Here is a 57,671-nt window from a genome sequence, read left to right on the forward strand (position 1 = left end):
CGGAGGTCGTCTCGTCGTTCTCGGGCGCCGGCGCCGCCTGTTCCCGTGCCGCCTCGATGTCGACCGGTGCGGGCGCCACCGGCGATGCCCCCGACTCGACCGCGCCGATCGCCGCGATGAACTGCGTGCGCCCCGCGTCGGCCGCCACGGCCGGCGGCACGAAGAGTCCCGTCGGACCCGATTCGACCGCCGCGGGCGCCTCCTGCGGCGGTGCCGCCGCCTCGTCGCGGACCAGGCTCCACCACCTCGGCTCGTGCAGGGTCGGCCCGCCGCTCGACGGGTCGCTCCGGGTCGGGTCCGCGGGGTCCGAGGTGTCGAGTCGGTCGATGGTCACGTCAGAACTCACTCTCGTCCTTTGTCGGGCGATCGAAATACCAGTGCCACCGAACGTGGGCGCATCCTGCGGTAGGCCCGGACGTGCGGGCGAGGCCGGCCGTCGATCCGCCGCACGGCGCCCGCCACGATCGCCCGATCCCGCCACGCGGCATCCGCGTCCGCCTGTTCGATCCCGCGATCCCCATAGGCGATGTCGTTGACCAGGGAGGCCAGTCCGGGCAATCGTGCGCCCGCCTCCGGGGGCAGCCGGGTCGCGCCGTACTCGGCGATCTCGCCGACCGTGAGCGACCCGCTCGTACGCAACCCCGCACCCAACAGGTCGTCGTTGATCTGTCGCCAGGCACCGATGACCTGCTCGCGGGGATCGCCCCGGCGACGTCGGCGCCGGGCCAGGACGGGGCCGATCCCGGCCGCGGCCAGATACCCGACGACGCCCGTACCCGCGCCCGCCGCGACGAACGGCCACCACCGGGTCCCGTCCCGGTGCGCGGCGCTGCGGGTCGCGGTGTCCGGCGCGGGGCCCGAGCGCGTCTGCCCGGCGATCTCCCGGTCCTTCTCCGCACGGGTGACCGGTTTGGCCGGAGCACTGGTCGCGGGCGTCTTCTGCTCGGGAGCCTGCTTGCGGGCGCCCGAGTCGGTGGCCTGTCCGGGCGTGGGGAAGAACGGCACCCAGCCGACCCCCTCGAATTCGACCTCCGGCCACGCGACGATGTCACCGCTGCGCACCTCCCGGACACCGTTCGCGCCCTCGCGTCCGGCCGAGAAGCCCACGACCACCCGGCTGGGCAGATTGAGCGTGCGTGCCATCACCGCGAAGGCGGTGGCGAATTGCTCCGACGTCCCCTCCTTGGTGGTCTCCAGGAAGAACTGGAGGTTGCGATACGAGTGGCCGGGCACCGCGGAGATGTCGTAACGGTGATTGGCGCGCAGCCACTGGGCCAGGCGCAGTGCCTGCTGGTACGGGAAGGTGCTGCCCGAGGTGGCGACGGTGGCCTTGGCCCGCAGCGATTCCAGGGCCGGGATCGGCCGTCCCGTCGCATCGCTCTCGGGAAGGGCCGTGTTCGCGGGATCCTGTGCCGCGGGCAGGAACTGGAGGCGGTCCGGATCCAGTGCGGGGACGCGCGTGTCGATCCGGTAGCGCGTGCCCGAGCGCAGGCCCGAGCCGCTCGCGATCACCCCGCTGTCCGGATCGACCCGCAACCGCAGGCCCGGTGCGTCCACTTCGGTGGGCCGGTCGGTGCCCGGCAGCCAGATGTCGCCGAGGTCGCGCAGGGTCACGGTGTTGACCACCGTGGACAGCACGGGTGGTCGGCCGTCGGGCGACTCCGGGACGCGGCCGGCGGTGGCGCGCAGGTTGCGCACCGGATACCAACTCGACCCGTCGTAGCGATCGAGCACGGTCAGCCGCCAGTAACGATCGGGCGCACTGGGCCCGTCGACGCTGAACATCGGCTGGTCGGGGGACATCAGCCACGCGGAGATGCGATCGAGCGGGCTGATGCCCGTCAACCGCTCCGGCCGCGGCAGCGCGACCAGGTCGCGCAGATCGGGCGGGCGCCTGGTGCGGGTGCCGGGCAGGTTGGGGCCGAGAAGGGCCGCGACACACGCCAGGGCGATCACGATCGGTACGCCGACCAGAGCCGTGCCCAGAGGTGGCAGCCGTTCCGGCGCCCGGATCAACAGCAGCAGTCCGATCGCGCCGATCATGGCGACCACGACCGGGAGATTGGAACCGGGGCCGCCGACGCCCAGGACGACGGGGACGATCAGCGCGAGCAGCGCGGGTAGCGCGGGCAGCGACACGGTACCCGTGCGCAGGGCGAGTTCGGCGCCCGCGAGGGCCGCGACCCAAACGCATGCGGAGACCAGGACGAGCAGTTCCCCGTCGGTGGGCGCGGGCAGCACGGTGGTCAGGATCGACTTGGGCGCGTCGACGACGGCGGCGGCGATGTCGCGCATGCCCGAGGGAGTGGGAAGGACGTGCCCGACCGCGCGGTCGCGAAAGAGCGAGGCGGAGACGACCAGAATCCAGGCCAGCGCGGACAGCACGAGCGAGGGCCACAACGGCCGTGTCGCCCGGGCCTTCTCCGCGTCCGTCACGAAACGTTTGGGGCCGCCGGAGCAGGCCAGGACCACGATGGTCGGCACGATCGCGGACAGGGCCGCCGTGAGCATCACTTCGCCGGTGCCGAACACCCGGCGGAACGCGAACCCCACACACAGCGCGGCGGACGTGGTCGCGACCAGCGACCACCCGCGACGGCGAATACCCGGGCCGCTCATCGCACCGCCTCGCGGTGCCACGCGCGCGCGAGTTCCTCGAGGTCGGTGACCAGCAGCCCGGTCACCCGCGCCGGCAGCGGCAGCGCGGCCGGCGGCGGGCCGGCGGGGGCGGCCACCCGGATCACCACGACCCGGTCGAAACGACGCGTCACCCGACCCAGGGCCTCGAGTTCGGCGGCCGACTCGACGCCGGTGACCACCACGAGCGTGTCGCTGTCGCGACCGCGCTCCAGGATCTCGAACGTGTCGCGCAGCGAGTGCGCCGCGTCGGCTTCGACCAACGCGAACAGATCCAGCAGGCGTCCGGAACCGGCTTGGCGATCCCGCGCGCCCGTGAGCGGCCCGGCGCCGGTGAACACGTGCAGGGGAAAGTTCTTTCCGGCCACCGCGGCGGCCACCGACGCGGCCACCTCGACCGCGACCTCGAACGTCTCCGCCGATGTCGACCACGGCGGTCGGCCGGCGTACGACCCGACGCGGGTGTCCAGCACGACCGTGGTCGCCGGCAGGCTCACGTCGATCATGCGGCGCACCATCATGACCCCGGTACGCGCCGTCGAACGCCAGTGCACGCGCCGCAGATCGTCGCCGAGGGTGTACTCGCGCAACGAGTGGAAGGTCAGCGTGCCGTCCTCGGCCGTGTCGGACGTGGGTCCTTCCAGGTGGTGTGTGCGGCCGGCCGGCAACACCGGCAACGGAACGGTGCGCGGTCGGACCAACAGGGTCTCGACCGCGCCGTGTTCGCGCGCGCGTCGACTCAGGCCGAGCGGATCGCCGCGCACCAACGACATGGGGCCGACCGAGACCCGGCCGCGGACATGGGTGGGCAGCGGGTAGCGGGCGCCGACCTCGGCCCCCGGGGGCACCGCCGGCAGCGTGGCCGGATACACCGGCTCACCCGCGACGTGGTCCTCCGCACGCAGCCCGCGCAGCGGCCGGGTACCGGTGTTGACCAGTACGACGACCGCGTGGGCGGCGTCGCCGCGCGCGACCTTGGTGGGAACGACCGTACGCCGGGCCCGTACCGACGGACGCGGTGCCGTCCACGCCAGTGCGAGGGTGACCGCGGCCAACGCGGCGACCCCCAACACCCGGGCCTCGCCGTACCCGAGCCCCCAACCCACCCCGCACAGGACCGCGCCGACCGCCAGCATTCCGCGACCGCCGGTGGAGAGCATCAAGCGTGGCCCTTCGCAGCGGTCGGCTGCGGCGCCGGCACCCGGTCGAGGATCTCGTCGAGCACGTCGGCGGCCGTGACACCACCGAGTTCGGCGTCCGGGGCGAGCAGCAGGCGGTGGGTCAGGATCGGTCGGGCCAGCGCTTTGACGTCCTCGGGAAGGATGTGGTTGCGCTCCTGTGCCGCGGCCCGCACCCGCGCGGCCCGGACCAGGGCGACGCTGCCGCGCGGCCCGGCGCCCAGCCGGGTGTGCGCGTTCTCGCGCGTGGCACGGGCCAGCCGCACGGCGTAGTCGACGACCGGCTGTGCCGCGCCGACCCGGTGCCGGGCCACCTGGACGAACTCCTGGATGTGCCGCGCCGTCGCGATCACGGGCAGGCCCTCGATGGTCGCCCCGCCACCCGCGCCCGAGGCGACCGCGATCTCCGAGGCGAGGTCGGGATAGCCGACGGTGACCCGCATCAGGAAGCGGTCGAGCTGGGCCTCGGGCAACGGATAGGTCCCGGACATGTCCACCGGGTTCTGCGTCGCGATGACGATGAACGGGCGCGGGACCTCGTGGGTGGTCCCGTCGACGGTGATCCGGCCCTCCTCCATCACCTCGAGCATCGCCGACTGGGTCTTGGGCGAGGCGCGGTTGATCTCGTCGCCGATCACCACATGGGCGAAGACCGGTCCGGGCAGGAATTCGAACGTGTTCGTCGTCTGGCGGAACATCGACACACCGGTGATGTCCGACGGCAACAGGTCGGGAGTGAACTGGATGCGATGCCAGGACGCGTCGATGGACGCGGAGATCGCCCGGGCCAGCGTGGTCTTGCCGGTGCCGGGCACGTCCTCGACGAGCAGGTGGCCCTCGGCGAACAGGGCGATCAGGGCGAGGTCCACGACATCGCGCTTGCCGACGACGACACGTTCGATGTTGTCTCCGAGCGCGCGAAAGCACTCTCGGAACAGCCGCAGGGCGTCGCCGGCGTGGAACTGGGGGGCCTCGGCCGGCTGGTTGCCGTTCGCCGGGGTGGCGAGCTGGGTCACGGTGCTCCAGATGGGTGGAACGGCGGGCGACGGGCGAGAGAACCCGCCGCCCGCGAGTGATCACACGATGGGTGAAGCCGGGGTGTTACTCGCACTCCCACAGCGGAGGCGAGAACCTCCCGCTGTCGGAATTGGGGGTTCGCACGTACAGGTCGCTGACATAGCCCGAGGCGGGTTTGCCCGGCCCGGAGTAGTCGACCCGGTCCCACACGGCGCTGTGCACGTTGGTGGCCGTGCGGGTCACGTTCTGGCCCATGGTCTGGCAATGCACCGTGATGGTGCCGGTGTAGTTGCTGCCGATCTCACCCCTGCGGGTGGCGGCGTCGATCCGTGGCCCGGCGTGAATGCCGATGCCGATCGAGTTGTTCCGGTTGGGACCGACCTTGTAACTCCGCTTCGGCGGCGTCAGGTCGATCGTCGTGGTGGCGGAGCCGCTGCCGGCCGCGTTCTTCGCGGTGATCGTGACGGCGTACTTCTGGCTGTTCTTGAGGCCCTTGGCGACGTACGTGGTGTCGGAGACGGCGTACGTGTTCGCGCCGATCTTCACCTGGTAGGTGGTCTTGGGGTCGGCGCCCTTGGCCAGTGTCCACTTCAGCGTCGCGCCGTGCCCGCCGCTTGCCACGGTGACGCTCACGTTCTCCGGCTTGGGCGGCTTGACACACGGTTGAATGGGTTGGGACCAACCGGAGTTCATCGTCTTTTGGCCGGCGAATTCGGCACTGACGAAGAACTTGTACTCCTTGCCGCACTCACCCCCGGAGACGGTGAACTTCATCGTGCCGCCGGGAGCGACGGCGTCGGGGGTGACGCTGAGACCGGCGGTCACGTTGCCCAGCGTGTACCGGGTGGGCTTGGCGCCTTCCGAGGGACTGAAGGTCAGGGTGATCTTCCCCTGGCTCGACGTGGCCTTGGGCGTGCCGGGCGCCTTCATCTCGGGCGGGGTGGTCGGTGGGGTGCTGGAGGGCGGGGTGGTGCCCGTCGGGCTCGTGCCACCGGTCGGGCTCGTGGTACCGGTCGGACTCGTGGTGCCGGTCGGCTCGGTCGTGCCCGGCGCGGACGAGGTCGCGGACGCCGTTCCCGGGGCGGTGGGCGTCCCGGCCGTCTTCGTCGGTTGCGGCTTGGGGGTCTCGACCGGGTCGGCCGGCGTGGTGTTGCTCGGCAGCGGCACCGGCAGCTGCGGCGTCTCGTTCGTGGGCGGCCGAGGATCGGGCTTGGGCTTCGTGTCGTGCGTGGGCGGCGGCGGGAAGGGATCGTCGCTGGGCACGTCCTGCGGCGGCGCCTCGCCGGCGCCCGGCAACTGCTGGTCCTCGGCGGGCGGTTGCGAGGGCGGAGGAGTCGAGGGCGGAGCGGAGGTCGCGCCGGCGCCCGGCGGCCTGGTCAAGGTGGGCGTGGCCTGGTCGCCCGGCACGCCGTCGGCGCCGGGTTCGCCGTCCTTGCCGATCCGATGGATGCGACCCTGGACGTCGACGACCGCCGCCTCGGCACTGTTCTGGTCGTTGACCCAGAGTAGGCCGTTGTTGACGTACGTCTCCAGCGTGCCCTTGGTGCCGGTGACCTTGATCGGCTCCTCGAACCTGGCCTGGACCGTGTTGTAGACGAGCAGCGCGCCCGTGTCGAAGTCCGGCACGTAGACCTTGGCGCCGAGCACCGACGGGCTTCCGTAGGTGTGTTTCTGCGTCTGTATCGGAGCCGCCTGGACGGAACCGCTGTTGATGTCGAGAAGGGCCAACGAGCCGGTGTCGGACGCCAGGAAGGGCACGACCGCGCCCTCGCTGACACCGGGCACCAGGAACCTGTCGGGCGCTCCCTTGGTCAGGTCGGTCGGCAGCTTGAAGGTGCTCGCGACGCTCGTCTGGGTGAGCGTCATGGCCTTGCCGGCGGTCACGTCGGTGACCACCACCCGGTCGGCGCCGGACTTGCGTTCGCCCTCGTTGCCCGGCGGCGCGGCCTTGACGAGGGTCAACAGCAGCGGATGTCCGGGCTCGGCGACCTTGATCGGCGCGCCTCGGTCGGAGCCTCGGATCGGCACCACCTCACCGGTGGCCGACAGCGGTACCCACAGCGTGCCGTCGGCGTCCGCCTGACTCTTGCCCAGCGGGATGCGCCCGCCCTGGGCGTCCTCGAACACGATCGGCGGTCCGATCGTGGCGAACGAGCCGAGCGCGTTGCCGGCGTCGGTGGTCGGTCGTGGGTCGATGCGTTGCACCTCCCCCTTGCCGGGGCTGATCCGCCACGCGTTTCCGCCCCCGGTGGCGATGTCCTGGTTGGGGGTTCCGTCCGGCGAGGTCTGGGCGACGGTGAGTTGGCGGGGGTCGATCTGGTTGAGCTGCCCGGTCTTGCGGTTCAGCACCAGGACGGTCTTGCCGTCCGTGCTGACCTGCAAGGTGGTGGGGTCCTGGCCGCCGGGCAGGGTGATCCGGGCGTCGACCCGTCCGGTCAGGCCGTTCACGTGCACGACGAGGTTCTTGGAGCCGCTGGGCAGCCACGCGCCCACGTCCGAGAGGTCGGAGTCGGCACCGGCCGCGCCGATGCCGACCACGACCGAGGCGGCGATGACCGAGACGGCCGCGCCGATCGCCACGATCGCGGTCGGACGGTTGCGGTCCAGGCGCAGGCGGGACAGCCCGGGGACGCGGGACAGGCGGCTTTCACGCGGCGGGACGGACTGCGGCTCGGGATCGGGTTCCCGAGCCGACGACGGGGTCGGCGGGTCGGGCGCTGGGCGCTGGGACATGGGGCTTCTCCCTGGAACACGGACCGGTCCACGATCCTTGGGTATCGAGTACACGGCCGGGGTCGGCCGACGTGAACGTCGACGCTTGCTTCGGATGCTGTGACGGAAGTGCCGGCCGGCCCCCTGCGGGACCGGCCACTGGAGCGGTGGGAAACGGACTCACTTCGCGGGCGGGGCGCTCGCGGGCGAGGCGTCGGCCGCCGGATACATCGCGATCGCGGCCGATGACGTGGTGTCCTCCTCGCGTTGGACGGAGAGCGTGAACAACCCCGTGCCCGACGCCGTGAGCAGATCCGGGACGGCGGTTTGCGCGGGAAGCGGATCGATCCGACGCGTGGCCAGATTCACGACCGCCGGTTCCTTGGCGGGTTCCGCCTCGTCCTCGGCGCGAGGGGCCTGTCCGTCCGCGAGCAACGAGCCGAACGCGATGCCGTCGTCACCGACCGCGCCGAGCGCGACGCCCCGGCGGTCGTGGTCGCCGGCCAGGCACGCGAGAGTGCGTGCGGACAGGTCGAGCGCCAGCGAACCCGCCACGACGTAGCGCCCGTTGGGGGCGGCGGCGAAGGACGATCGCAACCCCTGTGGGTCGACCTCGCCACCACCCGGCGCGGGGCACGGGCCGGAGAACAGGAGCGCGCCCGACCCGGGATCGTGTGCGGCGTACAGGGTCGGCTTGCCGGCCTCGCCCGCCCAGGCGATCACCATCGCGCCCGGCAGGGTGCCGAGGAGCGTTGCGCGCGTGCGTCCCTCGGGCCCGATCTCGGAACTGCTCCAGCCGCCGACGAGACCGAATCGACCCTGGGGTCGGGCCGGTATCTCCGCGGTCAGTACGCCCCCGGCGACGGTGGACACGGGCACGTCCCGCACGGTGCAGCCGTCGCCGTCGGCCTCGTCGCACACGGTCGATCGACGCCGGTTCCCGGCGGGCACGGTGTTGCTCGCGCCCGTCGTCGGATTCCACAGTGTGGCGGGATCCGCCTCGATGACGCCTTCCGAGGCGTCCTCCACCCGGTTGCCCTGGAAGAGCACGCCGCCGTCGCCGATCGAGACGGCGACGGCGCCGAAGTCGCCGGGGGTCTCGCGTTCGAGATGTTGCGTCGACGCCACGGCGTTGCCCGACGAGGAGACCGGGAACGTGTCCACCACGGTGAGTCGGCGCGAGCGCACGAGGCCGTCGCCGGGAACCACGCCGAAGCGCACCAGGACCGCGACCTCGCCCACCGCGGTGTTCACCACCCGAAGCAGCGGAGGCCGCGCGATCTGCAACCTCTTCAAGGGGGCGGACGACCAGACCACGGTGCCCTTGTCCGCGCCGCGGGCGATCACGACGGTTCCGTTCGGCTTCCCGCCGGCGGTCGTCGCGGGGGCGGGTGCCGCGCTCGCCGAGGATTCCGGCCGGGTCGGGAACTCGTCGCTCCCGGCGAACACGTCGAGCAGGTAACCGGTCCGGGGCGCGACCGCATAGACGCGGTTGGTTTCCTCGTTGCGCCAGCCCTTTTTGCCGTCGAAGGTCGGCGGCACCGACAAGGTGGCCGCGCCGACCGCCGCCGGGGCCACGGGGTTGTGTTCCTCGGGTGATGGTTGCTCACCGCCGAACGACGTGCAGCCGGTTGCCGCGCCCAGGGTCACAAGCATCGCGGCGAGCGTCGACAGCGCCCGGCGGCGTCTCAGGACACGCCGAGAGGCCAAGGTGTACTCCTGCGCTGTGCTCGATGTCCGAGATCGGCGTCTGGACGCCGTCGAATTCCCTGATGACGCTAGGCCGTCGCCATGGGGCCGACAACCTTTCCAACCCTCGACTGGGCAAGCCGATACCGCCATCGGACGACGGCTGTGCACTGCCTCACCGGGATCGTCGGTTTCGACCGATCAGTCGACGGCTCGTACCGATGAGACCTTCCACGACTGGGCGGCCGAAGCGCGCTCGAGCGAGACGAAGACGGTCATCGTGGTGGCCGAACCCTTCCAGCCGTCCCGCCCGTTGGGCGTGATGGTCAGGGTGAACGCGTGGAAGGCCGTGGTCTCGGTGTCCTCCGGCTTGCCCAGGTCGTCGGCCGACGCGGCCGTCACGGCGGTGACGGACCTGTGCTCGGCCCAGGCGAGCCAGACCCCGCCGGGCCCCGCCACCTGCGGACTCAACCGCAGGCTCTCCGCGTACTTCGGTGTCAGGAACGGCGCGGCACGCTGCGCGGCGTCCCACTGCGTCGCGTCGAGTTCGGTGTCCACCGTCCACATGGTGACCACGGCGGCCTGCGCCACGGCGATCGCGCTTGTGCCGTCGACCCCGGCCGGTGCCGGCAGCGACGCGGAGGGTGTGCCGGTACGGCCCACGAGCGCCGGCAACGGAGAGGCGGAGACGGAGGGTTGCGGGTAGGTCGCGGGCGCGCTCGCCGTCCCGCCGGGTCCTCGGCCGGGGGCCGAGGGCCGCCCCGTGGAGTGGGCGTCCCCCGCGTTCCCGCCGCCGCCGAGGCCGCATCCGGCGAGTGTGGCGACCAGCGTCAGTGACGTCAGCAGTACCGCGGGCCTACGCATCTCAGGCCTGCGCCGTGGTGGCGACGGAATAGCGCTGGACCGTCCAGACGTCCGACCTGGAGAACCGGGAGAAGGGGTCCTCCCTGATGATGGTGCCGGTCTTGTAGGCGTTGATGGTCGTCGAGTTCCCGACGTACAGGGCTACGTGGTGGGTGGCCTCGGTGCCGACCGCGCTGCCCGAGGTGAAGAAGATGACGTCCCCCGGTTGCATCTTGGCTTCCTCCGCCCTGCTCGGGGGGCCGACCGAGGAGAGGATCCGTTGGCCCACACCGGACTGGGGACCCGTGGTACGCGGCAGCTTCAACGCCCCGCCGGACGCCTGGTAGAAGACGAATCGCACGAAGCCGGAGCAGTCGAATCCCACGATCCCGGCGCCCTGGGCGAATCCCTCGCTGGGGCCGGTGAAGGTGCCGCCTCCCCAGGAATACGGATACTTGCCGATCGTCTGCCTCGCGACATTGACGGCGCGTCCCGCGAGTGTCTTGTTGTCGCCCGTGTACACGGCGTTCTTCACCTGCGGCGCCGAGTACTTGCTCATGATGTTCTTGATCCCGGGGACGTATCCCTGGGTCTCGTTCCACGGCGGAATTCCCCGGTAGTAACAGACGGCGCCGGGGCCCGCGTTGTAGGACGCGAGCATCAGATCGAACACATCGCCGCGCGTCTCGCCGGCCTTGGGCCCGGCGTTGGTGTAGACCCTGCCGTGCATGGTCATCGTGCACGTCTTGTACTGCCCCGCCTGGATCTTGCGGACCTCGCCGGCGAGATAGCAGTCGTAGCGCTCCTGAGCCATGATGTTGGCCCGGGGGTCCGTCTGGGGATAGCCGCCGCCCCAGGTCGCCCACGTCGTGGGGATGAACTGGCTCAGCCCGATGGCGCCCGCCGGACTCACGATGTTCGGTCGCCAACTGCTTTCCTGATCGATCTGCGCGGCGACGACCGTGGGAGTCACCTCGGGGCACACGTTTCCGGTCTGCGCGACGAACGATCTGAACGCGGCCGGAACGGCGTTGACGTTGAAGGCCATGTTCAGGAAACCCTTGGCCATGTTGAGCGGGTTCGTGACGGCGGCGATGAGAGTCGCCATCAGGACGACGAAGGCCACGAAGCTCCCCGAGAAAAGGCCCAGGATCAGCCCGGTCTTCCTCTTCTTCTTGCTCATCGCCCTTTCCCCGCCCCTTGTGTGTTGTTCGACGAACGGCCCGGTTATTTCCCGGTCGCGATTCCCTTGGTCAGCTTGGCGGCGGTGGACAGCCCCGGGACGAAGTCACCGAGGCGCAACGTCGAACCCACCACGTCCATCGTCTGTTCCGCCCTGCCCATCGTTTCCCCGATGACGTTGTAGACGGATTTCAGGATGTCCTCGACGCCGGTCTCGTCGGCCATGACGGCTCCCCTTCCTCGTGGCTCAGAAGCCGATGTTCTTGTTCAGGACCTTGTCCTTGGGATATCCGGTCCGCGGTTCCCGCGGCTCCTCGTGCTCGTCCCGCCGCCGCATGTCCTCGAAGAGCGATTCCTCGACCCGGAACCCGGGGTGGTCGAGCAATCCGGGCGGAACGGGGGTCAGGGGCAGGGCCGGCAACGGGCTGCCGCTGTGGCCGTCCCTGGGATCGCAGACGGCGAACGGCCCGATGTCGGGATCCATGAGCACACGAAGGTGCGGGTCGGCATGGTGGGTCCACCAGATCGAGCTGCCCAACGCCGCGTCCCGGCGCAGGTATTCGAAGGCCCGCCACAGGCTCGTCAGTCGGGCGACGGCCTCCGGATGAGCCCACCAACTGGGGCACCACACGGCCAACGACCGGTTCAGCCGGCGTCGGAGCAGCGGCGCCAGATACTCGGTGACGAACACCTCCACCGAGGAGAAGAACAGCTTCTCGGGCCGCGGCGCCGCCTCGTTCGGGTCGTCTCGGCCCACGGGCGGTTCGGATTCGCCGGGATCGTTCATGAAACCTTCTTGAGGGCCACGGGCGAGTTCTGGGCACCCGGATCGAATTCGGCTATCGACTCACGAATCTCGTCGGCGTACGCGGTCTCCCACCACGGGACGGTGCGGATCAACGCCGGTTTCGCGCCGCTGAACTGCACGAAGGCGCGACCGCGCGGCATGGATGCCAGGTCGGGTACATCGAGCACGGGCTCGGTGCGGGAGCCCTTGGTGACGTTGCTCTCGAAGAAATCGGTCGACTTGCGGGAGTAACTCCTGGTGCCCGGCTCGAAGATGCCGGAGGCCGCCGAGAGGTCGCCGAGGAACTTGGTGTCCAGGACGCCGCCCCCGTAGACGCGCACGTTGGCCGCGCCCCACAGTTTCGCCATGCCGACGTCGCCCCACGCCGCGGCGCCCTGTGCCCAGGACTGGAGCATGGTCATCATCACGATGCCGCGCGAACCGAAGTGCGAGTACTTGTCCGGCAACGCCTTCCAGGGGCAGACGTTCGCCGCCTCGTCGAGCACGAAGAGCATCGGGATCGGCAACCGGCCGCCCGGACAGTCGCGTCCGGTGTTCTCGGCCTCCTCGGCGATGGCTGCGGTGAAGGCCATCACCAGGGGGGCGGCCATCTTGTTCGTCTCTTCCGAGAGCATGTAGAGCGTGTCCCCGCCGCGCACGAACGCCTTGTAGTCGAACGCCGGGCGGTTGGGGTTGTCGCCCGGCTCGATCCACGCGGTCACCGTCGGCGCGACGAGGAAGGACATGATCTGGGCCGCCGTGCCGTAGACACCGGCCCGCTGGCGATCCGGCGCGGTGATCACCGAATCCACCGCGTCCGCCGAGGCGGGGTGTCCGCCGTCGCGCAGGATGCGTTCGGGAGTGTCGTCGGTGGGGCGGGTGAGCCAGGTGAACACCTGGGTGATGGTCTTCCCGCTGATCGACGCGGCGAGCAGCAGGTGCGCGATCAGGTCCTCCGCCGCGGGCTCGAAGTAGGCGTCGCTGCGCGCGTGTCCGGGTCGGTTGATGCCCGAGAAGCGGCTCGCCATCTTGACCGCGAGCGTGATGCTGCCGCCCACGTAGGACAGCGGATCCCAGTACCACGTGGGTTTGGCGCCGGCCTGGTTCTGCGGGTCGAACACCCAGACCTTGCCGCGCCGGGCCCGCGATGCCCGGGTCGCGTCGACGATGTCGCGCTTGTTCGAGGTGACGACCACCGCACCGGGCGCCGCGACGATGTTGGGAATCGCCCGCGACGTGGTCTTTCCGGTGCGCGGCCCCCAGATGTCCACGTGCATGTCCTCCCACGAGCCCCAGACGTCGAGCCCCTGGCGCACGGTCTTGCCGATGTACAGGCCGGGCGCCTCGGCCTGGGACACGCCGAACTGGTCCGCCTTGCGCCGCACTCCCTTGGTCGTGGACGCGCCGAGTTCGCGTGGGGTGGCCAGGTAGGGAATGGCCCGATCGATGACGAGCAGGCGGCGGCGATAGACCACCACGAGATAGGTCGCGCCGGCGGTCACGGCGGCCATGAGCAGGCACAGGACGACGCTGATCACGGTGGCACCGGTACCCGGCCAGGTGTACTTCTCCAGCACCAGGCCGAGCAGGATGATCGGCGGGGGCGGCGGCGCGAGGTCGGTCTCGGCCCTGGTGAGCGTGGCTCCCACCCACATCGCCCCGGTGACCGCCATGAGCACGCCCATGACGGCGAGGATCATGTACATGTCGCCGTAGGGATTGGGGCCGCGCTTGTTATTGGTGGCACTCACGTCACGAGGCTCCTCTCGATGGTCGGCGATGCCCGCCGTGGGAAATGAACGTCATACGATGATCACGAATTGAACGATGGAGGAGGCGCTGCCGACGATCAGGGTTCCGACGAACACGTAGATGGTTCCGTGGGCCATCTCCGTGCCGGAGCGGCGGGCGCCGACGAATTGGAAGAGCAGCCAGAAAGAGCTGAAGAAGCAGCCCACCAGACAGGCCCAACTGATCCACCCCGCACCCTCCATCAGCGGTCCCGTGACCTCGGGGGGAGCCGAATAGTCGGCGGCGTCGTAGGCGTTCTTGTCACCTCGGCCCGGGGGTTTGTAGCCGTCCGTGAACCACGGATTGTCCTGCAGGCAATACGACTGTTTCTCGACCTCGAGGATCGGCTTGCCGGTGGCCGGGTTCTTCCACAGGCACGGATGGGTGGTGAGATCCTGGTACTTCGACTGTCTGATGTCGGCGCAGCCCGCCCGGTTGTCCTTCGGGATCGCGTCGCACGGATTCTCCTCGATCCGCCCGGGATCGGGATGCCCGTTCTTCTTGTGCTTGCCCTCCAGGAGCCAGTGGTCCAGAAAACTGGCGTCTCCCGCCTTGCACCACGGAGGCTTCAGGTTGTGCAGGGCGTTGAAGGGATCGCCGTCCGGAATGTTTTGATAGTGGACGTCGCTACTGCTCCCGTTGCAGCCGTCGGCGTCATTGGACATGTCGAAGGCGATCTGTCCCGGGCAGTAGATGCGGAACAAGACCCCCTGGAGATCCTTGGGAACCTGGAGGCAGATCGTCGGACTGCCGGGAGTGTTCGGGTAGTCGGTGGCCTGTGCGGACGGACCGCTCCACACGAGGACCGAGGCCACCGCGAGAAGTACCAGGACCAACCGGCCCACGACCGCGCCGAGCCTCGCCCCGGCGTCGGGGCCACGCAGCTTTCGACCGGCCATGTCACGTGGTCCATTTACGGTTGGTGTCGTTGATGCGCAACTCGGAGGGTGTGAGCTCGACCTGGACGGGGATTCCGGGCCGGCCGCCCACCTTGATCATGAATTTCCCTCGACCGGGAGGGGCCGAGTCGGTGCCCAGTTCGCTGTCCCAGGAGGGAGGAGTGGACCAGTCGGTGATGATCTGCTGCTCCGACTCGGTCATGCTCACGACCTCGGTCAACTGCGGCATCTCCGCGGCCGGCAGCCCACCGCAGATCACCATGCCGGCGCGCTCGACGAAGCCCTTGGCCTTCATCCGGTCCTCTTCGGCGGGCAACGCCAACAGGTCGGACATGGTGTGCGTGATCATCGCCATCCCGACACCGCGCTGGCGATTGAGGCGAGTCAGCGCGTCGACCCGGTCCACCAGGCCCCGGCCTGCGCGCAGCACACGCCAGAGTTCGTCGAGGATGACGAAGTAGTGCCGCTGCGGCTCCAGTCCGGCGTCGGCCAGGGCCTGGGCCACCGAGATCGCGCCGAATCCGTAGCTCCAGCAGGCGAGCAGGGCGGCGGCCTGGAGTTGACCCTCGGAGTCGTCGATGCTGCTGACGTCGAAGCAGACCGGGCGGTCGTGGTGCATGGCCTCGGTGGTGGGGTGCGCGAACAACTCGCCCAGCCGGCCGCCGCCCAGGAGACCCACCAGTGATGCCTCCAGGTCCTCGGTGATGTCCCGATAGCGGGTGATGTCGCCGCGGTCGAGTGCCACCGCGCGGACGGCCTCGGGTGCGTCCTGCAACAGCCGCACGAGATCCTTCATCACCGGTACGCCTTCGTGGCGGTCGTTGAGGACCGTCAACGCGGTGTTGAGGATGCTCTCCTCACGGTCGGTCGGCGGCCGTCCGCGCAACACGGTGACCAGGGACGCCACCGCGTTCAGCCGCCGGCCGTGCGCCTCCGCCAGCAGCGCCTGCCGGGCCTTGAGCGGCAGCCGCGCGGCGGCCTCGGTCACTTCCCCGGGGTCGAGCACGTTGAGATAGCCGCGTCCGCGTCCCAGCGAGATGACCTGCCCGTCCAGGGCCTGGATCAAGTCCACGTAGTCCGGCTTGAGATCGCCGAACACGACCGGACTGACGCCGTACCCGGCCAGCCCCAGGGCCTGCCGACGCACGATCGTGGACTTGCCGAGACCGGGCTTGCCCAGCACGAACTCACTGGGGTTGAGCAGGAGGTTGGCCCGGGTGAACCAACTGATCGGGTCACAGCACACCGTCGCGCCACCCGCCAGGGACCGGCCCAGGGGCACCCCGACACCGGGCGTGCCCGAACCGGCCCCAAACGGCCACAGACCGCAGACCTGCACGGTCGTGCCCCGCCACTCCGGCGGGGTCTCGACGTACCCGGGCGTGCCCTGTCCCCAGCCGCGGTAGCCGCGAGGTCCGGGGCGACGGATCAGCGGCCCGGGCAGCGCGTCGGTGCTCTTGTTCGCCTGCTTCTTCGCCTTCCGCCCCCGGCGCCCTCGGGGTTCGGCGGACGCCGACGACGACGGAGCCGACACCGACTGGTCGAAGGTGGGGCCACCACCGAGCGAGGTGTCACTCGTCAACGGGCTCAACTCCCTTGGTTCTCGAAGTGCGTGTGCCGGGGACCGGGCCTGCTCACATCGCTTCGCGCAGGGTTTGCGGAATCTTGAGGTGATTGGGCAGGACCAGACCCAGCGGGAGCGCGGCCGCGAACGCGGACGCCTGGGAGCCGTAGACCCGTCGGACGAGAATCCGGGAAGAGGCGGTGAGGTTGTCCACCGCGGACGCCGCGAGCTTGATGTCCGCCGCCTCGTTGACGGTCGCGGTGATCAGCATCGCGAACCGGACCAGACCCGCGCCGGTCGCCTCCTCACGAGCGGCCTGTTCGGCCGCCTGCACCGCGATCGAGTCACGGGCGTTGCCGAGCTTGGACTGCTTGGCCTTGAACATGGCGTCCTTGCGGTCGCGTTCGACCAACCGGGCCGAGGTCGCGGGGTCGTGCGGCCGATACAACAGCGTCACGCGCTTGCGCATGATGTCCGGGTGCGGCGATACCAGGCGGGTCAGGACGCTGGAGTAGACCTCGCCACGAGGCGCCTCCGACATCGCCCAGGTGACCGAGAAGGCACTGTCGTGCCGGTAGTGGCCCCAGCTTTCCTCGGTCGCCGTCGGGCCGGCGTCGTCCCAGCGCAGATCGCTTTTCGGGTCGGAACGGGCCTGGTCGATGAACGTGGCGACGCTCGGGTCGTAGGCGACCCGGACGAGTTCGGTCAACTCCCGACCGGTCATCGGCCGGGCCGGACCGGCCCCGGTCATCTGCAGGCTGCTGCACAGGCCGGGAAGGCGCATGCCCAGGTCGACCGCCATGTCCTCGGCGGAGCGCTTGGCGCGGGCGCCGCGCGCGGCCCCCGAGTAGGTGAGCGCGACGCGGGTCGACATCTGCGCCGACCCCGTTCCGTAGGCCTCACGGACCTCTTCCAGCACCTGCTTGGCGAGCGAGGGCGCACCGTCGCTCATGTTGAACTCGATCTCCTTGCGCAGCCGTTCGCCCGTGTCCGGGGCCGCCTCGATGGTCACCGAAGCCGCGACCAGGCCGGGCTCGTGGCCGATCTGCGACAACCACTGGCCCCAGTACGCGACCCAGATGTCCACCTGCTCGGGGTCCACGAGGGAGGCGCCGTCGGCACTGCACGTGAGCACGACGGTGTGGTGGTTGGTCGCGGGGATCGTGACGATCGCGAACGGCCGGCCGTAGGCGTCGTGCGCGTCGTAGAGCTTGGATCCGGCGGCCAGCCCGGGAAGCTTGCAGGTACCGAGAAGGACCCGACCGAGCGGCCCCGAGCGGTACAGGTGGGCTCCCTGCGTCTTGCCGGCGCCCCAGGAGACCCGGGCCACGGCCCACTGGAGGCCGTTGCGCCCGTGCTTGTCCCGCATGACCATCGGCACCAGCGACAGGGCGATGAGCACGCCCACGATGATCGCGCCGACGAACGAGACCATCATGACGAGGATGACCAGCAGCAGACCGGCGATGCCGGCCGCGGTCCCGATGAAGCCCAGGCGACCGAGGCCGGGGGAGATCGGCCGTTGCCAGTTCCCGTAGGTACGGACGTCCTGGTTGGTGATGTTGCTCATCAGTTGCCCCCTTGGGATCGGTGCCGCACCAGGTTCGATGCCGCTCCGACGCTTCTCGCGCCCACCGTGAGGACGGCACCGGCCGCACCGATGTTGGCCGCGTTGGACCCGGCCGCCGGGCCGGTCATGGCGAAGACGACCCGGACGGTCGCCGGACCGACCAGCGTGACGAGGGCGAGTACGAACAGGCCCCGGAATTGGTCGTTGTAGTCCAGCGCCTCATAGCCCGGCGGTGCCCAGAGTCGGGCGCCGGCGACGAAGATGATCACGGAGGCGGGCTTGACGAAGATGAAGGCCACCAGGTACGAGATGTGCCGCCGGAACAGGTTCAGGCCGGCCGCCGTCGAGGTGGCCGCCGCGGTCAGCGGCAGGGTCCCGGTCAGCACGATCACGAAGAACAATCGGGCCGTCATGTAGAAGTACTGGACCATGTTGGACGCGATGATGATCAACGCGGCCAGGAGGAAGAGCACGAACGAGTCGAAGCCCTCCAGGCTTTGGGCGAATCGGTCCGCGGCTCCCTGAAGTGCCTTCTGCGAGGTGGTCGTGCCGTCGGCCTCCGGACTGAGTCCGCGCACGATGATCCAGTCCGTGAACGCCTGGCAGGCCCTGACCGCCACGTTCACCAGGAAGATCGCGCTGCCGGTGACCATGACGAGGGTGAGCGTGCCCTTGATGACGTCCTTCACCGAGCTCACGTCGCGGGTGTACGCGAGCTTGAATCCGGCGAAGATGACGCACGCGAGCGCCAGGAAGTACGTGAACGGATTCGTGTGTCGAGTCAGGAAGTCGGTGGTGTTCCGGCTGCACGGAACCGGTTTCGTGCGGTCGGTCTGCTTCTCGCTGGTCGGGTCGCAGTCGGTGTGATCGTCGCTGATCAGCGGATCCGGCGCGGTCACCCACCACAGGAGGGTCAACCGGACGGCGACCTTGCTCTGCTCACGAATGAACGTGATGGGCTTGGAGAGGAAGTTGTCGTCCTCGGTCTTGCGTTGCGAGTTCTGGGTGACGACGTTCGCGTCGGGGCAGGTCGACACCTTGGACCCCGCGTCGCAGGTCGGGAGGTCACCCGCCGCCGGTTTGGCGTACTCGAGCCAGACGTCGTGTTCCTGGATGCACAGCGCCCGGGACTTCTCCGGCGCACGCGAGCACGGATGCTTCTTCGCCAGCAGATCCGCGCGGACGTCGACGCAGACGACATTGTGTTTCTCGCCGCCGCCGCCCCAGCTGCCGTCCATGATGGCGCACGGATTCAGCGCCTTCTCCGCACCCTCCAGCATGAACGACTCGTTCTGTTCCCGAGTCAAGGTATTGGGCACGTTCTGGGGCCCGGCCGCGGCCAAGGCCTTGCCGGTCAGGTTGAGCTTGTCGGAGCGCCACTTCGCCAACGCGAAGTCCATCGTGTTGCGATCGCCGCCCAGGAGCTGGAAGACGCTCCATTGGCCGTGCTCGTCCTCGGGCTTGGTCTTGTCGTCGCTCGGACAGTAGAACGACCAGGCCGACCCCGCCGCGTTCTCCGGGAACCACACACACGTCTTGTCGTACTTATCCACGGCACTGCTGGGGTGCTCGCTCTGCAGAGCGAAGAAGGACATGAGCAGACCGGCCACTATGGCCACACGGACCGCGATGAACCGACCGCGTCGTGTCTTGTGGGCAGCGCGTGGGGAGTTGCCCCGCGCGCGCCGTCGTATGTGCCGAATCACGTGGCTACGAGCCCCCCCAGGGAACGAATCCCTCAAGTGAGATCAGATCCCGGCCGGTGGGCGAATCGCCGCCGTCGGGCTGAAGCTCCAGCTTCCAGTCGCCGTCCTTCCAGACGACCGTGTGCACGAACGCCTGAAGCGAGCCGTCGGGACGGCGACGGGCGATCTCCACGGACGCGGACAGGGAGCTGTAATTGACGAACTTGAATCCCGCGATCTGCGACATGCTGCCGGGTTCGGGCATGCGTGCGCTGCCGTGGACCAGTTCCTTCTCGATCCGGGGAAGCGAGTAGGCGTCCGCCCCGGGACCCGGCAGCACCTGTTGGTTGACCACGGTGAGCCAGTTCTCGGCCAAGGCGTAGCGCGTGCTGATCTGCGCGATGGCCACCAGGGCGCCGGTGGGTGTCTGGGCATAACAATGCGCCACGTCGCCCTGGATGATCATCGGCCCCGCGATCGACGATGCGGGGACGGAGACGGTACGAAACGACTGCCAGGTGATGTTGGCCGGCGCTCGCACCGGACGCGATATCTCGGCGGCCGGGATGAACGGGCAACCCTTCGGTGCGGGCGCGCCGCCTTCCCGTACCGGTCCGAGGGTCACCGGGGCGATTCCGGGCGCGGCGGGGGGCTGCGACGCGGCTGCCCGGGGCTTTCCATCGTTTCCCGCGACGGCGAGATAGACGGCACTGAGGATGACGAACAGAATGACGAGCGCGGATGCGATGAAGCCGGGCTGCGCGAAGCGACTTCCCTCATCGTCGTCGTATCCACTCGACGCCGACTGTTCCTTTCTCAACCAGGCCATGCGCTTTACTCCGGATCGGGCCGCGGATCACTGTGCGAGGGTCTTCGATTCCGTGGCTCAGGTGATGTAGTTGAAGATCGTGGCCAGACTTCCGGAGACGATCACCGTGAGCATTGCCATGCCGAGCCCGACGAAGGACGCCTGTCCGCCGTCCTTGTGCGCCTTCCAAATCATGCCGGTGCACACCAGGGCGACCAGGAACGAGAAAGCGAGAATGCCGTACGAGACCAGGCCCGCGACCTTGGCGATGCCGTCCGTGAGAGAACCGGGGGGCGTATAGTTCTTCGGCGTCGGCATGTTCTTGCCCGGGGGCTCCGGCGGCGGGGACTTGTCGTCCGTCACCCAGAGGTGCAGATCGTGAAACGAATTCAGCAGGGTGGATTTCACCACGGGGCCTCAGTTTCTCGCAACGACGTGACTTAAATCGCCGGCCAACCTGGCCAGTGATTTCGGGAGTTGGGCGACCGGAGGGGTCTCGCCGAATCTCCAGGGTTCTATCCACGGGATGGCCCAGGTGCGGGGAAAGGCCCCCGCGACGAGCTTCACCAGGTCGCGCAACGGTTTCGGCAGTGTGCCGGGTGCGTCGGCGACCGCCACGAGTCCCAGCAGCCGCACCTGCGGCACCGCCCCCGAGGCCCACTGGCGGGCGGCCGTCTGGGCCGCGCGCAGACCCGGGACATTGGTCCGGGCCACGAGGAGGACCGACGCGGAGGTGCCGTCCACGGGGACCGGCCAGTGCCGATGCGCGTCGCGACCGGCGGGGAAGGTGGCGTCGAGCATGCCGACGCCCGCGCCGCCGTGACAGCCCAGCCACCACCACGGCGCCTGCTCGTTCGGGTGCAGGTGCCGGATCGGCAGACCACCGTCCTGCGGGGGCGGCACCGCGCCGGGATGCGGGCGGGTCGGCATCATCGTGGCCGGCGGCGGGGAGGGCCGCGTGTCCGAGACCTCGGGCGTTTCGGGGCCGGCGGCGACGGTGGCGGTAATCCACGGATTGGTTACCGTCGGTTTGCTCATCGCACCTCCAGCCTCGAACTTTTTGGATCGGCTTGCCGTCGAATGCTGATCCCACACGACTCGAACGTGCCTGCCGTCCCGGACGGCCGCACGCAGGTGTACGCCACTGCACCTTGGACGGGTGATATCTCGAACGTGTCGGTTTTTCTCCCCTGCCCGCATCCGAGGACCGGCTCGGTCGGGCCGAATTCTCTCGGCAAGAGTACAAGAGCGCGAGCGGAGGCTGATTCGATTTCTCGGTTACAGATTGCACTGGCAAGGCGGGGAATCGGCGAATTCGAGTTTCGATGTGCACAGTGAATCTCCGCCGGCGCGGGAAAATGGGATAAGGCCGGCTCCGGCCGCGCGGGCGGGGAGCACGACCGACGGACGTGCCGCCACCAGGCGCGGAGGTGTCGGGTGGTCCGCATCCACACGATCCCCCGAAAAGCGAGCAAAGGGGCATCTTGCGGCCATCCGGGTTCCCGCCTGCGAATGGCTTGTTGGCGACCGCGATTCGATCTACATTCCCGGGCATGAGACCGAGAGCACTCCCGGCCTGTTCGGCCGCCGCCGCCGCGCTCGCGGTGACGCTGGCGATCGCGCCCGAAGGTTCACTGCCGGGACCGATGGCGCACGGCACCGGGCAAAGCGGCTCCGCGACCGAAATGGCCGGCGGTTGCCGTGATGTCGCCGTGGTTCGACCCGCGGGTACCGCCCAGGACCCGGACACGCGTACGCACACCATCGGCTTCGCGGTCGACCCCGAGGCCCGCGAACGATCGGCCTGCGTCGCGCGAGCCTCCGGCGCGATGTACGCCGACGCTCCGGACCCGGCCGCACCGGGACGGGAACTCGCCCCGATGACACGGCGCACACTGCGCGGCTACGAGCCGACCGGCGTCGCGGTCCAGGGCGGACCGGATCCGGCTCGCGCCGCGGTCCTGGCTCCCGGAAACTACCTGGACGAGATGACGGACAAGGAGGTCGGGTACTACTCCGTGGACGTGCCCGCGGGTTACACCGCCTATGTCTCGGGCACCACCGTCAGCAAGGTCAAGGGCCTCGAGGCACTGGACGTGAAGCAACTGGGCGAGCGCGGCACCAGTTTCTGCAAGACGGATACCGGGCTCGATCAAAACCTGTCCAAGGTCGTCACGGCGTCCGTGCGGTGGACGGCGTCCGGCGAGGGCGGCAACGGCTGCGCGCGACCCGGGCGCCAGGTCTTCTCGGTGACCCGCCGCGGAACGGGGCCCCCGGTGCCGCTCGAACTCCAGGTCATGCTCGAACCCCAGGCCCTGGACCGGGGCCCGGCCGAGGGCGGCATCGCGCAGTACACCGAACCCGGCGGCCCCGATCGACCCGCGCCCGGCGGCGGTTCGTTCGCCTCGGCGGCGAGCCTGCCCGGCTCCGGCCACTACACCGACACCATCGCCCCGGGCGAATGGGTCTTCTACCGGGTCCGTCTCGACTGGGGCCAAAGCCTCTCCTTCCAGACCCGGGTCGGCGGTGGGAAGGAGATCGTCGGAGTGCAGACCCACTTCTACAATCCGGTTCGCGAGCAGTTGGCCCAGGACGCGTGGGGTGTCCACGACACCGAGCACATCTTCGCCAAGGGAGTCGACCCCTTCGCCACCCGCCCGGTGCGCTTCCTCAACCGCAGCGACCGGCAACAAGAGGTGGCCGACATGCTCCCCGGCTGGTACTACATCGCCGTGGCCGCCCAGGGCGAAGGGGAGTCGCGGTCGCTGGCGGTCGACGTGTCGGTGGCCGGCACCAAGGAATCCGGCCCGACGTACGCGCAAAGCACGCAGCCTCTCGATTCCGCGCGCGAGTCGAAGCCGCCGGCGGGCGGGACACCGTCCACGGGAAACCCGGCCTCGAAGGGCCCGATCCGCCCCGAACACGACCTTGTGCACTCGTCCGCGAAGGACGACGAATCCGGGGCCTTCGGCAGCCCGCTGCTCTGGGCGGGACTGCCCGCCGCGCTCCTGCTCGGCGCCGGCATGACGGTGCTGTTCCTGCGTCGACGGGGATCGCGCCGAACCTGAATCCCGGGACGGCGAGGTCGCGTCGGTCGAAGGCGCGGAACCGGCGCCGGCTTTCGCCGGGATTCCGGTGGCCGACGCGACACCGTCCCGCGGCTCGGGGCCGACCGGTCCCGGGCCGCTCGACGGCCTCGAACCCGCCACTGTTTCCGCACGTCGGGCGCGTGATCCGGGGCCGGCCGCAACCACCGCCCCGACGCCCGGTGTTCCGGCTCGCGCCGCCGCACGGCCGGGGTCCGGGAGCGCCGCCACGTGTGTTCGCGTGCGCCCGGGGCAGACCTTCGTCGATTCCCGCCCGCTCCCCCTGACCGAGGGTCGGAATGACGCATAGGATCCTTGCCCATGTCAGCTTGGGGTCGTTTCACGTCGTCGCGGTCGTCGGCGCCGGTGCCTGTGTTCGTGTCGGACGCCGCGCTCGACGACGCCGAGATCCGCGCGGTCGCGCGGGGCCTGGCGCGCGACGGCGATTTCACGCCGGCCGCCGCGTTATTGGAGCGGGTGGGACGCGACTGGGCGCGGCGGGTGGTCGCCGTGACCGCGTTGGGCGAGGCGGCCGCGATGCACCCCGAATGGGTGTGGAAGTGGCGCGCCGAGCGCCCCGAATCGGCCGACCCGCTGGTGGTGATGGCCGCCGCCATGGTGCGCGCGGCCTGGAACGCGCGCGCCGCGAAGCAGGCGAGCCTCACCGGCGGACGGCAATTCGCCGACTTTCGGCAGTTGTCGGCCGACGCCGACCGCGCCTGCCTGCTCGCGACCGAGGCCGCCGGCGACGATCCCACCCCATGGGTCTCGTGGTTGTGGGTCTGCCGCGGACTCGGCGTCGCGCGCGACGTGTTCGACTCCCGATGGGCGGCGTTGCGCGAGCGCGATCCGCACCACCGCGCCGGGCACGACGCGGCATTGCAGTACCTGTGCGAGAAATGGTGCGGATCGCACGACGAGATGTACACGTTCGCCCGCACGGCGGCGGCCGAGGCACCCGACGGCTCGCCCCTGGTGATCCTCGTGGTCGAGGCGCACATCGAGTACGCGCTGCACACGCACGGCAACGGGGACGGCGCCGCCGACGACACGGCCTTCTGGCTCGCCGAGTCCCGGCAGCGGGATCTGGACACCGCGCTGGACCGCTACCCGGTCGACGGCTCGCCGCGCCGGCCGAGCGCGCTGTCCGATCACAGCGCGCTGGGCTACGCGTTGGCCAAGTCGCAGCGCTGGTCCGAACTCGCGATGCGGTTCGACGCCACCGACCACCACGGCTTCCACCTCCCGTGGAGTTACGGTGGCGGCCGAACCTTCTTCGAGCGTTCGCACACCGAGGCCACCCGAGGTTGCCCGCGCCGCTGAGCGGACCGTCCGCATCCGCGAACGCGGGCGCGCGAGAGCCCGGTCAGGTGGTCGCCACGAGCAGCTCCTCGCCGGCGGCGGTGCGCAGTCCGTCCGGGCGGTTCGCGAAGTAGCGCTCGTTGAGTTCGGCCGACGACACGTGTCGGGCCGTGGCGAAACCGACCTCGCGGGCCGACTCCGGCAGTTCCTCCGGCGGATAGAAGCTGACGAACGGCGTCCCGGCCGCTTCGGCCCCCTCGATCGCGATCCGGAACGCGGCGCGATGCGCGTCGGAGTCGAGCAGTTCCGGCGGCAGTTGGAACGTCATGGCCAGCGTGGAGCCCGGGGCCAGCGACGCGAGCCGGCGCAGCGTGTCGGTGTTGGCCTGCCTGGTCAGGTAGAGGGCGACGCCGGTCGAGGCCACCACGGTCGGCCGGGTCGGGTCGAATCCGGCGGCGATCAACTCGTCCCACCACTCGGCGCCCGACTCGAAGTCGACCGGCACCAGGCGCAGTCGGTCCGGGACGCCGTAGCCGAGTTCGTCCAGTCGCCGGCGCTTCCACGCCTGGGGACCGGGCCGGTCCACCTCGAACACCCGCAACCGGGCCGCGACTTCCGGCCTGCGCTGGACGAAGGTGTCCAGTCCGGCGCCGAGGACGAGGTATTGCTCCGCTCCGCGCTCGACCTGTTCGATCACCAGGTCGTCGATGAAGCGGGCCCGGGCCACGATCGCCGCCCGGAACCAGCGGGTCAGGTCCGGATCCATGTCCGGCCGGTCGCGCCAGTCCGGGTCGGGATCGGCGATGCGCAGGCCGATCGTGTCCTCGAACACGTGCGGCGCCGGATCGAGGTGCAGGTGCAGGGCCCGCCACAGGGCCACCCGCAGCGCCGTGTCGTCCGGCGTCGCGATGCTTTCGTCGGGCATGGGTCGCTCCGTTCGTTCGACGTCGGAGGTGTTCACTGCCGGGCCGGTGCCGACAGGGTCCACTCGCGCCCGTCGGGGTCGCGGACGGTCATCTCCCGGGTTCCGTAATGGGTGTCCTCGAACGGGGTGACCACCTCGACCCCGTCGGCGGGCCGGAACGCGTCCTCGTCGGGTACCCGCAGGACCAGCCGCATGCCGGGCTCCCGGGTCTTCGGAACCTCGGCGATGAACACGAACGGCCCGTCGCCGTTGCGCAATTGACCCGAGTTGTGCCCGGTCGAGAACTCCAACTCGTAGCCCAGCCCTTGGAAGAACTTGGCGGCCTTGCCCCAGTTGTGCGTCTCCAGGAACACGGCCTCGATGCCCTCGGTCGTCATGTCAGCTCTCCTTCTCGGACGATGGCTCTCGTTCACCCGGTGTGTCGTCGAGGTAGGCGCGCAGCGCGGCGGCGACCAGCGCCGACAGCGACAGCTCCGACTCGATGGCACGGTGTTTGACCTGCTTGATCAATGCGATCGGCAGATACACGTTGAACTGCTTCACATCCTCGTCACCCACGAGAGGAATGCTAGCACGCTAGCAATCTATTCGTCGGTTCGGTCTCGCGTCGGCACGACGGGCAGGACGAGGGCCGATCCCGGGTGGAATTCCACGTTCGTGGGCACGATCTCCCGTGCGGTGTGCACGGGTTCCCCCGATCCGGTGTTGCGGGCGAAGCGCGGGTGGGCACCGCCGCTCAGCTGGAGGCGGACGCGGTGGCCGGGCCCGAAGCGGTACGCGGTGGCACTCATCGCGACGGCGACCCGCGCCGGGGTGGAGCCGTTCGGGGTCAGCCGCAGGATGCCGTCGCACACGTCGGTGGACCGGCCGCGTTCGTCCACGTCGCACAGACGGGCGAAGACGTCGATGTGGTCGGTGCCGGTCGCCGCGTACAGGTCCGCCGACACCGGGCCGCAGATCTCCAACGCTTCGGTCAGCGGTGGTGTGGTGAACGTCAGCACGTCGTCGCGGGCCTCCAGCGCGGTGTTGTCCCGGGGTCCGGCCTTGGGGGAGAGGGTCGCGCCGCCGACGGAGGGGGTCGGGTCGGCGGGGTCGTAGTGCAGGACCGCGGGCGCCGTGGCCGCGACGGACTCGCGGCTCAGCGTGCCGTCGGCCGCGATGTACCGGCGCCGTGCCACCGCCTCGACCGGTGGCCAGTCCGGCAGATCGCGCCAGTCGTCGGCGCCGCCCACGTGTATCCGCACCGGGGACGCCCGCAGCGCCGACCGATCGCCGTACAGGTGCGCGCGCAGCCAGGCCAGGCTGTCCGCGAAGACCGACGGCCACCCCTGTCGCATCATCGAGGTGTGCGTCCACGGCCCGACGAGCAGCCCCGTCTCGCACCCGGCCCGCCGGAGTCGTCGGTGCTGCTCCAGGTTCTGCTCGAACATGACGTCGTGCCTGCCGGTGATCAGCAGGGTCGGTACGGACAGCGTCTCGGCGGCGCGGCCCGCGTCCGCGCCGGTCCAGTGCCGGTCGGCGGGGTCGGGGTGGGCGAGCGCGTCCTCCAGGAACGGCACCCGCTCGCCGAGCCCGAGGGCGCAGGCGTCCGGCAGGGGGAGCGTACGGGCGACCCGGCGCTGCGTGCGCTGCAGACGCAGGGCGGCCTTGGCGAAGTGCCGGTTGCCCCGGTGCTGGTGCACGAAGCCCGCGGTGCTCGCGAGCGCGTTCTCCAGGTGGAAGACGCCGCCGGCGTGGAAGTACGCGTGCGGGTCGTGCAGGCCGGCGTGGATGACCATCGCGCGCAGCTCCGGCGGCGGGTCCAGCGCCGACGCCCACTGCGTGTAGCCGAGGTAGCTCGGGCCGATCGTGCCCAACACCCCCGTGAACCAGGGCTGTTCACGCAGCCACGCGACGCTCGCCGACCCGTCGGCGGCCTCGTTGTGCCACAGCGCGAACGTGCCGTCGGATCCGCCGGTGCCCCGGCAACTCTGCAGGACCACGTGGAATCCGTGCTCGGCGAAGGCGAGACCGTACATCGGCGCCCACGGGAACCCGCGCCCGTACGGCGAGCGCAGCAGCAGGGTGGGGAAGTCGCCGGGAGTGGCCGGGAAGTAGTGGTCGGCCACCAGCGCACCGCCGTCGGCGGCGGGGATGCGCAGGTCGCCCTCGTAGCGCACCCGGTGCGGGGCGGCGGGCATGCCGCGCATCGTGCGCCGCATCGCCCGCGCCAGGCGTGGGGGCTTTCGTGGGGGGCGGTTCGAGGAGGTCGGGTGGGCGGTGGTGTTCGTCATGGGATCTCGCCTTCCGCACGGGCCGGTTCGTGGTCGCGACCGCTACTTCTGGTACTAAGTACGAGAATAACCCATGCTTGGATGGACCCCCCTGGCACCCACCCGCGAAAGGAGCCGTCGTGGCCGGTCCGGAGGCCGATCGCAGCGGCGGTGTGGACCCCGAGGCGTTGTGGTCGCGGCGACCGCAACCGCGTCGCGGCCGCCCGCCCGCGCACACCCGCGCCGAGGTCACCGCCGCGGCCGTCGCGATCGCCGACGCCGACGGGCTCGCCGCGGTGACCATGCGCGCGGTCGCGGCGCGCGTCGGCGTCGGCGTGATGTCGCTGTACTCCTACGTGCCGAACAAGGAGACCCTGCTGGAGTTGATGATCGACCGGGTGGCCGGCGACCAGCCCACCCCGCCCGCGCCGACCGGGTCCTGGACCGCGGATCTGCGCGTCATGGCGCACGCCCAACGTGATCTGATGCTTCGTCATCCGTGGTTGCCGGCGGCCCTGTGGGAGCAGCAGACGCTCGGCCCCAACACGCTCGCCTTCACGGAACACGTGTTGGCCGTGCTCGAACCGGCCGGGTTCGACGGACAGGGCGCGCTCGAAGTGTTCAGCCTGGTGACGGGATTCGTGGCGAGCCACGTCGGCTACGAGGTCGCCCGGGAGCGTGCCGCGGCGCGCGCCGGGCGGACCCCTCGCGAACTGGCCGAGGCCCGGGGCCGCTACCTGCGCGCGGTCGTCGCGAGCCCGGACCATCCGCGCCTGGCCCGGATCCTGGCGGAACCGGCCCGGTCCGCCGATCCGGATGCGACGTTCGACCGACTCCTGGGACACCTCCTGGACGGACTGGCCGCGACGCGCGGCGCGCGCGAGGGGTAGCGGGCGCCGCCGCTACCCGGCGACGCGGACGTGCGAGCCGGGGAGCGGTTCGGGGAGCGGGTCGGCCGGGCGGGCGGGTTCCGGTGGGGCGGTTCGGGCGCCGGTGCGGGTGGCGCCGACGCCGGCCAGAACCACGAGGACGACGCCGGCCGCCGGGATCGCACCGGGTATCTGGTCGAGGACCACCAGGCCCATCAGGAGCGCGATCGCCGGCTCCAGGCTCATCAGCGTGCCGAACGCGGAGGTGGTCAGCCGACGCAGCGCGAGGAATTCCAGGCTGAACGGCAGCACGGCGCCGAGCGCGGCCAGTCCCAGCATGATCAGCGCCGACTGCCAGGTCGCCCGACCCAGGCCGGTGGGCGCGGCGACGAGGAGGGCGACGAGTCCGGCCACGGGCATCGAGACGGCCAGTCCGCTCAGGCCGGTGACCCGGTCGCCGACGTGTTGGGTCAGCAGGATGTACGCCGCCCAGCACGCCGCGGCGGCCAGCGCGAAGGCCAGGCCGATCGGGTCGATGCCGGCGTGCCAGGGTTCGGTGAGCAGCACGACGCCGACGGCGGCCGGGGCGGTCCAGCGCCGCCGCCCGCCGCCCGAGCCGTACAGGGACACGCCCAGCGGGCCGAGGAATTCCAGCGCGCTCGCGGTACCCAGCGGCAGGCGCGCGACGGCGAGCATGAAGAACACCATCAGGCACCCGCTCACCACGCCGAGCACGGTGCACGCCCACAGGTCCCGACCGCCGAAGTCGCGCGGTCGCGGCCGGACCAGGACCAGCAGGAGCACCCCGGCCCACGCGAGTCGCAGGGCGACCGTGCCGAGTGCGCCGAGGTCGTCGATCAGCGGTACGGAAAGGGCCAGTCCGAGCTGCACGGTGGACATCGCGGCGACGGCCATCAACGCCCCGGTCGCGGCGTCGGGCAGTCTCGGCCGGCCGAGGGCGGGACGCCCGATCTCGGGGCGGGTGCGGGGATCCGGAATGCTCATGGGCCAAGTAGAGGCCCCGTGCATCGTTCGTGTCCACGTGCCGATTCGAAAGATACCGTTCACGAATCGTGAACAATCCTCGGTGCGGAACCTCGGGGATTTCGGAGGGGTGGTACATGGAGACCCGACGCCTACAGGTGCTGGTGGAATTGGCCCGACTCGGGTCGATGCGGGCGGTCGCGGACGTGTCGAACACGACCACCTCGACCGTCTCGCAGCAGATCGCGACGTTGTCCCGGGACATGGGGGTCGCGCTGATCGAGCCGGCGGGGCGCCGGGTCCGGCTCACCCCGGCCGGGCGCCGACTGGCCGAGCACGCGGTGACCATCCTCGCGGCGGTCGAGGCGGCACACCACGACCTGTCGCCCGGCGCGGAGCCCAACGGCACGCTGCGGATCGCCGGATACGCCACCGCGATCCGGGTGCATCTGCTGCCGGTGGTCGCGGAGCTGGCGGTGAGCCATCCGCGGGTGCGCGTGCTGATCCGCGAGCACGAACCGGCCGAGGCGTTGCAACTGCTGGCCGAGGACGCCACCGACCTGGCACTGGCCTACGACTACAACCTGGCGCCGGCGGCCGAGGACCCGACGGTGCGTGCCACGCCGCTGTGGACCGCGTGTTGGGGGCTGGGCGTCCCGGACGACGCCGACCCGCGCGAGGGTACGACGCTCGACGTCTTCGGCCGCTTCGACACCCACGACTGGATCGTCAACTCCCGCAACACCGCCGACGAGACGGTGATCCGTACGCTCGCCTCGATGGTGGGCTTCACCCCTCGGGTGACGCACCAGGCGGACAGCCTCGATCTGGTCCAGGGGATGATCGCGGCCGGCCTCGGCGTGGGCCTGCTGCCGCTGGACACGATCGTGGCCCCCGGAGTGCGGCTGATCCCCCTCACCGCCCCGATCGTCGAGATGCGCGCACGGGCGGTGGCCCGCCGAGGCCGGCTGAACTGGCCTCCGCTGGCCCTGATGACAACCCTGCTCCGGCGACGCGCCGGTTTCCCGGAGTGATTCGAGGGGTCGATCGAAGAGCAAAAATATTGCCGATACGGAAATCTTGCCTGATCGGCAATATTTGCCTAGCGTGGTCGGCATGACCCAGGAAGACGAAGCCGGTCTCGGGCTGCGGGAGCGGAAGAAGCGGGAGACGCGCGTCGCGTTGAGCCGGGCCACGATCGCGCTGTGTGTGCGGCGGGGGTGGGACGACGTCACCGTGGAGGACATCGCCGCCGCCGCGAACGTCTCCGTGCGTACGTTCCGCAACTACTTCTCCGGCAAGGCCGAGGCGATCGCCGACGGTCACCTGGAGCGCATGACGCGCATCGCCGACTCGCTGCGGGCGCGGGAGGCCGACGAGCCGCTGTGGGACTCGATCGTGCACGCCGTGCTGGCGCGGTTCGTGCCGCGGGACGAGAGCGGCGCGGAGGCACCCCCGGATCAGCGGTGGGCCGACGGGCTCCGGCTCATGCTGGCCGAGCCCGCCCTCCAGGGGGAGGTGGCCAAGGCGAACGCCGCCGCGCAGGAGGCGCTGACCCTGGCCATCGCCGAACGCACCGGTACCGATCCGGCCCGCGACGTGTATCCGAGGCTGGTCGCCGCCGTGGTCGGCGCGGGCAGTGCCGTGGCCGTGGAGTACTGCCTGCGCGCGGATCCGCCCGCCTCGCTGGAACCGGTGCTGCGCGAGGTGTTCGACCGGCTCGCGGCGGGACTGCCCACGCCGTGACCCCCGCACCCCAACCCCCGTACCCCAACCCTGTTTTCCGCACGGGAAGTGACACCTTGAGCATGGACGTCGTGATCGTCGGAGCCGGCCCCAACGGGCTGATGCTCGCCTGCGAACTGGCCCTGGCCGGGGTTCGACCGGTGGTGCTGGAGAGGCTGTCCGCGCCGAGCGAGGAGCCCAAGGCCAACGGGCTCCTCGGTCAGGTGGTGCGGATGGTCGATCGGCGCGGGCTGTACGAACGCCTGAGCGGTGCACCGGGGCCGCCGCGGCCGAACACCGCCTACTTCATGTTCGGCGGACTGCCCCTGAACCTGGGCCTGTTGGCGGAGCGGAGCCCGATCCACGGCCTGGCCGCGCCGCAGCGGCGGATCGTCGGGGTGCTGGAGGAGCGCGCCGCCGAACTGGGCGTGGAGATCCGCCGGGGGTACGAGGTGGCGGGGGTGGCGCAGGACGCCGACGCGGTGACGCTGGAGGTCGTCGGGCCGGACGGACCCCGGCGGTTGGCCGCCCGCTACGTGGTCGGCGCGGACGGGGCGCACAGCGTGATCCGCAAGATGTCCGGCATCGGCTTCCCCGGAGTCGGCTACGACCGCACCACCACGCGGACCGCGCACGCCGGAGTGCCGCCGGAGTGGGTGGACCCGGTGAGCGGCGCGCTGAACATCCCCGGTCACGGGTCGGCCCTGCCGTTCCTGCCGCACCGTACCGAGCGGGGCGGCTTCTCGTACGCGCCGTTCCCCGGGTCGCCGGCGCTGATCAGCACGGTCGAGTGGGACCGACCCGCGACCGACGCGCCGATGAGCCTCGACGAGTTGCGGGCGAGCGTCCGGCGCGTGCTCGGCGCCGACCTGCCGCTGGGCCCGCCCGACGGCGAGGGGCCGCACGTGTTGCGGCGCCTGGTCGGCGGGCATACCCGGGTCGCCGAACGGTTCCGCGATCGCCGGGTGTTCCTCGTCGGCGACGCGGCCCACGTGTACGCCACGGGTGGTGGCCCCGGGCTCAACCTCGGTCTCCAGGACGCGGTCAACCTCGGGTGGAAACTCGCCGCCGAGATCCGCGGCAACGCACCGGCGGACCTCCTCGACACCTACGACCTCGAACGCCGCCGGGCGGCGCGTCGTATGGTCGTCAACGCCCAGGCCCAGGCCGCGCTCACCGCCCCCGGCAGCGATGTCACCGCGCTCCGCGAGCTGTTCGCCGAACTCCTCGCCCACCCCGACACCGTGCACCACCTAGCCGCGCTCACCGCCGGGAGCGACGTGCACTACGCCGGAGACGACGACGTCCTTGCCGAAACCCACCCCCTGGTCGGTCGGTTCGCCCCCGACCTCGACATCCACACCGGGACGGGTCCGCTGCGCCTGGCCCAACTGACGGTCGACGCCCGTCCGTTGCTGATCGACCTGACCGAGGACGCCGCCGCCGCTCGGGTACTGGAACCGTGGCGCGAGCACATCACGATCGTCACCGGAAAACCCGAACACCCGCTGCCCGCGGACGTGTCCGCCACGGCCCTCCTCCTCCGCCCCGACACCCACGTGGCCTGGGCCACGTCCGACCCCCGCCCGAGCGAAGCCGAGACGAGCACCCTCCACGCCAGCACGGAACGCTGGTTCGGCCCGGCCCCGCGAAGGTGACCGTCCGTCCCGCCCGGAACGGACAGGCGTAGGGGGCGGGGCGGTCAGGGGTCGGTGAGCGGGGTGAGTTCGGTGGGGACGGAGGATCGCAGGGCCCTGGTGACGGCTCGGACGGCCGGGTGGTGGGTGGCGCCCTCTCGGTGGGCGATGGTGGTGCGGCGGCGGAGGGGGAGGCGGGTCAGGGATACGGCCGGGGGATGGGTGGGGATGCCCAGGTGGGGGACGACGGCGACGCCCTGGGCGGCGGCGACCAGGGACAGCACCGTGGCGAAGTCGTCGACCTGGTGGCGGACACGGGGGGTGAAGCCGGCGGCCTGGCAGGCGCGGATGGTCATGGCGTGGCACAACGTGCCCGGAGTGGCGGTGATCCAGGGGGAGTTCCGGCAGCCGGCGAGCACCGAGTCGGTGCGGGCGCTCTCGGGCGGTCGGGTTCGGCCGGCCAGATACATCGGTTCGGCGCACAACGGGCTTGTGGCGATGCCCGGTTCGGCGACCGTCGGGACGAAGTCGTATTCGTGGACCAGCGCGACGTCCAGGTCGCCCGCGCGCAACGCGTCCGCGACCCGGGCCGGGTCGATCTCCACCACCATCGGCTCCAGGCCCGGATGCCGGTCCACGAGCGAGGTCAGTGCCGGAAGGATCATCGCCCGGGTGGCGGTCGGGAAGGCGCCGATCCGCAGGGGTCCGGCCGGGCCGCGACGGGTGTCCGCCAGCTCCGCCGCGGCCTGCTCCAGGCGGGCCAGCACGGCCTCGGCGTGGCCGACCAGGGTGTGTCCGGCCGGGGTGAGGGTGACCCGCCGCCCGGTGCGTTCGAGGAGCGGGACGCCCGCCTCGCGTTCGAGGGTGGCGAGCTGCTGGGACACCGCCGAAGGGGTGAACGCGAGGGCTTCGGCGACGGCGGCGATCGTGCCGCGCAGGGACAGTTCGCGCAGCAGGCGCAGGCGGCGGACGTCGAGCATCGGCTCAGCTTACGCTCACCTTCACGAACGTGAACTGGACCTGCATGATCGCCGCGGGTCACCCTCGTGTTCATGACTCGGCAACGGCATACACCCCCGACCGGAATCCTCGTCCCGCTCGTCACCCCCTTCGCCGCCGACGGCCGCATCGCGGTGGACGCCCTCGCGGACCTGGCCCACGCCGTCCTGGACGCGGGCGCCACCGGCATCGTCGCGCTGGGCACGACCGCGGAGGCCGCCACGCTCGACCCCGACGAACGCACCACCGTGATCGACGTATGCGCCCGCGTCTGCGCGGAGCGCGACGCGGTCCTGGTGATCGGCGCCGGCGGCAACGACACCCGGGCCAGTGACCGCGCGCTGGCCGACCTCGCGCACCGGCCACAGGCCGCCGCCGCGCTGGTGCCGGTGCCGTATTTCAACCGCCCCTCGCAGGCCGGCGTACTGGCGCACTTCACCCACCTGGCGCAGGCCGCTCCGCTGCCGCTGATCGTGTACCACGTCCCGTACCGCACCGGCCGACCCCTCGACGCGGCCACGCTGCGCGCACTGGGCCGGCTTCCCGGCGTGGTCGGGGTCAAGCTCGCGCAGGGCGGCATCGACGGCGAGACGATGGACCTGCTCGGCGATCTCCCGGCCGACTTCGCCGTCCTGGTCGGCGACGATCCGTTCCTGTCCCCCCTGCTCGCGCTCGGCGCGTCCGGTGGCGTGCTCGCCTCGGCACACGTGGCCACGGACCGCTTCGTCGAACTGACCGCCGCCTGGCGGCGCGGCGACCTCGACCGGGCCCGGCCGCTCGGGCACGCCCTGGCCCGGCTGGCGGCCGCGCTCTTTCGCGAACCGAACCCCACGGTGATCAAGGGCGTGCTGCACGCGCAGGGCCGCATCCCGACCCCGAACGTGCGCCTGCCGCTGCTGCCGGCTAGACCCGAGGCGGTCGACGAGGCCCGGAAGGTGCTCGCCGACCTGGAGGGATAGCCGGCCGCCGGTCACTCGGCCCCGGTGTCCGGGATCCGTCGCATCGCCCGGCCCACGTGCAGGTACTCGGCCCGCTCGCCCTCGCCGAGGAAGAGGAACTGCTGGTGTCGTCCGCCCACCGCCTCGGTGCAGATCAGCATGCGCTCGCTCGTCGGCACCACCCGCATGGTCGTCGTGGCGTCGCCCAACAGCTCGCCCAGCCGGCCGAGCAAGCGGGTGGTGACGGTCAGCCCGTCCTCGGTCTCGGCGACGTCGAACCGCTGCGCGGGCGACGCGTAGCTGCCGACCAGGTAGCTCGCGTCGACGGCCGGCGGCTCGGCGGGCGGGAGCGCCGGGGCGGGCGGTCGCACGTCGGCGAGGGTGTCGAGGAGTTCGCAGATCAGGTCGTAGACGCCGTACAGGGCACCGCCGTTGGTCAACAGCGCGATCGAGACGTCACGTTCGGGCACCACGCGCAACATCGCGCCCTGGCCGATCGTGCCGCCGTCGTGGCCGACGACCTCGCCGCCGGACCAGTCGTACAGGATCCAGCCGAGGCCCCACTTCCGGGCGCCGAACGCGCCGTTGCCGACGATCTCGATCTGCGGCTCGCGCATCGCCCGCGCCGACTCCTCGGACAACAGGCGCCTGTCGTCGGAGAGTCGCCCGAGCCGGATGTGCGCGGCGGCGAATTCGAGCAGGTCCGTCGCGGTGGTGGCGAGCGCCGAGCCGGAGGGCGCGCCGTTGCGGTCGGTGTGGTGTACCGGCGCCTTGACGTTGGTGCCGTCGGGACCGCCGATGTGTCCGATCGCGGTGCGCAGCAGGATCGACTCGGTCGCGTTGTTGGCCACATGCGTCAGACCGAGCGGGGCGACGATGCGTTCGCGCAGCGCCCGCTCCCAGGTCAGTCCCGTGCGCACCTCGACCAGGAGGCCGAGCAGGTCGAAACCGGCGTTGGAGTACGAGAACGTCTCGCCGGGCGGGAACAGTTGCTCGCCGACCGTGGCCAGACTGGCCACCAGGCGGGCGATGGAGTCGTCGCCGTTGCCGTGGTCCTCGAACAGTTCGCCCTCGAAACCCGCGACGTGGCACAGGAGGTGACGGGTCGTCACCCGTGCGGCGGCGTCCTCGTCGACGAGTCGCAGGTCGGGGATGTAGGTACGGATCGGGACGTCGAGGTCGATCAGGCCCTCGTCGACCAGTTGCATCACCAGGGTCGTGGTCCATACCTTGGTGATCGAGCCGATCTGGAAGACCGAGTCGGTGGTCGCCGGATACTCCGTCTCGACGTCGAGTACGCCCACCGCGGTGGCGACGGTGCGATCGCCGACCCGTATCGCGAGGCTCGCCCCGGGGATCCCCGACTTCTCGACCGACTCCGCGAGGCGCGTCCGCAGGTATTCGGCGGTCGGCAGGGTCGCGGTCGAACCCGCTCCCGCCGAGCGGTCCGAGTGGCCGGGAGCCGGTGTGGTGGCCTCGGGCGGGGTGGGTCGTCCCATGGGTCGGGCACCTCCTCGAAGGGGCGGCGGTCTGCCGCGGGGAGCGCTCACGCTAGGCAGCGTGCACGGCGGTCGAATCGTCCGCGAGGACAAAGAACCCTATCCGAACCTGTCCGAATCGCCGACGCCCGTCAAGGCCGGCGTACGTGATGCTCGCCGGACGGGCGACGGCCGACGGGCGGCACCCGACGGACATCAGGCACTGGGCGGCGGGCAACCGGCGACGAACGGGAGACTCCATGGACGTATACATCTCGATCGACATGGAAGGAGTGGCGGGCATCGCCACCCTCGACCAGATCGTGCGCGGCGGCGGTGGCTACACCAGGGCGCAGGAGATCATGACCGGCGAGGCCAACGCGGCCATCGAAGGAGCCTTCGCGGCGGGCGCGGACAGCGTCCTGATCAACGACAGCCACGGCACGATGGACAACCTGATCGTGCAGCGACTGGACCCGCGCGCCCGGGTGATCCTGGGCAGCCCGAAGGCCCAGTGCATGGCGCACGGCCTCGGCGCGCATCACGGCGTCGCGCTGTTCATCGGCTACCACGCGGCGGCCGGCGCGCCGGGTGTGCTCGCGCACACCTTCTCGTCGGACTTCACCTCGGTACGGCTGAACGGGAAGCCCGTCACCGAGGCCGAGGTCAACGCGCTCCTCGCGGCCCGGCACGGCGTCCCGATCGGACTGGTCACCGGCGACAACGAGGTCTGCGCCGCCACCGCCGCGGTCTTCCCCGGTGTGATCACCGTGCCGGTCAAGACCGCCGAGGGCTTCACCGCCGCGAACAACGTGCACCCGACCGTGGCCCAGGACCTGATCCGGGCCGGCGCGGCGGCGGCCGTGGAGAAGGCCGGGGTCCTGGAACCGCTGGCCCTGCCGGAGAAGTTCGTCTTCGAGGTGGGCTTCCAGATCCCGCTGGCCGCCGAGGTCGCGGCGTCGGTCCCGGGCGCGGAGCGGATCGACCTGCTGACGGTGCGCTGCGAGGCGACCGGCCCGGAGCAGCTGATGGACCTCGTCAACCTCTGGTACACGGTCGCCGCGCACTCGGCCCGGTCGCGGCTGCCCATGCTGGAGCGCCGCTAGCCGAGGCGGGCCATGGTCGCGGTGGTGCGGGGCGAGGAGGGGGTGTCCCGCACCGCCGCCACGCTTCGGCTTTCGACGCGCCGGGGCGGGGGCGGAGGTAAATGGCCGGCGCGCGGCTCGGTGCGGCGGGATGATCCGGGGTGTCCGGGGCGATGCGAGCTCCTGTGCCGTGCCCCGGGCCCGAAGCCGTGCGCACCCGAGCCGCTCCGAAAGGCAGTCGTGATGATTCTCGGCGCATCCGAGCCGTCCGAGCCGTCCGAATCCTCCGCCGCCGAGCGGCCCGAAGTGCGGGCGGCGGTCGGGACGGTGCGGGGGAGACGGGAGGCGGGGGTGGCGGTCTTCCGGGGCATTCCGTTCGCCGAGCCGCCGGTGGGCGCGCTGCGGTTCGCCGCGCCTCGGCCGGCGCGCGGGTGGGACGGGGTGCGATCGGCCCTGGCGTACGGGCCGCCACCGCCTCAGGGCGGCGCCCTCGGGATGGCCGAGTTCGCGCGTGGTGCGGTGGGCGACGACTGGCTGACGGTCAACGTCTGGTCGCCCGATCCGGGGCCGGGCGCGGGGCTGGCGGTGATGGTGTGGATCCAGGGCGGTGCGTACACGGTCGGCATGTCCGGTCTGCCGGAGTACGACGGCGCACGACTGGCGCGGGACGGCGGCGTCGTGGTGGTGACGTTCAACTACCGCGTGGGGTTCGAGGGTTTCGGGCTGATCGAGGGCGCGCCCGCCAACCGTGGGCTGCTGGATCAGATCGCGGCGCTGATGTGGGTACAGGACAACATCCGGGCGTTCGGCGGCGATCCGGGCCGGGTCACCGTCTTCGGCCAGTCGGCGGGCGGCGGCTCGGTCGCGGCGTTGTCGGCGATGCCGCGTGCGGTCGGGCTGTTCGGCCGGGCCGTGGCCCAGAGCGTGCAGGGTACGTTCTTCGCGCCGGAACTCGCCGCCGACGTCGCGGCGAAGTGTGCCGCCGAGTTGGGGCTGCGGTCCACGGTTGCCGAACTGTCCGAGGTGGAGCCGGAGTTGCTGTCCGCGGCCGGGGACGCGGTGGCCGCCGGGATCACCCGGTGGGCCGGGCGGTGGGGGCGGGTCGCGCATGGGGCGACCCCGTTCGCGCCGGTCGTCGACGGCGACACGCTGCCGGCCACGCCGTGGCGGGCCCTGGCCGACGGCGTCGGGCGGGACGTACCGCTCCTCGTCGGCCACACGCGCGACGAACAGCGGCTGCTCACCCTGCTCGACGGGCTGCTCGGCGAGGTGACGGAGGAGCAGGCGGCGACCGCCATGGACGTGTTCGGCCCGGAGCGCGACGCCGCGCGCCGGTACCGCGCCGGGTATCCGCACGCGAGTCCGGAGGAATTGTACGAACTGGTGCGCTCGGACCGGCTGTTCCGGATGCCCAGTCTGCACCTGGCCGAGGCGCGGATCGCCGGCGGCGGCCGGGCGCACATGTACGAACTGACCTGGTCCGCACCGGGCATGGGTGGTGTCCTCGGCGCCTGCCACGGCCTCGACGTCCCGCTCGTGTTCGGCAACCTGGATCGGGGTCAACCGGCCCTGCTGTTCGGTGACGGCCCGACCGAGGAGGCGGAGGCGCTGTCCGCCCGGATGCGCGCCGCGTGGACGGCCTTCGCGAGGGACGGCGACCCGGGATGGCCCGCGTACGAGCCGAAGTCGCGCCGGACCCGGGTCTTCGCCGACGAGCCGACGGTCGCCGCCTATCCGGAGGAGGCGTCCCGGCGGATCTGGGCGGGGGAGCCCATGTCGGCGTCGACCGTGGCGGAGGGATAGGACGCGGGGGTCGTCGCCGGCTCGGGGCGGGTGCCGTCCCGAGCCGGCGGGTGCGGTTACGACGCGACGCCGTCGGAGCGGCGGTCCAGGGAGTCGCCCACGAGGTGGTAGACGGCGTTCTGGGCGGCGGTGTGGCGCGGCACCTCGCCGGCTTCGCGCTTCCTGCCGTCCGCGCGGCCGGTCATCTCGTAGATGAAGTAGCGGTACAACGATTCGCTGGTCCAGCTGTAGGGGGCGTCGGGCGCGAAGTCCTCGACACCGGAGGCGACCGGGGGGCTGACCCGCCTGTAGTGGTCGTCCTTGGATTCGGCGAGGGTGGCGGCGGCCACGGCGGTGGGCATCTGGAGCACGCCGACCGTGGTCTGCACGTTGTTGGCCCTGTCCACGTAGAGCGCGACGACGCCGCGTTCGCAGCCCAGTCGTTTGATCCGGGCCGCCGTGGCGTCGTCGTCGGCCACGGCGGCGCAGTCGTCGACGGTCTTCACACAGGCCCGGGTCAGCGTGCCGCCCGCGTACTTGTACGGGAGTTGCGCGAGGCCGAAGACCTCGTCGCCGGTGACGGGCCTGGGGTCGCGGGACGCGAAACGCAGGTCGTCGCGGGTGAGGGTGCCGCGCGCGGGCTTGTCGGTCGCGGTGACCGATACACACGGTCGCACCGACGACGAGGACGCGGGCGGCGTGGGTGCGGCGGTGCCGGCGCCTGTGGCGGGCGGCGTCGAACCGGGGGTCCGCGGACCGGCGCTCGGCGGCGGAGCGGCGGCGGCCTTCTTGTCGTCGCCTCCGCCGCACGCGGTCGACGACGCCAGGACGGCGACCGCACACGCGGTCACGGCGAGGGCGCGCCACGGCGCGCGGCGGGGCCGGGTGCGGGTGGCGGTGCGTGGCGTGTCCGGTGCGTCGTGTTCGAACATCGGCGACTCGTTTCGAATCACGGCCGACGCACGGTGGGACGTGGCACGGTACGGCACCGATGCTCTCCGGCGGTCCGGGCGTCCGGCCTGAGGAACCCGCCGGATGGTGTCGTACCGGCTGACAATCGGTGAAAACCTAGCATCGGGTGGCGCGTCGGGATCAACCATTCGCGCCGGATGCGGGGATCTCCGCGCGAACTGGATATTCCGGTACCGGGAACCGGATCGGCCGAGGTCGTCGGCTCGATCCGGTCCCGCGTCACGTACTACTTGAGGGCGGTGAGCGCCTTCTCGTAATCGGGCTCCTCGGCGATCTCGGCGACCAGTTCGGAGTGCACGACCACGTTGTTCTCGTCGAGTACGACGACGGCGCGGGTGGCGACGCCCGCCAGCGGGCCCTCGGTGAGCGCTACGCCGTAGTTCTCCAGGAACTCGCGTCCCCGCATGGTGGACAGCGTCACCACGTTGTCCAGGCCCTCCGCACCGCAGAAACGGCCCTGGGCGAACGGCAGGTCGGCCGATATGCACAGGACGACGGCGTTCGTCAGGTCGGCGGCCGACGCATTGAACCGGCGCACCGACGCGGCGCAGGTACCGGTGTCGATGCTCGGGAAGATGTTGAGCACCTTCCGCTTGCCGGCGTAGTTCTCCAGCGACACGTCGGACAGGTCCTTGGCCACCAGAGTGAAGGCGGGCGCGCTGTCGCCGGGCTGCGGGAGGCGGCCGGCGACGGCGACCGGGTTGCCCTTGAAGTTGACCGTCTGTGACATGGGAACCTCCGAGTTGGTAGGGGATGCGAGCCGGTCGTGTCGGGCCGCGTTCCGACCGCGGTGTCGACGACCGCGACCGGCACGTGTCTCGGGTCCCGACACGGCCGCTCCCGGACCGAGGCGACCGACACCCGTGGAGCGGGACGCCGACGGCCGGGAAGCGTGCGCCTCAGGCTATCGGGCGCCCGATCGGGGCCGAGGGGCGGCGCCGGTCGGCCCGCGAAGCCGGTGTCCCGCCGCGACCTCGGCCGACGTCCGGGGCGCGGCGCCGGCGGCCGTACGGGTGGAATCGCCGGGCGGTGTCGGTCGGCGCGCGGTTCGGTGCGCGGACGGATGATCACCTTGGCCGAGCAAGGTCCCCTCATTTTCGGAAGAGACATATCGCCATGCGCCGTGCCTTCGGCTGCCGCCTCGCCACCGCTCTGTTCGCGCTCTTCGCCCTCGTCCCGCTGACCCTGGCCGGCCCGCCGGCGCAGGCCGCTCCGCCGACGATCGTCGTCGCCGGCGATCCGCACGTCGACGCCTCGGATCCCGGCGGCCATCCGTCGCACGGCCTGGATCCGGCGATCGTGGCCCGTCTCGACGAGGTGATCGCGCAGACCCGTCGCGAGACCGGCGTGCCCGGGGTGACGGTCGGTCTGTGGTTGCCGGGTCGGGGCAATTACATCCGGTCGACGGGGGTGGCCGATATCGCCACCGGTGCGCCGATGCGGCCCGATCTCAACATGCGGATCGGCAGCGAGACCAAAACCTTCACCGTCACCGCCCTCCTGGAACTGGTCGACGAGGGGCGGCTCTGGCTGGACGACCCCATCTCCGGGTACATCGACGGAGTGCCCGACGGCGACCACATCACCATCCGCCAACTGGCGGAGATGCGCAGCGGCCTGTTCAACTACAGCGCCGACCCGGACTTCGTGCAGGCGCTGCTGGACGACCCGACCCGTCCGTTCACCCCGCAGGAACTGCTGGCCTACGCCTTCCGGCACCCCAACGTCTTCGCGCCGGGGAGCGCGTTCCAGTACTCCAACACCAACACCGTCCTGCTGGGCCTGGTCGTGGAGAAGCTGGGCCGGATGCCGCTGGCCGACTTCATCCACCGGCGGGTCACCGGGCCGGCGCACCTGCGGAACACCCTGTTCCCCCGCGGCGCCGAGTTCCCGTCGCCGCACGCGCACGGGTACACCAACCAGACGTCGACCGGCGAGATTGCCGACGCGACGGACTGGAACCCGAGTTGGGGCTGGGCGGCCGGCGCGATGATCTCCGACCTGCACGACCTGCGCCGCTGGGCGAAGGTGGTGGCCACCGGGACGCTGCTGTCCCCGGCCGTGCAGGAGCAACGGGAGAATTTCGTTCCCGTGCCCGGCTTCGACGACGCCGGCTACGGGCTCGGCCTGTTCCGCGTCCGCGGCTGGGTCGGGCACAACGGCTCGCTGCCGGGCTACGAGAGCGTGACGGTGTATCTGCCGGAGCAGGACGCCACGATGGTCATCCTGCTCAACACCGACATCCTGCACGACGGCAACGAGCCCAGCACGCTGTTCGCCAAGGCGATCACCTCCGTCATCACCCCGGAGAACGTGTACGACCTCCCGGCCCAGGGCTGACCACCGGCGCACGCGGCGGCGCGGCACGCCGGCCCCCAGGGGCTCGTGCCGCGCCGCCGGCGCGTTTTCGGGCGGGGTGGGTGGACGCGGATACCCGGACAGCCGGCCGGAGTTGCGGTGTCGGACCGGCACGGGTGGGGTTCGCGGTGAGCCGCCGTGGCCACGCGACCTCCCGAACTCCCGCCCGGTACACGGCGATACGGGCCGCCGATCGAGGTCGGCCTCGTGGCCGGCGGGGGTGGCCGGGTGCTCCGGGCGCGCGGCCGGTGCCGTGGGCGCGGGTGGTCCGGTCAGCCGGCGGCGGTGAACAGCCCTCGGCCGGCCTTGCCGGCGCGGCCCGCCTTGACCAGGCCCTCGGCGGAGGTGCGGACGCTCTCCAGCCGGCTCTTCGTGGGCTCCTCGCCCAGGGCTTCGGTGAGTCGGCGGACGTTCATCGGCTGCTCGCTCGCGCTCAGCAGTGCGGCGATCTCGTCGCGCAGGTGGGTGCGGACCCGGCGTTCGGCGGCCGGTACGGGCGGGCCGGCCTTCGGGGCGCGGGCGGGCTTCCGGCGCGGGCCGGCCGGTGCCGGGGCGGCGGCCTTGGCACGGGGCGCGGCCTTGCGGCGGCGTGGCGCGGGGGTGGTGGGCTCGGTCTCGGCTGCGGCCTCCGGCGCGGGTGCCGGGTCCGGAGCGGCCGCGGGCGGCGCGGACTTCGGCTCCCTGCGGGGCCGCGGTACGGCCGCGACGAGGGGGCGGATCACCGTCAGGTGCGCGACCGCGTTGCGGCGGGCCTCGAGTTGTCGCTCCACCTCGGCCAGTTCCGTCTCCAATTCCTCCCGCCGCTGGGCCAGTTCATCGGCCTCCCGTTCCAGCGCCACGCGCAGTTCCTCAACCGACGACGCCATCCGGCGACTCCTTCGCTCGACGTGCCCGGTGCGCGGGATCACCCACACCCGGGATGCCGACATGATCGCGCGTCGGAGTGCGCCGTGTGTGGGAAAGCCCGGTTTCCCCTACGAATGATGCTTTCGTGCTGTTGGATCGAGGAGGCCGGACGTCGGCCGCCGGGCATCGGGCCTCGTCCGGGCCGGTGCCGAGCCGAGCCCGCGCGCGGGCGGGACACGGCCGTGTCCGGTCGGCGCATCGAGGAACGCGGTGGCCGACGGGTCCGGGCCGGGGCGGGTGTGCGCGGCGAGGCCACACCGCACGGGTGCGTCGGGGCGCGGCACCCGGCCGGGAAGGCGCGGCGCCGTCACGCTCGCGGGCATCGGCGCGGGACCGAGCCCGACCGCGACGAGCCGGGGCACGGCCGAGGTGGGCCGACGAGGCGGTTCGGGCGGTCGTGTTCGCGCTCGCCGGCCCGTACGTGACCGGCACCGTCACCGTCCTGCACGTCGAGGGGGGTGGACGCCTCGCGCGGGCTCCGAGTGAGCGGGCCGCGTCGGGCCCACGCGGCCGGCGCGTCCGTCCGGCAGGATCGGGCCGGATGACGACCATCGGCCCGTGGAGCACCCACACCCTCGAATTCCGACCCGACACGGTGGTCAAGACGTTTCGCGCCGGAGCACACGACAACCACCGGCGGGAATGGGCCGCGCTGACCCTGCTGCACCGCTTCGCGCCCGACCTCGCGCCGCGACCGGTGAGCCGGGATCCTCGACCCTCGTGCCCGGTCGTGGTGATGTCCCGGCTGCCGGGAGTCGTGCTGCGCGGCACGACCGTCCGGGACGAGCGCGTCGACGCACTGGCCGCGACGCTGAACACGCTGTACGCGGCCGTCCCGGACGGGGTCGTTCGCGAACTCCCGGTCCGGCCGGGGCACCAGGGCGCGATCATCGCCCGGATCGACGAGTGGGCGGGGTGGGGACTCGACACCGCACCCTCGGTCGGCCGGGCCCTCGCGGCGGGCGTGGACTGGCTGAATCGTGGTGGTGGTCGGCGGGCTCTCGGTCGCGGGGAGGTGCCTCCCGTCTTCGGTCCGGGCGACGGGAATCTCGCCAACTACCTGGCCGATTCCGGGGGTTGCCCGGACGGCGGAGCGCGCGGGACGCGTGGCCGGATCCGGGTCGTGGACTTCGAGGAGTCCGGGCGCAGCGACCGGGCCTTCGAGCTCGCGGAGATCACCGAACACGTATCGAGCCGGGTGGATACGTCCCTGGACGTGCGTGGGTTGCTCGATCGGGTCGACCTCACCCCGGCGGAGGCCGCACGTGTGCCGGACTGTCGACGCCTGCTCGCCCTCGTCTGGCTGTTCCTGCTGTCGATGGAGGATCCGGAGAACCCCAGGAATCCGCCGGGGACCGCCGAGCGCCAGGCGGCCCGGCTCGGCGAACTCCTCGGGTGAGCACGGGCGTCGAGGTGCCGCCGACCTGCGTCAGGCGGGGGGTGGGGTGGTTCGGACGAGGTGTGTGGCCGCGTTCGGGTCCAGGGTGGTGCCGCGTTCGTATGCCTCGGCGAATGCCCGCGGCCCGAGTGTGGCCGTCGTCGCGGCGGTGATCCGGTCGACGTCGGTGCGCTCGCCGGGCGGCAGCGGGGCGTCCACGCCGCGACGGATCGCGTCGGCCGCGCCCAGGAGCAGGGCCGCGAACGCGGCGCGGTCCGGGTCCCCGGACAGCGCCGCCGCGCCCGCCAGGCCCTCCAGGGACAGCGCCATCGCCCGGGGTTCGCCGAGGACGCCGGCGAGTTCCAGGCCGAGGAGGTGGTGTGCGCGGGCCGCGTCGGCGTCGCCGCGCAGTTCGGCGACGAAACCGAGTTCGGATCGGCGCAGATGGGTGCCCGCCCGCGAGGACACGTCGGCGTACCGGTCGAGCATGCGCAGCAGATGCGCCTCGGCGGCGTCGAGGTCGCCCGACCGCCGGGCCCCCAGGGCGAGTCCCATCCGCGCGTGCACCTCGCCGAACACGTAGCCCTGCTCGACGGCCGAGTCCAGCGCCCGCCGATGCAGGTCGTGCGCCCGGTCCGGGTCGCCGGCGAGCAGCGCCAGCCGGCCGAGTCCGGACAGGCGCGCGGAGATCTCCGTCGGGAGGCGCAACTCCTCCGCGATGCGCAGTCCTTCGGTGTGCCGGCGCACCGCCTCGGGGTAGTCGCCGCGGACCTCGGCGATCGTGGCCAGTGGCGCCACGGTCTGCAACTCACCCCAGATGTCCCCGAGTTCGCGAAACAACTCGGCGCCGCGCAGGCCGTCGCGCGCGACGTCGGCCAGGTTCCCGCCGATCAGGGCGTGCATCGCGCGCAGTCCGAGGCCGGCGGCCTCGGCCCAGCGGTCCTCGTCCCGCGCGGCCAGGGCCAGCGCGTGCGTGTTGGCGCGGGCGCTCGCGACGGGATCGCCGCCGTTGAACAGGGCGTAGGCGTACAGCCAGGCGAGCCGGCCGCGCCGCGCCCGATCCTCGATCGCCGCGTCCGGGAACGCGGTCGGGACGGATCGATCGCCGGTGAGCAACGCGAACGCGTCGTCGAGGACGCCTGTTTCGGCAGCGGCGGCGGCGGCGCCGGCGGCCCGGTCCGCCGGGGCGATCGCGCGGACCGCCGCGAGGGCCCGGCGGCCCTCGACCAGCCGGCCGCGCAGCAACCACCACCAGGCGAGCGCGCGGACCAGGCGGGCCGCCGCGTGCGATCCCTCCGGGCGGCCCGCGCCGGCCTGCCGGATCGCCTCGTCCAGGGCGGCCCGCAGATTGCCCGCCTCGGCGTCGAACCGGTCGAGCCACGCACGTTGTTCGGCGCCGCGCAGATGCGGCTCGGCCCGTTCGGCCAGGTCCAGGTAGTGCCGCAGATGGCGATCCCGTACGTCGGCGAGGTCCGCCGTCTCGTCCAGGCGCTCCAGGGCGTACGCGGTCACGGATTCGAGCATGCGGTATCGGGGGCCCGCCGGTCCCGGCACCACCACGACCAGTGAGCGGTCGACCAGGCGGCCGACCAGGTCGAGTACTTCGCCCCGGGTGACCCCGTCGCCCGCGCACACCGCCTCGGCGGCGTCCAGGGTGCAGCCGTCGGTGTGGATCGCGAGGCGGCGCAGCACGATGCGTTCCGGCGTGTCGAGCAGTTCCCAGCTCCAGTCGATCATCGCCCGCAGGGTGCGCTGACGGGCGGGCGCGCCGCGCCGGCCGGAGGTCAGGACCCGGAACCGATCGCCGAGGCGGGCCGCCAACTCCGCTACGCCCAGGACCCGCACGCGGGCCGCGGCCAGTTCGAGGGCGAGCGGGATGCCGTCCAGGCGCCGGCAGATCTCGGCGACGGACGCGCGCAGTTCGGGAGTGGCCGCGTCGAGCGAGAAACCCGGCGCCGCCGCGGCGGCGCGGGCCGCGAACAGGTCCACGGCGTCCTCCGGGCGAAGCGGTTCGACCAGGAACAACGTTTCGCCGGTCAGGCCCAACGGCTCCTGTCCGGTTGCCAGTACGCGCAATCCCGGCACCCGGTGCAGCAGCACCTCGGTGAGCCGGGCCGCCGGTTCCACGACGTGCTCACAGTTGTCCAGGACGAGGAGCGGGCGCCGATCGCGCAGGGCCGCGGCGAGCCGGTCGGCGGGATGTTCGGGCGAGCCGTGGCCGGGCAGCCCGGCGGGGGTGTCGTCGCGGATGCCGAGCGCGGCGGCGACGACCTGCACCAGATCGGCCATCTCGCCGTGCTGCCCGGCGAGTTCGACCAGCCACACCTCGTCGGCGAGGTCTGCGGGCACCCATCCGGCGGCCTCGACCGCGAGCCGGGTCTTGCCCACACCGCCGGGCCCGGTCAAGGTCACCAGGCGCGCGCCCCCGAGCAGCCGACCGACCTCACCCACGTCGGAATCGCGCCCGACGAGGGTGGTGAGCGGGGCGGGGAGATTGGACCGGGCACGGCCGCGGGCCGCCGCCTTCGCCCCGGAGACCGGAGCCGGGACGGCCTCCGATGCACCCCCAAGCCGAGACGGAGGGCCGTCGTCACCCCCCGGCGAACGACCGGGACCCGACGAGTCGCCGATCCGGGACGCGTCACCGGCCCCCGACACAGTGCCGACCCCGAACAAGGACCCGGCCCCCGACGCGGCGCGGGTCCCCGATGCAACGTCAACCCCCGATGTGGCGCCGCCCCCCGACCAGGCGCCGACTCCCGATGTGGCGCCGACCCCCGACCAGGCACCTGCCCCCGACGAAGCGTCGGCCTGCGTCGAGGCGTCGGTCCCCGACGGGTCGACGGCCCGGGGCGAGGCCCCCGCCCCCGACGAGGCCCGGCCGCCGGGCGTGGTGCCGTTCCCCGTGGGCGTCGGCGTTGGGTCCTGTGTGGCGCCGCCCCTCGACCAGGCACCCGCCCCCGACGAAGCGTCGGCCTCCGTCGAGGTATCGGCCCCCGACGGGTCGACGGCCCGGGGCGAGGCCCCCGCCCCCGACGAGGCCCGGCCGCCGGGCATGGTGCCGCTCCCCGTGGGCGTCAGCGTTGGGTCCTGTGTGGCGCCGCCCCTCGACCAGGCACCCGCCCCCGACGAAGCGTCGGCCTCCGTCGGGGCATCGGTCCCCGACGGGTCGACGGCCCGAAGCGAGGCCCCCGCCCCCGACGAGGCCCGGCCGCCGGGCGTGGTGCCGCTCCCCGTGGGCGTCGGCGTTGGGTCCTGTGTGGCGCCGCCCCTTGACCAGGCGCCGACTCCCGATGTGGCGCCGATCCCCGACCAGGCGCCTGCCCCCGACGAAGCGTCGGCCTGCGTCGAGGCATCGGCCCTCGTCGAGGCCCGGCCGCCGGGCGTGGTGCCGGCCCCCGTGGGTGTCAGCGTTGGGTCCTGGCGCAGGATCGCCTCGTACAGGGCGGTCAGTTCCCGCCCCGGATCCACGCCCAACTCGTCCGCCAGGAGTCTGCGGAGGTCCGCGTACGACGCCAGTGCCTCGCTCTGCCGACCCGCCAGATACAGGGCACGCACCTGCACCGCGCGCAGCCGCTCGCGCAGCGGATGGCGGGCCACCAGGTCGGTCAACTCACCCGACAGCAGCGTGTGTTCGCCCACCTCCAGACGCGCCTCGGCCTGCTCCTCGAGCACCGCCAGGCGCTGTTCGGTCAACCGCCGCGCCGCCGTCCGGGCGAACTCCGTGTCGGCGAAATCGGCGTACGCCGACCCCCGCCACAACCCCAGCGCCCGGGTGAGCAGCGCGGCGCGCGCGGTCGGGTCGCCGGCCAGGCGCGCCTCGGCCACCAGGGACCGGAAACGGTCCGCGTCCACGTCGTCCGCCTCGGCGTCGACGGCCAGTCGGTAGCCCGGGGGCTGGTACACCACCCGCTCCCGCCCGAGCACCCGGCGCAACTGCGAGACCTTGGCCTGGAGGGCGTTGACGGGGTTGCCCGGCGGCTCCGCGCCCCACAGGTCGTCGACGAGCCGATCGGTGGAGACCGGCCGCCCCTCGTGGACCAGCAGGTCGGCCAGCAGCGCCCGAACCTTCGCCTCGGGGACCCGGACCGGCGTCCCCTCGTCGTCCCACACCATCAGCGGACCCAGCACCCCGTATCGCATGCGGTTCACCGTACATACCGGGCATCAGCGAACCCTCAGCGGACCCTCAGCGCTTCCGCAGCACCCCCGAAGCGCCTCCGGGCAGAGTCGTTCCCATCGACGAGGAGCACCCCCGCCGGCACCCCCGAAGCCCCCGAACACGACCCAGGGGCCGATCCACCCGGTGGGGGATCCCCACCACGGAAGGACGAAGACGACCATGAACACCACCGTGCACACCGACGCGACCACGAGCCCCCTCTTCCGGCCCGCCCGGCTCGCCGGCCTCGACCTGCCGAACCGCCTCGTGATGGCGCCGATGACCCGCAACCGCGCCGACGCCCAGGGCGTCCCGCGCTCGATCATGGCCACCTACTACGCACAACGGGCGAGTGCCGGGCTGATCATCGCCGAGGCCGCCACGCCGAACGCGGTGGGGCTGACCTACCCCCACATCCCCGCGATCTTCGACCCGGACCATGTGGCCGGGTGGCGGCGCGTCACCGACGCGGTGCGCGCCGAAGGCGGGCGGATGTTCCTCCAACTCCAGCACGGCGGCCGGGTCGGTCACCCCGACAACAGCGGATTCACCCCGCTCGCACCGTCCGCGATCCCGCTTCCCGAGCCGATCCATACCCCGGGCGGCCCCCGGGAGGCGGTCGTCCCGAGGGCCATGACGCTCGACGACATCCGGTCCACCGTCGCCGACTTCGCCGTCGCCGCGCGCAACGCGATCGACGCGGGCTTCGCCGGGGTCGAGGTGCACTCCGCGAACGGCTACCTCTTGCACCAGTTCCTGGGGCGCAACACCAACCACCGCACCGACGCCTACGGCGGCCCCGTCGCGCACCGCACGCGATTCACCCTGGAGGTGGTCCGGGCCGTCGTGGACGCGATCGGCGCGGATCGGGTCGGCGTACGCATCTCGCCCGGAGTCACCGCCAACGGCATGGCCGAGGGCGACACCGAGGCCATCTACCCGCCCCTGGTCGCCGCCCTCGCCGAGCTCGAACCCGCCTACCTGCACGTGGTGATGGCCGATCCGGACCAGCCCGTCTTCCGGGAGATCCGCCGGCTCTGGACGGGCACCCTGATCGCCAACCCGAACCTGGGCTGGGGACGACCGCTGCCCGCCGACGGCGGCCGGCACGCGGGCGAGCGGCTGTTGGCGGCCGGCGCCGACCTGATCTCCCTCGGCCGGGCCTTCCTGGCCAACCCCGACCTGGTCGACCGCCTCCGCACCGGCGCCCCGCTCAACCCGATCCGCGACGCGTACCTGATGTACACGGGCGGGGAGGAGGGCTACATCGACTACCCCACCCTGCAAGCCGATCAGGACCGGGTACTCGCGTCCACCACCCACTGAGCCCCCCACGTCGTCCCGACCCCGACCCCGACCCCGACCTCGCCCGAGGCCGGGGCCGACGGCGTGTCCCGACTCGGTGCGTAGTCCGTCCCGAGTCGGGGAAACATCGGGACGCCTTCGCCCGGTGCCCCGAGCGGACCGTCCCCGACCCGGTCTCGGCGCCCCGGCGAGAGTGCGCGCGAAACAACCGTCACCGTCCGACGATCGCCTGCGAGGTGCCCCGTGTCCGAAACCGGTGCGATCCCCCTGCCCAACATCCGCCCCGAGGGGCGCCCGTTCGACCCGCCGGACGACTTCCGTCGACTGTGTGCCCAGGAGCCGCTGCGTAAAGTGTCGTTACCCGACGGCAGCGCGCTGTGGTTGGTCAGCCGGGATCAGGACGCGCGCCGCGTCCTGGTCGACCGTCGATTCGGTACCGCCGGCACGCCCGACCTGTTGCGCCCGGCCGGCCCGGACCTCGAGGCCCGTCGGGTGGGAAACCTGCTGCGCCTGGACCCGCCCGAACACACCCGGGTCCGTCGACTGCTCGTCGACGCGTTCACCCCGAGCCGAATACGCGGGATGCGCGCGGACATCGAACGCACCGTTTCCGACGCACTGGACGCTCTGGAACGCATGCGACCTCCCGTGGACCTCGTCGCCCACTTCGCGCTCCCCGTCCCGTCCCTGGCGATCTGCGCACTGCTCGGCGTGCCGTACGCCGACCGGGAGGGTTTCCAACGCCGCACCACCACCCTGCTCGACTTCGCCCGCCCCACCGAAGAGGTGGCAGCCGCGGCGGCCGAGGCGCGCGCGTACATGGCCGACCTCGTCGCCCGGGAACGCGAGCAGCCGGGCGACGGACTGCTCGGCACCCTCGTCCGGGACCACGCCGACGCCCTTTCCGACGCCGAACTGAGCGGCCTGGCCAACCACTTGCTGGAGGCCGGACACGAAACCGTGGGCGCCATGCTGGGCCTGGGCACCTTCCTGCTCCTTCGGGAACCCGAGGCGGCCGACCGCCTGCGCGACACCGAGGACCCGGCCGTCATCGCGGGCGCGGTGGAGGAACTGCTGCGATATCTCTGCGTCATTCCGTACGGCCTGCCCCGAACGGCCCTGACGGACGTGGCGATCGGGGACCATACGATCGCCGCCGGCGACCACGTCGTGGTCTCGCTGGCGTCCGCGAACCGGGACGAGGCCGCCCACGACCGACCGGACCGCTTCGACCCCGACCGCCGGCCCACCCCGCACCTCGCCTTCGGGCACGGCACCCACCACTGCCTGGGCGCCCAACTCGCCCGCATGCAACTGGGCATCGCCATCCCCGCGCTGCTGCGCCGATTTCCCACCCTGAGCTGCGCCGTGCCGCCGGAGCGGGTGCGTCTGCGGGCGTCGTCGGCGGTGTACGGCGTCGCCGAGTTGCCGGTCACCTGGTGAGCGGCCGGCGGTCGGCCGCGGCGGGGCGACGCCGGTACAGCGCCACGAGGGCGCACACCCCCCGCCGGCCGGCCCGGCCGTACACCCGGACGCCGAGCCGGGAACCGGCGCCGCCGGCGAGATAGGCCCACGTCATGTACGTCGTGTCGAGTCCGCTGCGGGCGTCGGGGGCGCAGCGCGAACACCCGGGCCTGGTTGGCGACCATTCCGCACTGCATCGCGACGTCGAGCAGCAGCGTGCCGACGACCAGGGCGGTCAGACCCCGGGCGCCCGGGACCAGGACGGCGGCGGAGAGGAGCACGCCGAGCAGGCAGATCAGGTTGACCGGATCCGACCCGCGCCGATCCACCAGGCGTCCGGCGAGCGGGGTGCAGATCATGGTCGCCGCGCCGATCAGGGCGAGCAGCCCCACCGCCCGGGCGCCCAGGCGGTGGGCGGGGCCGGTGAACAGGAGGGTCAGGCAGGTCCACACGGCGGAGAACCCGGCGAAGATCGTCGCCTGGTACAGGCAGGAGCGGCGCAGTTCCGGCTCGGCCCGAAGCAGCCGCAGTGGCTCGGCGAGCAGCGCGACCAGGGCCGTCGCCACCGGATACGGGGCGCGCCGGCCCAGCCGCTCGCCGAGTGTGCCGCCGAACGTGCGGGCGAGCAGCATGCCGCCGATCGAGCCGCCGAGCAGGGTGCCCATGATCGTGGCGCGATGCGCGGCGGCGACCAGTTCGGCCGCCGGTGGGCCGACGACCTGCGCGGCCACGGTGGTGGCGCCGACCACGACCCCGGCGGCGACGAGCACGCCCGGGCCGGGCGCGCAGCCCGCGAGCAGCAGTCCGGCGGCGGTGACGCCGAGCAGGGTGACCGGGAACGCGCGGTTCGGGAGGCGGTTGCCGAGCGGTACGAGCAGGAAGATCCCGAGCGGGTAGCCGATCTGCGTGGCGGTCACCACCAGGGCGGCGGCGTCGGGCGACTCGTGCGGGCCGGCGGACCGACCCGGGGCGACCGGGCTCGGCCGCCACGCCTTCAGCCGCCGAGGGTGCCGAAGCCGGCCTCGATGGCGGCGAGTCCGGCGCGGACATGGGGGAGTTCGGTGGGGGCGGGATCCGCGAGGGCGGCCTCCTGTTCGGCGATCGTGTCGCCGTACAGCATGCTGGTGGCGGCCTTGAACCGCAGCGCGCCGGGGTCGTCGCCGAGGAGGTGGCCGGCCAACACCGCGATACCGCACTCGTCCAGCAGTCGGCGCTGCAGGGACGCCGAGTCGGTGACACCGAGCGCGCCGAGCGGGCCGCGCAGCGGCTCGAAGTCCGGGTAGACGTAGAACGCGCCCGTCGGCGGCCGACACTCGGCGCCCGCCCCGACCGCGAGCGTGTACACCGCCCGGGCCACCGCCCCGTGCAGCCGGGCACTCGCGGCCAGGCGCTCGCGGATCTCCGGAGGTTCCTCGAACACGTACCGTGCGACCTCCTGCATGGGCCTGGCCAGGGTCGACCACAACTCGCTGGCCACCGCCACCACTTCGGCGCGGATCCCGGCACCTCGGGCGCCCGCCGGGAAACGCGCCGCGCCGATCCGCCAGCCGCCCAGGGCCAGGCTCTTCGACAACCCCGTGGTCACCACGGTGCGTTCCGGGACCACCTCCGCCGGACTGAGCAGTTCGGTGGCCTTCGGATCGTGTACGACGTCGCGGTAGATCTCGTCCGAGACCACCAACAGGTCCTCCGCCTCGGCGATCGAGCACAGCCGGCGCACCAGGTCCGGCGGTGCGAGCGTCCCGGTCGGGTTGTCCGGCAGGGTGAGCACCACGATGCGCGGATCGAGACCGTCGGCGCGGGCGGCGCGGATCCGCGCGCGCAATCCGTCCGGATCGGGAACTCCCCCGCAGTCGCGGGGAATCGGCACCCCGATCGGTGTCTTGCCGGCCAATCGTGCCTGGGGCGCGTAGGAGTTCCAACACGGCCGGGGCAACAACACGTCGCCCGGGACGACATGTTGGATCGCCATCAGCAGCGGTTTGCTTCCCGGCGCCAGCACGACCTGCTCCGGGTCGGTGGGGAGCCGGCGCCGGGCGAAGTATCCGGCCACCGCGGCGCGGACCGCGAGGTCACCGGACACCGGGCCGTACGCGTTGGTCGGCGCCCCCGCCCGCAACCGGTCCAGGAGCGGCGCGAAGACGGGCAGCCGGGACTCGCCGAACCCGAGGTGCACGATCGGCACCCCCTCGGCCCGGCGGCGATCCACGACCTCGTTGAGCGCCAGATTGGGCGAGGTGGACCAGGTGGTCATCGCCGACTCGCCTCCGCCGGCCGAAGGTCGTACCGGCTCCGCCGCCGCGCCCGGCCGGCGAGCCCGCGCGGGGTGCCCGGGGTGCTCGTGCCGCTCATGTCGCTGCGGCCGGACGTGCCCACCGCCGCCGCGATGTCGGCGGGGGTGTCCGGGGTGAGCACGAGGTCGTCGAGCCAGGTGGCGCGGGCGTCGTAGTGCGCCCGGAACGGGCGGGCGACCAGGGCCGGTTCCCGGGCCTGGAGCATCCGCAACCGGAAGTACCGGCCGCTCCCGTCCTCCTCGACGCCGTCGACGAGCACCTTGCCGGGCGTCGCCGACATCACCGGTCCGCGCACCGTGCGGGCCAGGCCGGGCAGTGTGCGATAGGCGTCGCGGAAGATCTCCGCGGCTCGGGCCAGCGGCACCGCGAAGTAGTCGTGCGGGCCGGTGTCGCGCTCGACGAACATGTAGTACGGGATCGCCCCGCAGGCCAGTTCGGCCCGCCACAGCCGAGCCCATACCTCCGCGTCGTCGTTGACGTGCGCGATCAGCGGAGCCTGGCAGTACACGAGCGCGCCGGTGCCGCGAACGCGGGCGAGGGCTCGGCGGGCGGGGTCGGTCTCCAACTCCCGGGGATGGCTGAGGTGCGCCATCACGGCGATGTTGCGCCCGGAGGCGACGATCTCTTCGAACAGGCGCAGCAGGTCGTCGGCGTCGTGGTCGGTGACGAACCGATACGGCCAGTAGGCGGGCGACTTGGTGCCGATCCGGATCGTACGCACCGTCTCGACGCCCAGGATCGGCTCCAGGTGCGCACGCAGCCGTTCGGTGGACATCACCAACGGATCGCCCCCGGTGACCAGGACGTCCTCGACCTCGGGATGCACCGCCAGGTAGGCCAGGAGCCCGTCGGGCGTCGGCGCCGCGAAGCGCAGGTCGGGGTCGCCGACGAACTGCGCCCAGCGGAAGCAGTACGTGCAGTAGGCATGGCAGGTCTGGCCCTGCCCGGGGAAGTGCAGCACCGTCTGCCGGTACTTGTGTTGCAGCCCCCGCACCTCCGCCTCCCCCACGTGCGGCACGTTGAGTTGTCGCTGGCCGGACGGATGCGGATTGAGGCCGTCGCGGATGTGCCGTACCAGGGACCGTAGTTCGGCCCGGTCCCCCGGTGCGCGGGCCAGTTCCGCCAGTCGGCGTTCGTCGGCCGGGTCGAGCATGCCGCGTTGCGGGAAGACGAGCCGAAAGATCGGATCGTCGGGGATGTCGTCCCAGTCGACGAGGTTGGACAGGACGTACTCGTTGACCCGGAACGGCAGTACGCACGCGACCGCGCGGATGGTCTCGCGGATGTCGTCGGACAGACCGTAGCGGTCCGCGATCTCGTCCAGATGATGCGGCCCCAGGGCCCGGAAACGTTCGGCGGTGGGCACGGTTGTGGGCATCGAGGACATGACGAACTCCCGGAGGAATCAGGGTTCACGGCTGGTGGGGGAGAGGGGGGCGGCAGCGCGTGCCGGCGCGCGGGCCGCCGGTGGGGGCGTTTCCCGGGGCTACCCGCCCTGTTGCTCGGTGGCGTCCGCGAGGTAGCGGACCACGTCGGTGAAACGGTGCCGGCGTTCGAAGACCAGGCGTTGACGCCGCGCCCCGCAACCGTCGCGGCGCAGGCCGGCGAGGGTTCGGGCGACCTGGGGGAGGTCGCCCGCCGCGTCCAGGTGCTCGCGCACCCGCTCGATCAGCGCGTCGACCATCGTGTTCGCGGGGACGAGTTCCCCGCTCCACGGATGTACGGCCATGCCTTCGAGGCCGTCGCGGGCGGCCCGCCAGCGGGCCGCGACCAGGACCTCCGCCGGGAAGTCCGGGGCGGGTTCGCCCGCCCGGATCGCGCTCAGCGCGTCGGCGACCAACGCGCGCACCAGGACGGCGAGCAACACGGCCTCGTCGACCGTGGTCGCCACGTCGGGCGCCCGGACCTCCACCGTCGGCCAGGCCGGCGACGGGCGCGCGTCCCAATAGATCATCTTGTGATCCTTGATGGCGCCGGTGGCGATCAGGCCGGCGACGGTGTGCTCGTAGGCGCTCACGGAGGTCAGTCGGGGCGGAATGCCGGAGCAGGGCCACGTGGTGGTGACGACGCTGCGCCAACTGGCGTGCCCGGTGTCGTGTTCGTCGCGGAACGGCGAGTTGGCGCCGAGCGCGATCAGGGTGGGCAGCCAGGGGCGGAGCCGGCAGGTCACCTGTACGGCGGTCTCCGGGGCGAGGGTGCCGACGTGGACGTGGCAGCCGCAGTTGACGAACGCGTCGGTCAGGTCGCCGTATCGGGCCGACTGGTCGTGCCGCCTGGGGGCGTCGATCAACAGCGGCCCGGGACCGGGTGCGATGACGGGGGTGGCGCCGGCGACGAGGCGACAGCCGTACACGGTGGCCGCGTCCGTGCAGTGGCGGCGCGATCGCACGAGGTGGGCGCGCAGTTCGTGTCCCGTGTGCGCGACGGGACTGGCCGACTCCACCTGGTAGCGGGTGGCTTCGAGGCGGGTGGCGTCCGCGTCGGCGACCTTGGCCAGGACGGGTTCGGCGAGCGGGGCGGGTGCGCCGGTGCGGGCGTCGACGAGCAGGAACTCCTCCTCGACGCCCATCGTCAGGGTCGGCGTCACGACGGCGGAGGATGCCTCCCGGGTGGCGGACGGGGTCGCGGACCGGGCGGGGGAATCGGGCTGCCGCGGTGTGAAGCAGGAACCTGCCATCGGAAGTCCTTCGGCCACCCGGGCGTGGCCGGCGACGAACCGGCGCGCGGGCGGGTGGGCTGTTTCGGACCCGAGCCGAACGGGAGACGGCCGGCCGGATCTGGAATGCCGCGGTGGTCTTGCGCGACCGGAACCGGGCGGTGGGTGGTGCGCCGCTCGGCGGCCGCACCGGACGGGCACCCGAATCGCGAGTGCCGGTCCGATCTCCAGCTTCGCGGTTGGTCCGGAGCATCGCCAGTCGACACGAACGGGCCCGGAGGGAACGCCGGTGACGGAGGTGGGCGGCAGTGGCGCGGGGCCGGTGACGGTACGGGGCCGCGCCCGCCCGTCGCCGCGAGGGAGTGTGGCGGCTCGGTTACCGTGCGGGTTTCGGTGACTACGCGACGACTACACGACGACTGCGTGACGACTGCGCGAGGGCTACGCGACGCCGATGGCGCCGAGGGCGTACTCGACCGCCCTGCCGAGTTCGTCGGCGGTCACCGGGCGGGCGACGAAGCCGTCGCGGTCGTCGAGTTCGTCGACCCGCTGGTCGGCCACGTCGAGGGCGAGATGTTCGGCGAACTCCGCGACCGCCCCGGCGTCACCGTCGAAGTCGCCGACCCGGTCGGTGGGCGCGTCGAACAGTACGCCGATCCACAGGTCCGGATCGCGCATCACCAGCATCTCGCCAAGATGCACCCCGCATCCGGGCGGACCGTCCTCGTCGCCGACGGCCGGCGAGCGGCCCA

46 protein-coding genes and 2 pseudogenes (1 of these 48 running past the window's edge) are annotated in these 57,671 nt (G+C 71.9%); 13 read left to right on the forward strand and 35 right to left on the reverse strand.

The genetic code is table 11. The features are described 5' to 3' along the window. The 18 genes and pseudogenes from EMA17_RS51535 to EMA17_RS00745 all read right to left on the reverse strand — a co-directional run. A pseudogene (locus EMA17_RS51535) lies at nt 1–346 on the reverse strand (hypothetical protein); the annotation flags it as partial. Beyond that, nucleotides 343–2,619 carry a transglutaminase TgpA family protein gene (locus tag EMA17_RS00665; RefSeq protein WP_126634858.1) on the reverse strand — a complete coding sequence of 759 codons (2,277 nt, stop codon included), beginning with the start codon at nt 2,617–2,619 and terminating at the stop codon, nt 343–345. The pseudogene EMA17_RS51535 and the gene EMA17_RS00665, both read right to left, overlap by 4 nt. Next, nucleotides 2,616–3,797, reverse strand: coding sequence for a DUF58 domain-containing protein (locus tag EMA17_RS00670; protein ID WP_126635506.1), 1,182 nt, complete (start codon nt 3,795–3,797; stop codon nt 2,616–2,618). Before EMA17_RS00670 ends, EMA17_RS00665 begins: the two co-directional genes overlap by 4 nt. Further along, nucleotides 3,797–4,831 (reverse strand): AAA family ATPase, encoded by a 1,035-nt coding sequence (locus tag EMA17_RS00675; RefSeq protein WP_126634859.1) that lies wholly within the window; start codon nt 4,829–4,831, stop codon nt 3,797–3,799. The genes EMA17_RS00670 and EMA17_RS00675 overlap by 1 nt, the downstream gene beginning before the upstream one ends. An 85-nt stretch (nt 4,832–4,916) precedes the next feature. Continuing rightward, nucleotides 4,917–7,565 (reverse strand): fibronectin type III domain-containing protein, encoded by a 2,649-nt coding sequence (locus tag EMA17_RS00680; RefSeq protein ID WP_126634860.1) that lies wholly within the window; start codon nt 7,563–7,565, stop codon nt 4,917–4,919. Between the two features lie 159 nt (nt 7,566–7,724). Next, nucleotides 7,725–9,200, reverse strand: a complete 1,476-nt coding sequence (locus tag EMA17_RS00685; protein WP_126634861.1) for a hypothetical protein — start codon at nt 9,198–9,200, stop codon at nt 7,725–7,727. A gap of 234 nt (nt 9,201–9,434) precedes the next feature. After that, the gene (locus EMA17_RS00690; RefSeq protein ID WP_126634862.1) at nt 9,435–10,097 is read right to left on the reverse strand and encodes a hypothetical protein; all 663 of its coding nucleotides are present in this window, start codon (nt 10,095–10,097) and stop codon (nt 9,435–9,437) included. Nucleotide 10,098: 1 nt separating this feature from the next. Then, a complete protein-coding gene (locus EMA17_RS00695) occupies nt 10,099–11,259 on the reverse strand; it encodes an NlpC/P60 family protein (protein ID WP_126634863.1) in 1,161 nt (386 codons plus the stop codon). Nucleotides 11,260–11,303: 44 nt separating this feature from the next. Next, nucleotides 11,304–11,483: a hypothetical protein gene (locus EMA17_RS00700; RefSeq protein WP_126634864.1), complete on the reverse strand. Its 180-nt coding sequence runs from the start codon at nt 11,481–11,483 to the stop codon at nt 11,304–11,306. Between the two features lie 22 nt (nt 11,484–11,505). Further along, complete coding sequence (locus EMA17_RS00705) at nt 11,506–12,045, reverse strand: DUF4913 domain-containing protein (RefSeq protein ID WP_126634865.1); 540 nt, start codon at nt 12,043–12,045, stop codon at nt 11,506–11,508. Beyond that, nucleotides 12,042–13,796 (reverse strand): type IV secretory system conjugative DNA transfer family protein, encoded by a 1,755-nt coding sequence (locus tag EMA17_RS00710; protein ID WP_246126371.1) that lies wholly within the window; start codon nt 13,794–13,796, stop codon nt 12,042–12,044. Before EMA17_RS00710 ends, EMA17_RS00705 begins: the two co-directional genes overlap by 4 nt. Nucleotides 13,797–13,847: 51 nt before the next feature. Next, complete coding sequence (locus tag EMA17_RS00715) at nt 13,848–14,735, reverse strand: hypothetical protein (RefSeq protein ID WP_126634866.1); 888 nt, start codon at nt 14,733–14,735, stop codon at nt 13,848–13,850. A gap of 1 nt (nt 14,736) precedes the next feature. Next, nucleotides 14,737–16,317: a putative type IV secretion/conjugal transfer ATPase gene (locus tag EMA17_RS00720; protein ID WP_126634867.1), complete on the reverse strand. Its 1,581-nt coding sequence runs from the start codon at nt 16,315–16,317 to the stop codon at nt 14,737–14,739. A gap of 52 nt (nt 16,318–16,369) precedes the next feature. Next, nucleotides 16,370–17,869: an SCO6880 family protein gene (locus EMA17_RS00725; protein WP_126634868.1), complete on the reverse strand. Its 1,500-nt coding sequence runs from the start codon at nt 17,867–17,869 to the stop codon at nt 16,370–16,372. Further along, entirely contained in the window at nt 17,869–19,464 is a 1,596-nt protein-coding gene (locus EMA17_RS00730) for a hypothetical protein (RefSeq protein WP_126634869.1), read from the reverse strand. Before EMA17_RS00730 ends, EMA17_RS00725 begins: the two co-directional genes overlap by 1 nt. Nucleotides 19,465–19,579: 115 nt before the next feature. After that, nucleotides 19,580–20,383: a DUF8175 domain-containg protein gene (locus EMA17_RS00735; protein ID WP_126634870.1), complete on the reverse strand. Its 804-nt coding sequence runs from the start codon at nt 20,381–20,383 to the stop codon at nt 19,580–19,582. A 57-nt stretch (nt 20,384–20,440) separates the two neighbouring features. Then, complete coding sequence (locus EMA17_RS00740; RefSeq protein WP_126634871.1) at nt 20,441–20,773, reverse strand: hypothetical protein; 333 nt, start codon at nt 20,771–20,773, stop codon at nt 20,441–20,443. 6 nt (nt 20,774–20,779) lie between these two features. Beyond that, nucleotides 20,780–21,400 (reverse strand): DUF6668 family protein, encoded by a 621-nt coding sequence (locus tag EMA17_RS00745; RefSeq protein WP_126634872.1) that lies wholly within the window; start codon nt 21,398–21,400, stop codon nt 20,780–20,782. A 515-nt stretch (nt 21,401–21,915) separates the two neighbouring features. Between EMA17_RS00745 and EMA17_RS00750 the strand changes: the two genes are divergently transcribed. Both EMA17_RS00750 and EMA17_RS00755 read left to right on the forward strand, forming a co-directional pair. Beyond that, a complete protein-coding gene (locus EMA17_RS00750; RefSeq protein ID WP_174861279.1) occupies nt 21,916–23,430 on the forward strand; it encodes a hypothetical protein in 1,515 nt (504 codons plus the stop codon). Nucleotides 23,431–23,814: 384 nt separating this feature from the next. Then, nucleotides 23,815–24,771, forward strand: coding sequence for a hypothetical protein (locus EMA17_RS00755; protein WP_126634873.1), 957 nt, complete (start codon nt 23,815–23,817; stop codon nt 24,769–24,771). A 43-nt stretch (nt 24,772–24,814) separates the two neighbouring features. Here the strand turns inward: EMA17_RS00755 and EMA17_RS00760 are convergent, their stop codons facing one another. Genes EMA17_RS00760 through EMA17_RS00775 form a run of 4 tightly spaced genes read right to left on the reverse strand, consistent with a single transcriptional unit; the run spans nt 24,815 to nt 27,948 of the window. Continuing rightward, nucleotides 24,815–25,675, reverse strand: coding sequence for a class I SAM-dependent methyltransferase (locus tag EMA17_RS00760; protein ID WP_126634874.1), 861 nt, complete (start codon nt 25,673–25,675; stop codon nt 24,815–24,817). A gap of 32 nt (nt 25,676–25,707) precedes the next feature. Further along, nucleotides 25,708–26,052 (reverse strand): VOC family protein, encoded by a 345-nt coding sequence (locus tag EMA17_RS00765; protein WP_126634875.1) that lies wholly within the window; start codon nt 26,050–26,052, stop codon nt 25,708–25,710. A 1-nt stretch (nt 26,053) separates the two neighbouring features. After that, entirely contained in the window at nt 26,054–26,233 is a 180-nt protein-coding gene (locus EMA17_RS00770) for a ribbon-helix-helix protein, CopG family (protein WP_126634876.1), read from the reverse strand. A gap of 26 nt (nt 26,234–26,259) precedes the next feature. Beyond that, complete coding sequence (locus EMA17_RS00775) at nt 26,260–27,948, reverse strand: CocE/NonD family hydrolase (RefSeq protein ID WP_126634877.1); 1,689 nt, start codon at nt 27,946–27,948, stop codon at nt 26,260–26,262. 119 nt (nt 27,949–28,067) lie between these two features. Between EMA17_RS00775 and EMA17_RS00780 the strand changes: the two genes are divergently transcribed. Continuing rightward, nucleotides 28,068–28,817, forward strand: coding sequence for a TetR/AcrR family transcriptional regulator (locus EMA17_RS00780; RefSeq protein ID WP_126634878.1), 750 nt, complete (start codon nt 28,068–28,070; stop codon nt 28,815–28,817). Nucleotides 28,818–28,829: 12 nt separating this feature from the next. On the opposite strand, the gene EMA17_RS00785 is transcribed toward EMA17_RS00780, so the two are convergent. Next, nucleotides 28,830–29,801, reverse strand: a complete 972-nt coding sequence (locus tag EMA17_RS00785) for an EamA family transporter (protein ID WP_126634879.1) — start codon at nt 29,799–29,801, stop codon at nt 28,830–28,832. Between the two features lie 116 nt (nt 29,802–29,917). Here EMA17_RS00785 and EMA17_RS00790 point away from each other — a divergent pair, with 116 nt between their 5' ends. The 3 genes from EMA17_RS00790 to EMA17_RS00800 all read left to right on the forward strand — a co-directional run bounded on the left by EMA17_RS00790 (nt 29,918) and on the right by EMA17_RS00800 (nt 33,163). Next, a complete protein-coding gene (locus tag EMA17_RS00790; RefSeq protein ID WP_126634880.1) occupies nt 29,918–30,814 on the forward strand; it encodes a LysR family transcriptional regulator in 897 nt (298 codons plus the stop codon). Nucleotides 30,815–30,896: 82 nt separating this feature from the next. Further along, nucleotides 30,897–31,526, forward strand: coding sequence for an acyl-CoA-like ligand-binding transcription factor (locus EMA17_RS00795; RefSeq protein WP_126634881.1), 630 nt, complete (start codon nt 30,897–30,899; stop codon nt 31,524–31,526). 62 nt (nt 31,527–31,588) lie between these two features. Continuing rightward, nucleotides 31,589–33,163, forward strand: coding sequence for an FAD-dependent monooxygenase (locus EMA17_RS00800; protein WP_170222097.1), 1,575 nt, complete (start codon nt 31,589–31,591; stop codon nt 33,161–33,163). 44 nt (nt 33,164–33,207) lie between these two features. Here EMA17_RS00800 and EMA17_RS00805 read toward each other — a convergent pair whose 3' ends face one another. Next, nucleotides 33,208–34,122, reverse strand: coding sequence for a LysR family transcriptional regulator (locus EMA17_RS00805; RefSeq protein WP_126634883.1), 915 nt, complete (start codon nt 34,120–34,122; stop codon nt 33,208–33,210). Nucleotides 34,123–34,194: 72 nt separating this feature from the next. Here EMA17_RS00805 and EMA17_RS00810 point away from each other — a divergent pair, with 72 nt between their 5' ends. After that, a complete protein-coding gene (locus tag EMA17_RS00810; protein ID WP_126634884.1) occupies nt 34,195–35,100 on the forward strand; it encodes a 4-hydroxy-tetrahydrodipicolinate synthase family protein in 906 nt (301 codons plus the stop codon). Nucleotides 35,101–35,111: 11 nt separating this feature from the next. On the opposite strand, the gene EMA17_RS00815 is transcribed toward EMA17_RS00810, so the two are convergent. After that, complete coding sequence (locus EMA17_RS00815) at nt 35,112–36,578, reverse strand: serine hydrolase domain-containing protein (protein WP_126634885.1); 1,467 nt, start codon at nt 36,576–36,578, stop codon at nt 35,112–35,114. 239 nt (nt 36,579–36,817) lie between these two features. On the opposite strand from EMA17_RS00815, the gene EMA17_RS00820 reads away from it, so the two are divergent. Together EMA17_RS00820 and EMA17_RS00825 are read left to right on the forward strand one after the other, a co-directional pair. Next, entirely contained in the window at nt 36,818–37,663 is an 846-nt protein-coding gene (locus EMA17_RS00820; protein ID WP_126634886.1) for a M55 family metallopeptidase, read from the forward strand. A gap of 222 nt (nt 37,664–37,885) precedes the next feature. After that, entirely contained in the window at nt 37,886–39,445 is a 1,560-nt protein-coding gene (locus EMA17_RS00825) for a carboxylesterase/lipase family protein (protein ID WP_126634887.1), read from the forward strand. Between the two features lie 56 nt (nt 39,446–39,501). On the opposite strand, the gene EMA17_RS00830 is transcribed toward EMA17_RS00825, so the two are convergent. Together EMA17_RS00830 and tpx are read right to left on the reverse strand one after the other, a co-directional pair. After that, the gene (locus tag EMA17_RS00830) at nt 39,502–40,356 is read right to left on the reverse strand and encodes a hypothetical protein (protein ID WP_126634888.1); all 855 of its coding nucleotides are present in this window, start codon (nt 40,354–40,356) and stop codon (nt 39,502–39,504) included. Nucleotides 40,357–40,622: 266 nt separating this feature from the next. Next, on the reverse strand, nt 40,623–41,126 hold the full coding sequence (gene tpx / locus EMA17_RS00835) for a thiol peroxidase (protein ID WP_126634889.1): 504 nt from the start codon (nt 41,124–41,126) through the stop codon (nt 40,623–40,625). 386 nt (nt 41,127–41,512) lie between these two features. Between tpx and EMA17_RS00840 the strand changes: the two genes are divergently transcribed. Next, nucleotides 41,513–42,736 (forward strand): serine hydrolase domain-containing protein, encoded by a 1,224-nt coding sequence (locus EMA17_RS00840; RefSeq protein ID WP_126634890.1) that lies wholly within the window; start codon nt 41,513–41,515, stop codon nt 42,734–42,736. 290 nt (nt 42,737–43,026) lie between these two features. Here EMA17_RS00840 and EMA17_RS00845 read toward each other — a convergent pair whose 3' ends face one another. Next, on the reverse strand, nt 43,027–43,620 hold the full coding sequence (locus EMA17_RS00845; RefSeq protein ID WP_126634891.1) for a hypothetical protein: 594 nt from the start codon (nt 43,618–43,620) through the stop codon (nt 43,027–43,029). A gap of 581 nt (nt 43,621–44,201) precedes the next feature. Here EMA17_RS00845 and EMA17_RS00850 point away from each other — a divergent pair. Next, nucleotides 44,202–45,059 (forward strand): phosphotransferase family protein, encoded by an 858-nt coding sequence (locus tag EMA17_RS00850; RefSeq protein ID WP_160161259.1) that lies wholly within the window; start codon nt 44,202–44,204, stop codon nt 45,057–45,059. Between the two features lie 30 nt (nt 45,060–45,089). Here EMA17_RS00850 and EMA17_RS00855 read toward each other — a convergent pair whose 3' ends face one another. Further along, a complete protein-coding gene (locus EMA17_RS00855) occupies nt 45,090–49,181 on the reverse strand; it encodes a BTAD domain-containing putative transcriptional regulator (protein WP_246126372.1) in 4,092 nt (1,363 codons plus the stop codon). 199 nt (nt 49,182–49,380) lie between these two features. On the opposite strand from EMA17_RS00855, the gene EMA17_RS00865 reads away from it, so the two are divergent. Continuing rightward, complete coding sequence (locus EMA17_RS00865) at nt 49,381–50,526, forward strand: alkene reductase (protein ID WP_126634893.1); 1,146 nt, start codon at nt 49,381–49,383, stop codon at nt 50,524–50,526. A 222-nt stretch (nt 50,527–50,748) separates the two neighbouring features. After that, entirely contained in the window at nt 50,749–51,948 is a 1,200-nt protein-coding gene (locus EMA17_RS00870) for a cytochrome P450 (protein WP_126634894.1), read from the forward strand. Here the strand turns inward: EMA17_RS00870 and EMA17_RS53715 are convergent. The 6 genes and pseudogenes from EMA17_RS53715 to EMA17_RS00895 form a co-directional block, all read right to left on the reverse strand. Beyond that, nucleotides 51,938–52,084: a hypothetical protein gene (locus tag EMA17_RS53715; RefSeq protein WP_246126373.1), complete on the reverse strand. Its 147-nt coding sequence runs from the start codon at nt 52,082–52,084 to the stop codon at nt 51,938–51,940. The genes EMA17_RS00870 and EMA17_RS53715 overlap by 11 nt on opposite strands. Nucleotides 52,085–52,214: 130 nt before the next feature. Then, nucleotides 52,215–52,889: pseudogene (locus tag EMA17_RS53720) on the reverse strand (MFS transporter); the annotation flags it as partial. A gap of 74 nt (nt 52,890–52,963) precedes the next feature. Further along, nucleotides 52,964–54,223: a pyridoxal phosphate-dependent aminotransferase gene (locus EMA17_RS00880; protein WP_126634895.1), complete on the reverse strand. Its 1,260-nt coding sequence runs from the start codon at nt 54,221–54,223 to the stop codon at nt 52,964–52,966. Further along, nucleotides 54,220–55,641, reverse strand: coding sequence for a KamA family radical SAM protein (locus EMA17_RS00885; protein WP_246126438.1), 1,422 nt, complete (start codon nt 55,639–55,641; stop codon nt 54,220–54,222). Before EMA17_RS00885 ends, EMA17_RS00880 begins: the two co-directional genes overlap by 4 nt. 108 nt (nt 55,642–55,749) lie before the next feature. Continuing rightward, nucleotides 55,750–56,850 carry a carboxylate-amine ligase gene (locus EMA17_RS00890; protein WP_160161260.1) on the reverse strand — a complete coding sequence of 367 codons (1,101 nt, stop codon included), beginning with the start codon at nt 56,848–56,850 and terminating at the stop codon, nt 55,750–55,752. Between the two features lie 510 nt (nt 56,851–57,360). Beyond that, nucleotides 57,361–57,671, reverse strand: partial view of a hypothetical protein gene (locus tag EMA17_RS00895; RefSeq protein ID WP_126634897.1) — the 3' portion only. The gene runs 112 nt beyond the window's last position; the window shows 311 of its 423 coding nt (coding positions 113–423); its start codon lies beyond the right edge, outside the window; its stop codon occupies nt 57,361–57,363.

The organism is Embleya hyalina (genome assembly GCF_003967355.1).
Lineage (GTDB): Bacteria > Actinomycetota > Actinomycetes > Streptomycetales > Streptomycetaceae > Embleya > Embleya hyalina.

Bases quoted from the DNA above. Each gene is read 5' to 3' on its own strand.
- EMA17_RS00815 (WP_126634885.1), bottom strand. From the start codon at position 36,578: ATGGGACGACCCACCCCGCCCGAGGCCACCACACCGGCTCCCGGCCAC.
- EMA17_RS00840 (WP_126634890.1), top strand. From the start codon at position 41,513: ATGCGCCGTGCCTTCGGCTGCCGCCTCGCCACCGCTCTGTTCGCGCTC.
- EMA17_RS00850 (WP_160161259.1), top strand. From the start codon at position 44,202: ATGACGACCATCGGCCCGTGGAGCACCCACACCCTCGAATTCCGACCC.
- EMA17_RS00865 (WP_126634893.1), top strand. From the start codon at position 49,381: ATGAACACCACCGTGCACACCGACGCGACCACGAGCCCCCTCTTCCGG.
- EMA17_RS00670 (WP_126635506.1), bottom strand. From the start codon at position 3,797: ATGCTCTCCACCGGCGGTCGCGGAATGCTGGCGGTCGGCGCGGTCCTG.
- EMA17_RS00880 (WP_126634895.1), bottom strand. From the start codon at position 54,223: ATGACCACCTGGTCCACCTCGCCCAATCTGGCGCTCAACGAGGTCGTG.
- EMA17_RS00795 (WP_126634881.1), top strand. From the start codon at position 30,897: ATGACCCAGGAAGACGAAGCCGGTCTCGGGCTGCGGGAGCGGAAGAAG.
- EMA17_RS00830 (WP_126634888.1), bottom strand. From the start codon at position 40,356: ATGTTCGAACACGACGCACCGGACACGCCACGCACCGCCACCCGCACC.
- EMA17_RS00695 (WP_126634863.1), bottom strand. From the start codon at position 11,259: ATGAGCAAGAAGAAGAGGAAGACCGGGCTGATCCTGGGCCTTTTCTCG.
- EMA17_RS00745 (WP_126634872.1), bottom strand. From the start codon at position 21,400: ATGAGCAAACCGACGGTAACCAATCCGTGGATTACCGCCACCGTCGCC.
- EMA17_RS00685 (WP_126634861.1), bottom strand. From the start codon at position 9,200: ATGCTTGTGACCCTGGGCGCGGCAACCGGCTGCACGTCGTTCGGCGGT.
- EMA17_RS00665 (WP_126634858.1), bottom strand. From the start codon at position 2,619: ATGAGCGGCCCGGGTATTCGCCGTCGCGGGTGGTCGCTGGTCGCGACC.
- EMA17_RS00705 (WP_126634865.1), bottom strand. From the start codon at position 12,045: ATGAACGATCCCGGCGAATCCGAACCGCCCGTGGGCCGAGACGACCCG.
- EMA17_RS00700 (WP_126634864.1), bottom strand. From the start codon at position 11,483: ATGGCCGACGAGACCGGCGTCGAGGACATCCTGAAATCCGTCTACAAC.
- EMA17_RS00825 (WP_126634887.1), top strand. From the start codon at position 37,886: ATGATTCTCGGCGCATCCGAGCCGTCCGAGCCGTCCGAATCCTCCGCC.
- EMA17_RS00760 (WP_126634874.1), bottom strand. From the start codon at position 25,675: ATGCCCGACGAAAGCATCGCGACGCCGGACGACACGGCGCTGCGGGTG.
- EMA17_RS00775 (WP_126634877.1), bottom strand. From the start codon at position 27,948: ATGACGAACACCACCGCCCACCCGACCTCCTCGAACCGCCCCCCACGA.
- EMA17_RS00735 (WP_126634870.1), bottom strand. From the start codon at position 20,383: ATGGCCTGGTTGAGAAAGGAACAGTCGGCGTCGAGTGGATACGACGAC.
- EMA17_RS00765 (WP_126634875.1), bottom strand. From the start codon at position 26,052: ATGACGACCGAGGGCATCGAGGCCGTGTTCCTGGAGACGCACAACTGG.
- EMA17_RS00785 (WP_126634879.1), bottom strand. From the start codon at position 29,801: ATGAGCATTCCGGATCCCCGCACCCGCCCCGAGATCGGGCGTCCCGCC.
- EMA17_RS00730 (WP_126634869.1), bottom strand. From the start codon at position 19,464: ATGTCCTTCTTCGCTCTGCAGAGCGAGCACCCCAGCAGTGCCGTGGAT.
- EMA17_RS00805 (WP_126634883.1), bottom strand. From the start codon at position 34,122: ATGCTCGACGTCCGCCGCCTGCGCCTGCTGCGCGAACTGTCCCTGCGC.
- EMA17_RS00715 (WP_126634866.1), bottom strand. From the start codon at position 14,735: ATGGCCGGTCGAAAGCTGCGTGGCCCCGACGCCGGGGCGAGGCTCGGC.
- EMA17_RS00680 (WP_126634860.1), bottom strand. From the start codon at position 7,565: ATGTCCCAGCGCCCAGCGCCCGACCCGCCGACCCCGTCGTCGGCTCGG.
- EMA17_RS00800 (WP_170222097.1), top strand. From the start codon at position 31,589: ATGGACGTCGTGATCGTCGGAGCCGGCCCCAACGGGCTGATGCTCGCC.
- EMA17_RS00750 (WP_174861279.1), top strand. From the start codon at position 21,916: ATGAGACCGAGAGCACTCCCGGCCTGTTCGGCCGCCGCCGCCGCGCTC.
- EMA17_RS00885 (WP_246126438.1), bottom strand. From the start codon at position 55,641: ATGCCCACAACCGTGCCCACCGCCGAACGTTTCCGGGCCCTGGGGCCG.
- EMA17_RS00790 (WP_126634880.1), top strand. From the start codon at position 29,918: ATGGAGACCCGACGCCTACAGGTGCTGGTGGAATTGGCCCGACTCGGG.
- EMA17_RS00690 (WP_126634862.1), bottom strand. From the start codon at position 10,097: ATGCGTAGGCCCGCGGTACTGCTGACGTCACTGACGCTGGTCGCCACA.
- EMA17_RS53715 (WP_246126373.1), bottom strand. From the start codon at position 52,084: ATGACGTGGGCCTATCTCGCCGGCGGCGCCGGTTCCCGGCTCGGCGTC.
- EMA17_RS00725 (WP_126634868.1), bottom strand. From the start codon at position 17,869: ATGAGCAACATCACCAACCAGGACGTCCGTACCTACGGGAACTGGCAA.
- EMA17_RS00855 (WP_246126372.1), bottom strand. From the start codon at position 49,181: ATGCGATACGGGGTGCTGGGTCCGCTGATGGTGTGGGACGACGAGGGG.
- EMA17_RS00810 (WP_126634884.1), top strand. From the start codon at position 34,195: ATGACTCGGCAACGGCATACACCCCCGACCGGAATCCTCGTCCCGCTC.
- tpx (WP_126634889.1), bottom strand. From the start codon at position 41,126: ATGTCACAGACGGTCAACTTCAAGGGCAACCCGGTCGCCGTCGCCGGC.
- EMA17_RS00845 (WP_126634891.1), bottom strand. From the start codon at position 43,620: ATGGCGTCGTCGGTTGAGGAACTGCGCGTGGCGCTGGAACGGGAGGCC.
- EMA17_RS00820 (WP_126634886.1), top strand. From the start codon at position 36,818: ATGGACGTATACATCTCGATCGACATGGAAGGAGTGGCGGGCATCGCC.